This is a genomic window from Bradyrhizobium niftali (assembly GCF_004571025.1).
GTDB classification, from domain to species: domain Bacteria; phylum Pseudomonadota; class Alphaproteobacteria; order Rhizobiales; family Xanthobacteraceae; genus Bradyrhizobium; species Bradyrhizobium niftali.
The window spans coordinates 1-55,807 of record NZ_SPQT01000004.1; the positions used below are offsets into that span (position 1 = coordinate 1).

Sequence of the window (55,807 nt, forward strand, 5' to 3'; positions counted from 1 at the left end):
ACAGGACACCTACCGCAACGCAGCATTGGCGGCATGACCCGCTAAGGAGCGTGCCGCCAGCTTGCGAGAGTGAAAACACGTGATGGCAGAGTCGGTCACCCGACGCATCGAGAGAAACCTGACCGCCTCAGTGGCGTTCGAACCCGGCCAACTGATAAGGCCTCGATCCGCGGAATCCATCAAGGCCAGCGGTTAGGTACGACCGCGCACAAAGGCCGGACACATGACTGCAAGCGACCACTGCTCATCACGAAAATAATTCTTGCAAGACGGGGGCCATCCACACATGAGGCGGCCTTTGTTCTTGAATTTTAAACGGCCCCAAGAGGGGGCCGCCAACCCGTCTGGCGGGTTTTCCACCAGCAGTCGGGGGGGCACCTTTCGGCTGGAGGTGCGAGCAAACGCGCCGCCAAGCCGATTGTTCCCCAAGGTGTTCTCTTGGCGGAACGCCCCGGCCTTTATTCGCTACACCCACAACGAGTTAATCCTAAACACGCATGAACAGGTTGTGGCAGTTCGCGAACAAAAACAGGCCACTTCGAAATTCAACTTAGGCCACTAGGGGTTAAAGCAGGCCAGCGCCAAAATCCGCAAAAGAACATATTGCGAACTTGGAACAAATGGGGTACATTGCTTTTATCGCCGGCCCGCCTCGCCAATCGTTTGTCCCCCTAGCGAATCCTCGCCATAAGGAGCACGACCCAATGTCCGCAACTGCCCTGCGTATCGTCGAAGGATCTTCCATGGACAAGAGTAAAGCTCTGGCCGCCGCGCTCTCCCAGATCGAGCGCCAGTTCGGCAAGGGTTCGGTGATGAAGCTGGGCAAGAACGACCGGTCGATGGACGTCGAGGCGGTGTCCTCCGGTTCCCTCGGGCTCGACATTGCGCTCGGGATCGGCGGCCTGCCGAAGGGGCGCGTCGTGGAAATCTACGGGCCGGAATCCTCGGGTAAGACCACGCTGGCGCTGCACACGGTGGCGGAAGCGCAGAAGAAGGGCGGCATCTGCGCCTTCATCGACGCCGAGCACGCGCTCGACCCGGTCTATGCGAGGAAGCTCGGGGTCAACATCGACGAGCTGCTGATTTCGCAGCCGGACACCGGCGAGCAGGCGCTAGAGATCTGCGACACGCTGGTGCGCTCGGGTGCGGTGGACGTTCTGGTGGTCGATTCGGTCGCGGCCTTGGTGCCGAAGGCCGAGCTCGAGGGCGAGATGGGCGAATCGCTGCCGGGCCTCCAGGCGCGGTTGATGAGCCAGGCGCTGCGCAAGCTGACGGCGTCCATCAACAAGTCCCACACCATGGTGATCTTCATCAACCAGATCCGCATGAAGATCGGTGTGATGTATGGCTCACCGGAGACCACCACCGGCGGCAACGCGCTCAAGTTCTACGCCTCCGTCCGCCTCGATATCCGCCGCATCGGCGCGATCAAGGAGCGCGACGAAGTCGTCGGCAACACCACGCGCGTCAAGGTGGTGAAGAACAAGCTGGCGCCGCCCTTCAAGCAGGTCGAGTTCGACATCATGTACGGCGAGGGCGTTTCCAAGATGGGCGAGATCCTCGATCTCGGCGTCAAGGCCGGCATCGTCGAGAAATCCGGCGCCTGGTTCTCCTATGACAGCCAGCGCCTCGGCCAGGGCCGCGAGAACTCGAAGGCGTTTTTGAAGGCCAACCCAGACATCACCGCCAAGATCGAGACCGCGATCCGCCAGAACTCCGGCCTGATCGCCGAGCAGATCCTGGCCGGCACACCGGAGCGTGACGCCGACGGCGAGGAGCCGACGGAAGAGTAGGTTTAACGCGGAAAGTTTTTCGCGAGGAGCGGGCGCTGAGGACGTTGAGTTGCCGACGTCTTCGGCGCCCGTTTCGTTTTGCGTGGGGGTGGGCGTTCGCGATGAAGCGTATGATCCTGACCAGTTCGTCCGGCGTCGGTCTCACCTACGCCGATCGCGCCGACATGGTTGTCCCGCTCATCTTTCGGTTCGTGTCGGGGCCATTGCCCACGTCGCACCATCTTGATGAATTTCTCGACGGACGCCTCAATCCCGGTATTCCGGAAGTGATCTGGGCCGACCTCGTTAGCCGGTCGCCTCAAACCGGTCTCGCACACAAGAATGTTGCGTTGGTCCGGTTCTGCGAGATTTACGGTGTCGAGCTTATCGAGCTGTGGTTTGATCCCAGCCCGAACAATCAATTGCAGTTGATCTGGATCCTCGATTATCTCCGCGCCGAACCCTACATGGCCGAACGCCTGAAATTGCGACTCGTCGATTTCGATTTGCTCGGCGCAGACGTCGCCGGGCTTCGCGAGCGTACCGTGCGGGCGCTCGATGTGACGGAGCGCGACTTCGAGGTTGCCCGCATGGCCTGGGAGGCCTACCGCGCGCCAACGCCTGAGCTCTGTTTCGGGCTCCTGAGCAGGGATTTCCCCGGGCTACCCTTCCTGAAGCCGGCCCTGGAGCAATTGTTGGCCGAACTGCCGTCGCCGACAACTGGATTGGGTGCGACGGAAGCGCGGCTGCTCGAACTGATCGCGAAGGGGCACAACCGTACCAAGGAGCTGTTTCAGCCGGGCGGGCTGCTTGAAACACGTGTGTTCGACCAGTGGGAGCTGGGCCCTTTGCTTGAAGGGCTCGCGTCCGGTCCGATGCCGGCGGTCGGCGGCCTCGATTCCAAGCTCGCGACGCTCGCTCCGCACGATGCGCGCGGCCGCAACGCCGCTTTTCGCCGGAGCCGGCTGTTGCTGACCGACTTCGGCAAGGCGGTGCTTGCAGGCCGGGACAATTTCCGCAGCCACAATCCGATCCGGCGCTGGTGGGGCGGCACGCTTCTGACCAACGAACGGCTTTGGCGTTGGAATCCGCAAAGCCGTTCGCTGGCGGCGCCTTGAATCCGGATTGTAGGGTGGGTTAGCCCAGCGGACTGCGCTTCGCGCAGCCGCCCGCTAACCCACCCTACGAATCCATTACTCCGCGGCTTCCGCGTAATCGCTCACCGGCGGGCAGGAGCACACGAGGTTGCGGTCGCCATAAACGTTGTCGACGCGGCCGACCGGGCACCAGTATTTGTCGGTGCGCGAGACGCCGTCGGGGAAGCAGCCCTCGGCACGCGTGTAGGCGCGATTCCACGCATCGTCCGCGATGTCGTGCACGGTGTGCGGGGCGTGACGCAGCGGTGACGCCTCGATCTTGAAGCGGCCGGCCTCGACCTCGGCGATTTCCTTGCGGATCGCGATCATCGCGTCGCAGAAGCGATCCAGCTCCGCCTTGGATTCCGATTCGGTCGGCTCGATCATCAGCGTGCCCGGGACCGGGAAGCTCATGGTCGGCGCGTGGAAGCCGTAGTCGATCAGGCGCTTGGCGATGTCGTCGACGGTGACGCCGCTGGTCGTCTTGAGGGCGCGGGGGTCGACGATGCACTCATGCGCGACGCGGCCCTTCTCGTTCTTGTAGAGCACCGGGAAATGCGCATCGAGCCTTGCTGCAATGTAGTTGGCGTTGAGGATCGCGATCTCGGTGGCGCGCTTCAAACCTTCTCCGCCCATCATCAGGATGTAGATGTAGGAGATGGTCAGGATCGAGGCCGAGCCGAACGGCGCGGCCGAGACCGGGCCGACCGGTGCATCCGTCTGCGTTGCGGGATGGCCCGGCAGGAACGGCGCAAGATGCGCCTTGACGCCGATCGGGCCCATGCCCGGGCCGCCGCCGCCGTGCGGGATGCAGAAGGTCTTGTGCAGATTGAGATGGCTGACGTCGGCGCCGTAATCGCCGGGCCGTGACAGACCGACCTGCGCGTTCAGGTTGGCACCGTCCAGATACACCTGGCCGCCATGGCCGTGGACGATGTCGCAGATCTCGCGGATGTGCTCCTCGAACACGCCGTGGGTCGAGGGATAGGTGATCATCACTGCGGCGAGGTCATTCGCGTGCTTGTCGGCCTTGGCGCGGAGATCGTTGACGTCGACGTCGCCGTTCTTCTCGCAGGCGACCACCACCACGTCCATGCCGACCATCGCGGCCGAGGCCGGGTTGGTGCCGTGGGCGGAGGAGGGGATCAGGCAGATCTTGCGGTGGGTCTCGCCGCGCGCGGCGTGATAGGCGCGGATCGCCAGAAGCCCGGCATATTCGCCCTGCGCGCCGGAATTCGGCTGCAGCGAGATCGCGTCATAGCCGGTGATGTCGCACAGCCACTTCTCCAGCCGCGCGAACAGCGCGTGATAGCCCCTGGCCTGCTCGCGCGGGGCGAACGGGTGCAGGGAGCCGAATTCCGGCCAGGTCAGCGGCATCATCTCGGTGGTCGCGTTCAGCTTCATGGTGCAGGAGCCGAGCGGGATCATGGCGCGGTCGAGCGCGAGGTCGCGGTCGCTGAGCTTGCGCATGTAGCGCAGCATCTCGGTCTCCGAGCGATGCGCATGGAACACCGGATGGGTGAGGAACGCGGTCGTGCGCTTCAGCGCCTCCGGCAGCGCGTCGCGCGTGGTGGCGTCGATCTCGGCGTAAGCAAGCTGGCCGCCGAAGGCGCGCCAGACCGCCTCGACGGTCGCGGGCGTGGTGGTCTCGTCGAGCGCGATGCGCAAAGCCGCCTCACCAACGCCGAGATTGATCTTCTCGGCAGCCGAGCGCGCGACGATCTCGGCGCGTTTGGCGCCGGCATCGACGCTGAGCGTGTCGAAGAAGTTTTCGCAGTTCGGCGCAAAGCCGAGCTTGCGCAGGCCGCTCGCGAGCACGGCAGCGCGGCGATGCACCTGGCGCGCGATCTGCGCAAGGCCTTCGGGGCCGTGATAGACCGCATACATCGCGGCGATCACGGCGAGCAGCACCTGCGCGGTGCAGATGTTGGAGGTCGCCTTCTCGCGGCGGATGTGCTGCTCGCGGGTCTGCAGCGCGAGGCGGTAGGCCGGCATCCCGCGCGAATCCACGGAGAGGCCGACGATGCGGCCGGGCAGCGAGCGCTTCAGCGCATCGCGCACCGCCATGTAGGCCGCGTGCGGCCCGCCATAGCCCATCGGCACGCCGAAGCGCTGCGCCGAGCCGATCGCGATGTCGGCCCCGAGCTCGCCGGGCGAGGCGAGCAGCGTCAGCGCCAGCAGGTCGGCGGCAACGATCGCGAGTGCGCCCTTGGCCTTCAGCGTCGCGATTGCGGGCCTGAGGTCGCGCACTGCGCCCGAACTGCCGGGATATTGAAGCAGCGCGCCGAGCACGTCGGCGCTGTCGAGCTCGGTGAGAGGATCGCCGACGATCAGCTTCCAGCCGAGCGGCTCGGCGCGGGTGCGCATCACCGCAAGCGTCTGCGGATGCACGTCCTTGTCGACGAAGAAGGCCTTCGCTTCGACCCGCGAGTGCCGCTCCGCCAGCGCCATCGCTTCGGCTGCCGCGGTCGCCTCGTCGAGCAGCGAGGCGTTGGCGACGTCGAGGCCGGTGAGGTCGCAGATCATGGTCTGGAAGTTGAACAGCGCCTCCAGCCGGCCCTGGCTGATCTCGGGCTGGTACGGCGTGTAAGCGGTGTACCAGGCCGGGTTCTCCAGGATGTTGCGCTGGATCACCGCGGGCAGGATCGTGCCCGAATAGCCCTGGCCGATCAGCGAGGTGAAGACCTGGTTTTGGGCAGCGAGCTCGCCCATATGCGCGATCGCCTCGGTCTCGCTGAGCGGCTTGCCGAGATCGAGCGGGGCGGCCTGCCGGATCGAGGCCGGCAGCGTCTCCGCCATCAGCGCATCGACGCTCCTGGCGTTGACGGCCTCCAGCATCGCGGCGACGTCGCGCGCCGACGGGCCGATGTGGCGGCGGGCGAAATTGGTGGTGTCGCCGTTGGATTTGCGGTGCGCGGTCATCATGGGTCCTCGCTTTAGGTCATCTGTCGCTGTCATGCCCCGCCTTGTGCGCACTTGCGCACTGGGGCGGGGCATCCAGTAAACGCAGGCGTCACGGCTTGAACCGGGAAGCCGCGGCGTACTGGATCACCCGCCTGCGCGGGGGATGACACCGAATGTGAGGTCGGAGTTCGCTTCATCTCACGCCGTGTGGGCCTTGTAGGCGGCTTCATCCATGAGGCCGCCGAGTTCGCTCTTGTCGGCAATCTTGATCTTGAAGAACCAGGCGGCGCCTTGCGCATCCGTGTTCACCAGCGCCGGCTCGGCGGCCAGCGCGGCGTTGGTCTCGAGCACTTCGCCCGTCACAGGCGCGTAGACGTCGGAGGCGGCCTTCACCGATTCCACCACGGCGGCGGCTTCCGCCTTCTTCAGCACGCGGCCGAGCTTGGGCAGTTCGACGAACACGACGTCGCCGAGCTGCTGCTGCGCGTAGTCTGTGATGCCGACGGTGGCGACATCGCCCTCGATGGCGAGCCATTCATGGTCGGAGGTGTACAGCGTCGTGGTCATTCTGAAGTCCTCAGCGTTTGTAGGTGTTTTTCACGAAGGGCATGGCGGCGACCGTGAGCGGCAGTCGCTGGCCGCGCACCTCGGCGAAGAGGCTGGTGCCGAGCGCGCCCAGTGCGGTGGGCACGTAGCCCATCGCGACCGGCGCGTTCAGGCTCGGGCCGAAGCCGCCCGATGTGACCGTTCCGATCGGCGCGGCGGATGTCGCATCCGCAAACAGCAGCGCGCCCTCGCGCACCGGCGCGCGGCCTTCCGCGCGCAGGCCGACGCGGCGGCGGCCGGCACCCTGATCGAAATGGGCGAGGATCTTCTCGGCGCCGGGGAAACCACCGGCGCGGGCGCCGCCAATGCGACGGCTCTTCTGCACCGACCATTCCAGCGCGGCCTCGACCGGCGTGGTGGCGGTGTCGATGTCGTGGCCGTAGAGGCAGAGCCCGGCTTCCAGCCGCAGGCTGTCGCGGGCGCCGAGGCCGATCGGCAGCACGTCAGGGTTTTCCAGCAGCGTTTTTGCCAGACGCTCGGCGTCCGCGGCCGGAACCGAAATCTCGAACCCGTCCTCGCCGGTGTAGCCGGAGCGCGAGACGAAGCAGTCGAGACCGGCGACCTTGTGCGGGCCGGCGTCCATGAACTTCATGGCAGGCGCCTCTGCACAGAATTTCGCCAGCGCGGATTCGGCCTTCGGACCCTGCACCGCGACCAGGGCCCGGTCGGCCAGCGAATCGATGACGCAGTCGTCGGACAGATGCGCGCGCAGATGCGCCTCGTCCTCGGCCTTGCAGGCGGCGTTGACGACCAGGAACAGGTGATCGCCGAAATTGGCGACCATCAGGTCGTCGAGAATGCCGCCATCGGCATTGGTGAACTGGGCGTAGCGCTGCCGGCCCGGCGCAATCGCCACGATGTCCTGCGGCACCAGCCGTTCCAGCGCGCGGGCGGCGTCCTCGACCTTGCCGGATTTCGGCCGCAGCGCGATCTGGCCCATGTGGGAGACGTCGAACAGGCCGGCGGAGGTGCGGGTATGGAGATGTTCCTTCAGCACGCCCGCGGGGTACTGCACGGGCATGTCATAGCCCGCGAACGGCACCATCTTGCCGCCGAGGGATACATGTAGGTCGTGGAGGGGCGTACGTTTCAGGGAGTCTTGGTCGGGTGCAAGCATCACAGGGGCCCTCGGCGGTTCCCCGGGGACGATTCCCCGAGCCAACCAGTCGAAGCCCCATCTGTCGCTGTGCCTGAGAGTATTATCCCGTCGGCGGACGCAGTCCGGGCCTCAAGCCCGTCGGCGCCTCTTTCCAGATGCTGTCAAAGCCACGCGGTCCTTTTGCCTGAGAGTTTCCGGGGCGGTTGCTCCTTCGGCGCCGGCACCAAAGCCGGTCTCTCCCGACGTGGCCGTACGATACAGATGGGTAGAGACCACAGGGCAGCCAAGCCTGTCAACGCGGGGATTGCGCCTTTCAACGGGATTGCAACGGGATTGAGCGCCTGCGGCAACCCTCTGATCTCTCTGCACAGTTTCTGGACAGCGAAGCTGGCCTTGTCTAAAAGCGCTTTGGCCCGCAGATATCAGCCTTAATTTCCGGTTTGGACGGCGGTCGCGGGTCCGAACACACCCGATTGGATGAACATGAGCGGCGTCAACGAGATCAGGTCGACCTTTCTGAACTTCTTTGCCGAGAACGGCCACGAGATCGTGCCGTCCTCGCCATTGGTGCCGCGCAACGATCCGACGTTGATGTTCACCAATGCCGGCATGGTGCAGTTCAAGAACGTCTTCACCGGAGTCGAGAAGCGGCCCTATCAGCGCGCCACCACCTCGCAGAAATGCGTGCGCGCCGGCGGCAAGCACAACGACCTCGACAATGTCGGCTACACCGCGCGCCATCTCACCTTCTTCGAGATGCTCGGCAATTTCTCGTTCGGCGACTATTTCAAGGAGCGCGCGATCGAGCTGGCCTGGACGCTCATCACCAAGGACTTTGGGCTGAAGAAGGACAAGCTGCTCGTCACGGTCTACCACACCGACGACGAGGCGCATGGGCTCTGGAAGAAGATCGCCGGCTTCTCCGACGACCGCATCATCCGCATCCCGACCTCGGACAATTTCTGGGCGATGGGCGACACCGGCCCGTGCGGCCCGTGCTCGGAGATTTTTATCGATCGCGGTGACCATATCTGGGGTGGCCCTCCCGGTTCTCCTGAGGAGGACGGCGACCGCTTCCTCGAATTCTGGAATCTGGTGTTCATGCAGTACGAGCAGGTGACGAAGGAGGAGCGCGTGGATCTGCCGCGTCCCTCGATCGACACCGGCATGGGCCTGGAGCGCATGGCCTGCATCATGCAGGGCGTGGACAGCGTGTTCGAGACCGATCTGTTCCGTCACCTGATCGACGCGACCGCCTCCGCGCTCGGCAGCGGGCCGAACGAGCAGACCGTGGCCTCGTTCCGCGTCATCGCCGACCATTTGCGCTCCTCGGCCTTCCTCGTCTCCGACGGCGTGCTGCCCTCCAATGAAGGCCGCGGCTATGTGCTGCGCCGGATCATGCGCCGCGCGATGCGCCATGCGCAGCTTCTCGGCGCGAAAGAGCCGCTGATGCATCGCCTGGTCTGGGCGCTGGTCCGCGAGATGGGCCAGGCCTATCCCGAACTGATGCGCGCGGAAAATCTGATCGAGGAAACGCTGCGGCTGGAAGAGACCCGCTTCCGCAAGACGCTGGTGCGGGGCCTTGCCATCCTCGACGAGAAGAGCGCTTCGTTGAAGAAGGGCGACATGTTCGACGGCGACGTCGCCTTCACGCTCTACGACACCTACGGCTTCCCGCTGGACCTGACGCAGGACGCGCTGAAGTCGCGCGGCATCGGCGTGGACCAGTCCGCCTTCACCGATGCGATGGAGCGCCAGAAGGCCAAGGCGCGCGAGTCCTGGAAGGGCTCGGGCGAGGCGGCTTCCGAAGCGATCTGGTTCCCGCTGCGTGAAAAGCTCGGGGCCACCGAATTCCTTGGCTATGAGACCGAGAGCGCCGAAGGCGTGGTGTCCGCGCTGGTGAAGGACGGCCAGGAAGCCACGAGCCTCAAGGCCGGCGAGACCGGCGCGCTGGTGCTGAACCAGACGCCGTTTTACGCGGAGTCCGGCGGCCAGGTCGGCGACACCGGCGTGCTGCTCGGGGAGGGCGGCATCAAGTTCCGCGTCACCGACACGCAGAAGAAGCTCGGCGATCTCTTCGTTCACGTCGGCACCGTGGAGAGCGGCGAGCTGAAGCTCGGCACCGCGCTTCAGCTCGAGGTCGATCACGGCAGGCGCTCCTCGATCCGCGCGCACCATTCGGCGACGCACCTCATCCACGAGGCGTTGCGCCAGGTGCTGGGCGATCACATCGCCCAGCGCGGCTCGATGGTCGCGCCGGATCGTCTGCGTTTCGACTTCGTGCATCCGAAGCCGATCACGGCGGAGGAGCTGGCCCGCGTCGAGGACATCGCCAACGACGTGGTGCTGGAGAACGACGAGGTCACGACCCGCGTCATGGGCGTGGACGAGGCCCGCGAGGCCGGCGCGCGCGCGCTGTTCGGCGAGAAATACGGCGACGAGGTCCGCGTCGTCTCGATGGGCCGGACCGCGCGGGAGCGCGGCACCAACGCGCTCGGCTGGTCGGTCGAGCTTTGCGGCGGCACCCATGTGCGGCGCACCGGCGATATCGGCCTGATCACGCTGACCGGCGAGAGCGCGGTCGCCTCGGGCGTGCGCCGCATCGAGGCGCTGACCGGCAATTATGCGCGCAAGCACGCCAACGACACCATGGCGCTGGCGAAGACCGCGGCGAACGAGCTGCGCACCTCGATCGACGACGTGCCGGCGCGCATCACCGCGCTGATGGAGGAGCGCAAGAAGCTCGAGCGCGAGCTCTCCGACGCCCGCAAGAAGCTCGCGATGGGCGGCGGTACATCCGTCGGGAACGGCGCAGCCGTAGGCGTGCGTGAGGTCGGCGATGTCAAGCTGATGGCGCGTGCGGTCGAGGGCATCGAGATGAAGGATCTCAAGAGCCTTGCGGACGACGGCAAGAAGCAGATCGGCTCCGGCGTGGTCGCCATCGTCGGCGTCACCGAGGACGGCAAGGCCGGAATCGTGGTCGGCGTCACCGCGGACCTCACCGCGCGCTTCAATGCCGTGAACCTGGTGCGCGTCGCCTCCGAGGCGCTCGGCGGCAAGGGCGGCGGCGGCCGGCCCGACATGGCGCAGGCCGGCGGTCCCGATGGCGCCAAGGCGCCCGAGGCGCTTGCGGCGATCGAAAAAGCGATGGCGGGCGCGTAAACACCATGCCCCCCGTTCCGCGAGGACGTGGGCTTCGCGATCCCAATTTGAGGGATCGCCTCTACGAACTGCTGGAGCACGATCCGCTGGCCTATTCGGTCGGGTCGCGCTTCATCCAGCTGATCATCGGCGTCATCGTGCTCGACGTGGTCGCGATGATCCTCGCCTCGGTGCCGGATCTGGACGCGCAGTTCGGCGCGCTGTTCTCGGCGATCAAGATCTTCGCCGTGATCGTGTTCGCGCTGGAATATGCCGCGCGGCTGTGGACGGTCGCCGGACACACCCAGCGCGAGGCGTCCGCGCTGTCCGACCGGCTCGGCTACGCCTTCTCCGCGCTCGGCATCATCGACCTCATGGCGTTCCTGCCCGCCGCGATCGTGCTCGCCGCCGGCCGGCATGCGACGCTGGCTGCCCTCGGCGTGCTGCCGTTCTTCAAGCTGATCCGCTATTCGCCGGCGATGCGCTCGCTGCTCGCCGCCGTGCATGCGGAGCGGCGCGCGCTGATCGGCTGCATCGTCATCCTGATCGGCGCGGTCTTGACCTTCGCCTCGCTGCTCTACGCCATCGAGCGCGACGTGCAGCCGGACAAGCTCGGCACCATTCCGCAGGCGATGTGGTGGGCGATCGTGACGCTCGGCACCGTCGGCTATGGCGACGTCGTGCCGGTGACGGCGCTCGGCAAGTTCATCTCCGTCTTCACGATCATCGCGGGCTTTGCCATGATCGCGCTGCCGGTTGCGATCATCTCGACCGCCTTTGCCGAGGAGGTGAAGCGGCGCGATTTTGTCGTCACCTGGGGCATGCTGGCACGGGTGCCGCTGTTCTCGCATCTTTCGGCCTCGGAGATCGCCGACATCATGCGGCTGCTCCGTGCACGAACCATCGAGCAGGGCGAGATCCTGGTGCGGCGGGGCGATGCCGCCTCGTCGATGTATTTCATCACCGCTGGCGAGGTCGAGATCGCGCTGCCGAGCCAGCAGGTACGGCTCGCCGACGGCACCTTCTTCGGCGAGATCGCGCTGCTGCATAAGACAAAACGCAGCGGCACGGTGACCGCGACGCGCAAGACCCGGCTGCTCGTGCTCGACGCCCAGGATTTCCACGCCCTGATCGCGCGCATGCCGACGCTGGCCGCCCACGTCCACCAGACTGCGAAAGCGCGGCTGGAGGAGACCGGCGATCTCGCCGCGGCCGAACTGGCGCAGGCGGAGAAGGAGGGCCGCTGAGCGGTCAGCCTTTCTTCAGGAAAACGTAGTCGGCCGAGTAAGGCACGCTCTTGAACTCGCCGGCCTTCTCGCATGCACCGTCGAGCTTGCCGCCATGGGTGTTGATGCGCTGGACGGTGGTGACCGGTGTCAGGACGCCGCTGCCGCGGCGGGAGGCGACCTCCAGCTTCAGCCAGGGGATATCGGCGGCGGTGGCACCCGGCGCGTTGCCGATGGCCTTGCCGACGACGGCGCTGCCGTCGGCGTGCTCCCAGTTCGGGCCGGCATAGTGCCGCCCGATCGTCTTGCCCTCGGAGAGCAGCGTCGCGACCGGTTCGCGGAAGGCCCAGGCGAGCTTGCCCTCAGCGCCGGCCTTGCACTCGTAGACCTGCGCACCCTCGGCGTGGACGCTGAGCACGACCGTCTCGCCCGGCGCCGCGATGGCCTCGGGGAGCGGCTCCGCAGCCCCGGCCGGTCCGATCAGGGCCGCGAGCAACAGGGCGGGGGCGGCAAGCTTGATGAACATGGAGGTCTCCGCAAAGGGTTTCAAAAAAAGAAACGGGCCGCGCTCAAAGACGCGGCCCGTGATGATGTCCGGCCCAGTCGGGCGAAATTGCGGACGGCTCAGGCCGCCAACGCCTTCGTGAGGTTCTCCGCGACCTTGTCGAGGAAGCCGGTGGTCGAGAGCCAGCGCTGGTCGGCGCCGACCAGCAGCGCGAGGTCCTTGGTCATGTAGCCTTCCTCGACGGTGTCGACGCAGACCTTCTCCAGCGTGTTCGCGAACTTGGCGAGCTCGGCATTGTTGTCGAGCTTGGCGCGGTGGGCGAGGCCACGGGTCCAGGCGAAGATCGACGCGATCGAGTTGGTCGAGGTCTCCTTGCCCTTCTGGTGCTCGCGGTAGTGGCGGGTCACCGTGCCGTGGGCGGCTTCGGCTTCCACCGTCTTGCCGTCCGGGGTGAGGAGGACCGAGGTCATCAGGCCGAGCGAGCCGTAGCCCTGCGCGACCGTGTCGGACTGCACGTCGCCGTCGTAGTTCTTGCAGGCCCAGACATAGCCGCCGGACCACTTCAGCGCCGAGGCCACCATGTCGTCGATCAGGCGGTGCTCGTAGGTCAGCCCCTTGGCCTCGAATTCCTTCTTGAACTCGCGGTCGTAGATGTCCTGGAAGATGTCCTTGAAGCGGCCGTCATAGACCTTCAGGATCGTGTTCTTGGTCGAGAGATAGACCGGGTAGTTGCGCAGCAGGCCGTAGTTCAGCGAGGCGCGGGCGAAGTCGATGATGGAGTCGTCGAGATTGTACATCTCCATGGCGACGCCGGCGCCGGGCGCCTTGAACACTTCCTTCTCGATCACGGTGCCGTCCTCGCCGACGAACTTCATCGACAGGGTGCCCTTGCCCGGGAACTTGAAATCGGTGGCGCGGTACTGGTCGCCATAGGCGTGGCGGCCGATGATGATCGGCTTGGTCCAGCCGGGAACCAGGCGCGGCACGTTCTTGCAGATGATCGGCTCGCGGAAGATCACGCCGCCGAGGATGTTGCGGATGGTGCCGTTCGGCGACTTCCACATCTGCTTGAGGTTGAACTCCTTCACCCGGGCCTCGTCCGGGGTGATGGTGGCGCACTTGACGCCGACGCCGACCTTCTTGATGGCTTCGGCGGCGTCGATGGTGACCTGATCGTTGGTGTGGTCGCGGTACTCCATCCCCAGGTCGAAATACATCAGCTCGACATCCAGGAACGGGTTGATCAGCTTGTCCTTGATGTACTGCCAGATGATCCGGGTCATCTCGTCGCCATCGAGTTCGACGACGGGATTGGATACCTTGATTTTTGCCATGATCGGGGAAGCCTCTTGGGAACGGCGCTATTGGCGCGCCACGGGAATATCCGCCGCCTCTTAGCACCGCCGCGCGGCGGGCGAAAGCCAAGGGATTATGCACTTTTAGCCCATCCAGCTTCCGCAGATGGGGGCGGGGAGCGGCCCGCCGGCGGGGCCGGCCTGAGGCTTCAGAAGAGATTTAAAAGTTGAATCCAAGTCGTTATTTCCCTTGAGAATTTTGTCAGGACAGGCAAACGACAGGCACACAAGGCCGCGCCGGCTGGCGGCGGGCTTGAATCAATTCCTGAGAGCGCCTTGCCAAGGCCTTGAGACGAAGAGTGAAAGCGAAACGAGATGTCGGGGACTGACAAGAGCAAGGCGGGTCTTTCCCTCGACGGTCCCATCGTGATCCTGGTCGAGCCGCAGCTTGGTGAAAACATCGGCATGGCCGCGCGCGCCATGGGCAACTTCGCCCTGAGCCGGTTGCGCATCGTCAACCCCCGCGACGGCTGGCCCAACATCGCCGCCCAGCGCGCCGCGGCCGGTGCCGACTACATTCTGGAAAAGGTCGAATTGTTTGGCACGGTCGAAGAGGCCGTCGCCGATCTCGACCTGCTGTTCGCCACCACCGCACGCCCCCATGACCAGGCCAAGCCGGTGGTGGGGCCGGAAGCTGCCGCCGCCGAGATCTCGGGGCACGTCGCCATAGGGGGCAAGGCCGGTATCCTGTTCGGCCGCGAGCGCTGGGGGCTGACCAACGAGGAGGTCGGGCTCTCCAACCGCATCATCACCTTCCCGGTCAATCCGGGCTTTGCCTCGCTCAACCTTGCCCAGGCCGTGCTGCTGGTCGGCTATGAATGGTTCAAGCGGGCGACCTCCGGCGAGCTGCCGCACGCCATGCCCGAGCGCTCCGAGCGCGCCTCGCAGCACCAGATGCAGGCCTTCTTCGACAACCTCGTGCGCGAGCTCGACCGGGTCGAATTCCTCCGCCCGGCCGAGAAGCGCGACACCATGCTGGTCAACCTGCGCAACATCTTCAGCCGGATGGAGCCGACCAAGCAGGACATGCACACCCTCCATGGAGTCGTCATGGCGATCGCGGAGGGGCGCAAGGGTCCGGCCAAGGGCGGCGTGCTCGACGGTGAGCAGGCCACGCGCCTGCGCGCGCTCTTGGCCGAGCACGGGCAGGGCGGCGGTGTCCCCGACAGCAGCTCGACGGTGCGCGGGCTCGCCCGCCTGCTCCGCCGCAACCCGACCGATGCCGAGCGACTGCTCTGGCAGGCGCTGACCCGCGACCGCCGCTTCGCAGGTGGGTTCAAGCGCCAGACCCCGGTCGGCCGGCACATCCCGGACTTCGTCTCGTTCCCGCACCGGATCGCGATCGAGCTGGTCAACCCCGGCGAGGGCGAGACGATCGCGGCGGACCGCGCGGGCCGACGGACGTGGCTCGAGGCGCGGGACTATCGGGTGCTGGAGATCCGGGCCGCGGATGTGGAGCGCGATCTCGAGGCGGAGCTGGTGCGGCTGCAGGGGATGGTGGCGGAATCGACTTAAGCGTTGGGCCAGAGAGAGCCGCCGTCCCCAAACCCGCAACCAAGAGCTGTGCAGAAGCGTCGTTGGTTGCTAACATGGTCCCGGGAATTGAGTTGGGGACTGCATGTTTGGAATGACCGGCCGCGCACTCGTTTGTGCGGCAGCAGGTGTAGGTGCGCTGGCGCTGACGACCTTGCTCGAATTATCGCCTGCGCGTGCGGAAATGCCCTTGGCCGCGAAGTGCAACGCGCTCGGCAACATCACGCTCGATGACCGCATCGCCGGCTGCACCGCGATCATTCAGGCGGCGACGGCCATGCAGCAAAGCGTGACTGCTGCGTACTTTCGCCGTGCCATGCTTTACCGCCAGAAAGGTGAGGCCGGCCTTGCGATCGCGGACTACAACCTGATCATCGAACGCGATCCGGGCAATCTGAACGCCCGTCTTCAGAGAGCTTTTGTGCAAGCCGAGAGGCGACAAACCGACGCTGCGCTTGCCGACTACGACAAGGTCATCGAGCTTGATCCCAAGGCTGTCTACGCCCGTTTGGGACGTGCCCGAATCTACCAAGCCAAAGGAGATATGGTCCGCGCCATCGCCGACTATGATCAAGCCCTCCTGATCCATCCGGACAATGTCATAGCGCGTGTCGACCGAGGCCTCGCTTCCATCCGCAAGGGCGACCTGGATCGTGCCATGGCTGACTGTGACCGAGCGGTCGAGCTCAGCCCGCAAACCGGCGGTGGCCAGCTGTGTCGCGGTCGGGTCTACTTTGCCAGGGGCAACAAAGAACTCGCATTGGCCGAACTCGATCAAACCATGCAGATCAAGCCGAAGAGCCAGGAATTTTATTACTTTCGCGCAGAATCCTTCCTTCAATTGGACGAGTTCTCCCGCGCGTTCGCCGATTATGACCGGATCATCGAGCTCAACCCGCGGGGCCGAGCTGTCTACCTCTGCCGGGGTGTCGCCTATGCTCGAAAAGGCGACTACGACCGTGCCATTGCCGATTTCACCCAGGCCATTCAGCTGGCCCACCGAGATCGGGCAAGCCCAGGCGATGAGACTCGTCAGATTGAAGGTCAAGTCGCCGATCCCGTTTCAGCGTCTGCCGATGGTGGGGCGACTGCGCTCGGCTGGGGGGACGGTCCTGCATTCCGCGCTCGGGGAACTGCGTACTCTGCAAGAGGAGACATTGATTTTGCTATCGCGGACTATGACGAGGCAATCCGTCTCGATCCCAGGGACAAGGTTGCCATCGGACTCCGCGCCAACGCGTACAAGGCCAAGGGGGACTTCGGCCGCTCGCTGGCGGACTACGATCAACTCGTGCAGCTCGATCCCCGGGATGCCCGCGCCTACTTTCATCGTGCGAGGGTCTATTGGCAGAGCGCTTCGCTCGGCAACTCGTTGAGCGACCTGGACCAGGCGATACAGCTCGATCCAAAGAGCGCCTATCCGGTGTTATGGCGCGAAATTGTTGCAAGGCGCAGTGACCAGCCGAGCCAGCTGAGCGAGGCTGCAAAGCAGCTCGACGCGACGAAATGGCCGGCGCCGATCGTCAATCTCTTCCTTGGCACGATGACGCCGGAGCAAGTGCTCAGCGCGGCCGACGACGCCGACCCGGTGAAGAGAAAGGGGCAGGTCTGCGAGGCGAATTTCTATATTGCAGAGCGCGCACTTCAGAGCGGCTCCAGGGACGAGGCATTGAAGCTGTTCGAGCAGGCTGCAGCCGATTGCCCGAAGACCTTTATCGAGAAGCCGGCCGCAGACGTCGAGCTTGGCGCGCTGCGAGCGAGCCGCTGATTGCTGTCAGGAATAGCCTCGTCGTCTCGTAGGGTCGGCAAAGCAACTTGTCCGCCGTAGCTCGAAGAGCGACGGCGGAAGCGTGCTCACCATGCGATCAGTAAAGTCGAGATAGAAATGGTGGGCACGGCGCTACGCGCCTTTGCCCACCCTACGAGATCCGGCCCATCATCCACGCCCGAGTTGTACCTCGCGCTCCACCGCAATCCATGTCGCCCGCGCCACGGCGAGCAGCCTGCCGGCTTCATCATGCGCGGCGGCTTCGGCGGTGCGTTTGCGGCCGTCGCGGCCGGTGGGCCAGGCCGTGATGACGCAGCGGTCGCCGGGGCGCGGCCGCGCTTCGATCCGCGCTGACATTCGTCCGAGCAGGAGCGGGGCCTGGTCGAAGCTGTCGCTCTCCTGATTGTAGTTGCAGGCATAGCCGGTGGGACAATCGAGCGCCGACCAGAGAAATTCGCTGGCGATCAGGCCGTCCTCGGCGGCCAGATTCGCATCGGGCGTCCAGCTCGCCGCGAGAACGGCGTTCCGCGCGTGACGCCCGAGCGGTCCGGCGAAAATGCGCAGGCCGTCTCCCTTGGCCCTTGCAGGACCGCAGACGAAACATGTCGGCAGCGGATGCTCGTGCGGCTTGACCGGCGTCAGCAATTCGGCGGCGGTTGCCTCCTCGAAGCTGGCGGTCTCGATACGCGCAAGCTCGACGCTTGCCGCTCGCCCGATCGCGACGATTTTGGCACCGTCGCGAAGCTCCCATGTGCCGTCGTCGATCGCGACCGCGTCTAGCGGTGTGTCCAGCGGCGGCGGTGCGCGCAGCGTCACCTCCGCAGCCCCGGGAATGTGCCGGGCCAGCCGGCCGCAGACATAACCGCCGTTGCCGGAGTTCGGGGGACCGCAATAGCGCTGGTCGATGATGATCCGGGTCATCGGTTTTGTTCTCGCTTCCTCGTCGGCGCACTCTACCTGATCTTGAGGACAATTCGTCCCTGAACCGTGCGATTGGCCACGGCGCGCATGGCGTCGCCAGCCTCCTCCAAAGGGAGGATGCGATCGATGTGCGGGCGGATCTGTCCGTCGGCCAGCAATCGCATCAGCTTGTCGTTCATGCGCGCGGCCTCCGCGGAAAACCTCTCCGCCCAGGCGCCGGCGAAGACGCCGATGATGGAATAGTTCTTCAGCAGCGGCAGGTTCATGGGGAGCTGTGGAATCTCGCCGCTGGTGAAGCCGATCGGCATCAGCCGTCCGCCCCACTTCATCAGCCGCGCCAGCTGCTCGAAGACCGCGCCACCGACATTGTCGAAGCCGACATCGATGCCGTTTCCCGATGTGATCGACTTGATCCGGTCGCGCAGGTCTTCGCTGCGATAGTTGACGACGTCGCTGGCCCCATAACCACGCACCAGGGCGGCCCTGTCGTCGGAGCCGATCCCGGCGACGACGTGCAGGCCGAGATGGCGGCCGAGGTCGACGGCGGCGAGCCCAACGCCGCCGGCAGCGCCGGTGACGAACATGGTTTCGCCGCGTCGCGCCCGTGCGCGCTCGACCAGCGCGTAATAGGCCGTGCCGTAATTGTGCAGGACCGTCGCCGCTGCCGCGAACGCGACGCCATCGGGCAGACGCACGCTCTTCGATTCCTTGGCGGTCATCCGTTCGGCGTAGCCGCCGGTCCAGCTGCTGCACGCGACGCGATCGCCGGGGGCGAATGTCGTCACCTCGTCGCCGACCGCGACGACGATGCCGGATGCTTCCGTGCCGGGCACGAAGGGCGTCGGCGGCCGCATCTGGTAGAGGCCCGAGACCATCAACTGGTCCATGAAGCTCACAGACGCAGCGTGGACGTCGATGAGGATCTCGTCGGCGGCGGGCCTCGGCTCGTCGATCTCACCGAGGCGCAGATCCGCAGGGCCGGTGAACGAGCTGCACAGAACCGCTTTCATCTGGGCGCTCCAACGGGTCGAGGCGACGGCCGATCGTCCCCCCGGCGGCGGCCGAAAAGGCGCGGCACCAGCATGGGAACGCGGCGGCGATAGTCCTCGTAGGTCGCGCCGAACTCGGCGATCAGATCCCGCTCCTCGAACTGCAAGGCGAGCAGGATGTAGGCCGTGTTCGCGATCGCGAACAGCAAATGGCCGGCGGTCATCGCAGGCGTCGCCCAGAACGCAAGCAGGAATCCCAGCATGAGCGGATGCCGCACGATCTTGTAGAGCAGCGGCGTCCTGAAGGACTGACCCGATATCTCGGTCCCGCGGAATGCGACGAAAGCCTGACGCAGTCCGAACAGATCGAAATGATCGATCATGTGGGTCGAGGCAAACGCGATCAGCCAGCCGAGCCAATGCACCACGATCAGCAGCCAGGCCGCGATTCCGCTCGTTTGCCAGATCGGCGTCGGGATCGGACGCCACTGCCAGAACAGCAGCAGGAGGATCAGGCTGGAGAGCAACACATAGGTGCTGCGCTGGCAGGCGACGGGAAGGAATTTGCCCCACCATCGCTTGAAGGCCGGCCGCGCCATGACGCTGTGCTGGATGGCAAACAGGCTCATCAGCAGAAGGTTGACGAGGATGGCCTCGCTCACATTCGTGGGGCTGCCGACGTCGATCGACTTGTCGATCGACTTGGGCACGACATAATTGCCGACGAAACCGAGCGCGTAGAGAAATGAGACCGTGAACACGGCATAGCTCACGATGGCGTAGAGCAGGATCGGGAGACGCGCGAACATGTTTTTTCCTATTGTGCTGGTGGCGGCAGTGCCGCATGCAGGAGCCTCAATCGCTCGCTGGCGAGCCGGCTCGATCTGACCCGACTGTTATCGCTGGACCGTCCCCTGTGCGTCCCCCGGCCGGGGAGGGAGGATTTCCATGACGGCCTTCTCGCTGGGAACATTCGGGTTCCCCGAGGTCCATGCCGACGACCGCCCGATCAAGCTGGCCTTACGCAAAGGGCTTGCGCTGCTGGTCTATCTAGCGGAGGCCAAGGGCGCTGTGGCGCGGGACGTCGTGGCCACGCTGCTGTGGCCGGAGAGCCCCGGCGAGACCGGCCGTGCGCGCTTGCGGCGGCTGCTTCATCGCATCGAGCAGACGCTCGGCCAGGCGGTTTTCGAGACTGACCGCAGCAGCGTGCGATGGTCTCCGGCGCTCGAGTTGAAGGTCGACACGCATCTGTTCGAGGACGCCTGCGACCGCGGCGACTTTGAGCAGGCCTGCCAGATTTACCGGAGTGACTTCCTGGCCGGCTTCGCGCTGGACGACTGTTCCGAATTCGACGAATGGGCATTCTTCCGCTGTGAGGCGCTGCGGGGACGGCTCATGCACGCGCTGGAGCGTCTGGTGCAGGACAAGAATGCCGCCGGCGAGCATTTTGCCGCGACCGCGCATGCGGGACGTCTGGTCGAGCTCGATCCGCTGAGCGAGGTGTATGGCCGGCATCTGATCCGCAGCCTGCTGCTGGCCGGCGACCGAAGCGCGGCTGAGCGGCACCACGCCGCGCTGACAGAGCGGCTGCGCGACGAACTCGGGGTCGCGCCGGAAGCCGAGACCGAGGCGCTGATGAGCCCTGCGGCGGGGTCGCTTGACGTTCCGGCGACGCGCTACGTCAAGGGCGTGGGCGTACACCTCGCATATCAGACCTATGGCAGCGGCCCGCTCGATATCCTGGTCATGCCCGGCTTCGTGTCGCATGTGGAGCGCGCCTGGGAGCATCCCGCGAGCCGGACGTTTCTGGCGTCGTTGATGAAGCTCGGGCGGCTGATCGTGTTCGATCGCCGCGGCATCGGGCTGTCCGACCGGGTCGGATCTGCCCCCGGCATCGACGTCACCGCGGAAGATATCGGCACAGTCCTGCGCGCGGCGAATGCGCGCCGCGTCGTGCTGTTTGGCGCGTCCGAATGCGGGCCGGCCTGCATCAGATTCGCGGTCGATGAACAGCGCCTGGTGGCCGGCCTCATCCTGTTCGGCGCGCTGGCGAAGGGCTGCTGGTCACCGGACTATCCGCACGCGCTGCGCGCCAGCCAGTATGACGCCTGGCGCCAGCATCTCGTCGCGCAATGGGGCGGCCCGGTCGGAATCGAGACCTTCGCGCCGAGCCTTGCCGGTGATCCGCAGGCGCGCGCCTGGTGGGCCGGGCTATTGCGCGCGGCCTCCAGCCCCGGCGGCATCTCCGCCGTGCTCGAGGCGTTTCGCGATGCCGACGTACGACACCTTCTGGCGCAGATCGCCGTGCCGACGCTGGTGCTGCACCGGCGGGGTGACCAGGCGGTGCGGATCGCGGCCGGCCGCGACATGGCGAGCCGGATCAAGGGCGCGGAATTCGTCGAGTTGGACGGCAACGATCACTGGTTCTTTGCCGGCGATCGGGGGCCGGTGCTGGAGGCGATCAGGGGATTTATGGAGGGGTTGCGGAAGCGCACTTCGTAGGGTGGGCAAAGCGAAAGCGTGCCCACCATGTCGTTCGACGCGGCTGAGAGATTATGGTGGGCACGGCGCGACGCGCCTTTGCCCACCCTACGAAATCTTCGTAGCCCGGATGGAGCGAAGCGCAATCCGGGACAGTGTCCCCGCATTCCGCTCCGCTCCATGCGGGCTACAAGATCACAGCGTTCACACCGCCTCGAGCTGATCCGCCGCGCGCTTCTTCTTCGTCTTGGACTGGCTGAGCAGGGGGCCTGCCGTGAGCGCGGCCGTATCCGCCACGCCCGGGTCGCGCGAGATCATCGCGGCGACGATCGCGCCGTCGATGATGAGGCCAAGCTGGTGCGCGAGCACTGCCGGCTCGCTCGATCCGAGCTCGCCGGCGAGCTTCTCGATGTGGCCGAGCACGATCTTCTTGTGCTTCAGCGCGATGTTGCGGAACTGCTTGGCGTCCTTGTCGTGCTCGCCGACGGCGTTGATGAAGGGGCAGCCGTAGAAGCGCTCCTCCGCGAACCAGCTCTTCAGCGCCGGGAAGATGCGCGTCAGTTTCGCCTGCGCGTCGCCGCCGCCTTGCTCCATGGCGCCGATGAACCATTCGCGCCACTGCTTGCCTTCGCTCTCCAGCACCGCGTTGACGAGATTGGTCTTGGAGCCGAACAATTTGTAAAGGGTGGTCTTCGCCGTGCCGGCTTCCTCGATGATCGCGTCGATGCCGGTGGCGTTGATGCCGTTCTTGCAGAACAGATGCGTCGCGGCGCTCAAGAGGCGCCCGCGCGCGGACTCGTCCTCGCCAGCACCGGCGTGGGGCGAATTGGATGTCTTCTTCGATGACGTCTTTGCCATGAGTCCAAACTTACCCGCAGCCGCGCCGCATCAGCAAGCCGCATCTGTTCCGCGCTGAAAAGATTCGCAAAGCGCACCCCATCTGCATCGCCTTTGGGCAAGCGGCCGCTGATCAATCCGCAGGCAGCGATCGCTAAGCGGCTCCAATGCTTCGCAATTTGCTTTTGGCCGTCTGTGGCACGCTCCATGCAAGGAAACAGACCGTTCGGTATCCTGCCGATTTCCTCGGCTGCCAGGGAGAAAACTGATGACTGCCGTCGTTCAAAAGACAGTGCTGACGGGTTGCCTCGCGCCCATCGACAAGAATGGGCTCGAGCAATTGATCGCGAGCGGCAAGGCCAATCCGAAGGTCGTCAAGACCTTGAAGTGCAAGACGGTCGCGGAAGGCAAGTTTCGCCACGCCAACTACATCCGCAACCTGCCGCCCTACATCGTCGACGAGCCGCCGGGCCTTCTGGGTGACGATACCGCGCCCAATCCGTCGGAAGCCTCGCTCGCCGCGCTCGGCTCCTGCCTTGCGGTCGGCCTGCACGCCAACGCCGTGCATCGCGGCTGGATCGTCAACAAGCTCGAGCTCGAGCTCGAAGGCGACCTCAACATCACGGCCGTGTGGGGTACCGGCGATGTCTCCGACAAGCCGGTCGGCTTCACCGACGTGCGCGTCAAGGTCGACATGGAGTGCGAAGGCATCTCGCAGGACGAGATCAACGCGCTGGTCGCCCATGTGAAGAAATGGTCGCCGGTCGCCAACACCTTCACCCGCCCGGTCAATCTCGAGGTCGGCATCTAGGCTGACGGCAACAGGACAAGGTGCGGGAGACGATCATGGGTTCACTGGCTTTATCACGGGCCGACATTTTGGATCAGCCCGCACCGTCCATTGCAGGCGAGGTGGCGCGGATCGCGCGCGAGCAGCTTGCGCCGCTCGCCGCCGGCATCGACGACGGCTCGGTCTATCCGGCCGAGGTGCTGCGCAAGTTCGGCGAGGTCGGTGCCTGGGGCAGTCACATGCCGCATGAAGGTCCCGCCGATTTACGCTGCGCGATCCAGGCGATGGCAGCGATCGGCGAGGTCTGCGGCGCCACGGCGTTCATGGCCTGGTGCCAGAACACGCTGGTCTGGTACGCCGCCAACTCCACCAATATGAAGCTGGCAAAGCGCTTTGGCGATGCGTTCTCGACCGGCCGCGTGCTCGGCGGCACCGGGCTCTCCAACCCGATGAAGAGCTTTTTCGGCATCGAGAAGCTCAAGCTGAAAGGGCGGAAGGTCGAGGGCGGCTACATCGTGCGCGGCGCGCTGCCCTGGGTCTCCAATCTCGGGCCCGATCATTATTTCGGCACCATCTTCGAGCGCGAGGATGAGCCGGGGCTCGTGATGTTCCTGGCCGACTGCTCCGATCCCGCGATCACGCTCACGCCGTGCAAGCCGTTCCTCGCCATGGACGGCACCGGCACCTATGGCGTGCAGTTCCGCGACGTGTTCGTGCCGGATGATCTGATCCTCGCCGATCCCGCCGGTCCGTTCGTCAAGAAGATCCGCGCCGGCTTCATCCTGCTCCAGGCCGGCATGGCACTTGGCGTGATCAGGGACTGCATCAACATCATGGACGAGGTCGGGGGTCCCCTCGGCCACGTCAACCGCTATTTGCCGCAGCAGCCGGTGCATTTCCGCGACCTCGCCGCAGAGCTGGAGGCGGAGACCATGGCGCTGGCGCGCGACCCCTACAACGAGGAGGAAACCTACTGGCGCAAGGTGATCGCGCTCCGCTTGCGCGCCGGCGAGGCCAGCGTCGCGGCGGCGCATGCGGCGATGCTGCATTGTGGCGCGCGCGGCTACCTCAGGAGCCACCGCGCGCAGCGGCGGCTGCGCGAAGCCTATTTCGTCGCGATCGTCACGCCTGCCACCAAGCAGTTGCGCAAGATGCTCGCCGATTCCTGATTTTTGCGAGTCCACCCGAAGACCCCCAACCTCAACGGAGAGGCTGCCATGACTGACGTTCTGATCACTGCCGTCGAACTCGCCGATCTCTTGAAGCTAGAGCCGTGTGTCGTCATCGACACCCGCAACCCCGATGCCTACGCCGCCGGCCACCTGCCGGGCGCCGTCAACGTGCACGAGATTTTCACGTTCCTCGCGACCTCGACGCCGGAGGGGATGGCCGAACTGAAGACCAAGTTTGCCGACGCCTTCGGCGGCGCCGGCCTCTCCGGCAAGGAGACGGCTGTGATCTACGAACAGTCGATGAACTCAGGCTTCGGCCAGTCCTGCCGCGGCTATTACCTGCTCACCATGCTCGGCTATCCCAAGGTCAAGGTGCTGCATGGCGGCTTCGATGCCTGGTCGGCGGCGGGCTTCCCGGTGACGAAGGACGTGCCCACGCCCGCAAAGGCCTCGTTTGCGATCGTGCCTGAAGCGGGCGAGATCCTGATCGATGCGAAGACGATGCTTGGTGCCGTCGGCAAGCCCGGCATCGCCATCCTCGACGTGCGAGACGTCGACGAGTGGATCGGCGACAGCTCGTCTCCGTACGGCAAGGATTTCTGCCCGCGCAAGGGCCGCATTCCCGGCGCGGTCTGGCTGGAATGGTACCGCATGATGAAGCCGACCGCCGAGGGCCCGCGCTTCAAGTCCAAGGACGAGATTCTGGCCGAATGCGCCACCGTCGGCATCTCGCAGACGACGCCGGTCTATCTCTACTGCTTCAAGGGCGCGCGTGCCTCGAACACGTTCCTGGCGCTGAAGAACGCCGGCGTGAAGGACGTGCGGATGTATTTCGGCTCCTGGAACGAATGGTCGCGCGATCCGTCGCTGCCGATCGAGCAGGGACTGCCGATCGCATCTGATGTGACGACCAAGGCGGCGTGAGCGCGCGCCTCGTCCTTCGAGACGACGCGGAGCCTGTCATCGGGCCGCGCTGTGCGCGGACCCGGTGGCGGTCTCCTCAGGATGAGGCTAAGCGGCATCGGTGCCCGTTGATACTGCTGCCGCACACGCCGTTCTCATCCTGAGAGCCCGCCTAAAGCGGGCGTCTCGAAGGATGGGCCACTTGCGGACGGGGCGCGATCCCAACCGCCTTGATCCGCGAGGCCAGCGTGGTCGGCTTGATATCCAGCATCTCCGCCGCGCCGCCGGGGCCGAAGACTTTCCCTGCGCAGGCCTCAAGCGCGGCGAGGATGTTGGCGCGTTCGTGATCGCGCATCTCCGACGACGTCATGACCGCCGGACGCGCATCGGCCTTCTGGCGCGCGGCGCCGGTCGGAACCAGCGCGCCGGAGGTGTCAGGCAGGTCGATGCGCAGGCGGCCGTTCTGCGACAGGATTGCGGCGCGCTCGATCACGTTCTGCAATTCGCGGACATTGCCGGGCCAGTCGTAGCGCGCGAGCCGCCGCGCATCGCCTTCCGACAGGCGCAAATTCGATTTCAGCGCCTTGCCCTCGCGCGTCAAAAAATGCTGGGCGAGCAGTGGAATGTCCTCGCGCCGCTCGCGCAGGGGCACCGTCTCGATCGGGAAGACGTTGAGGCGGAAATAGAGATCCTCGCGAAAACGTCCGCGCTGCACCTCCTGCTTGAGGTCGCGGTTGGTCGCGGCGATGACGCGGACGTCGACGGCGCGGGTGCGCTCCTGTCCGACGCGCTCGAAATTGCCTTCCTGCAACACGCGCAGCAGCTTGCCTTGCAGTTCGAGCGGGATCTCGCCGACCTCGTCGAGGAACAGGGTGCCGCCGTCGGCGAGCTCGAACCGGCCGATGCGGTCGCGCGTCGCGCCGGTGAAGGCGCCGCGGACATGGCCAAAGAACTCGCTCTCGAACAATTCGCGCGGGATCGCGGCGCAGTTGACGCGGATCAGCGGCCGGTCGCTGCGGGTGGAGTCCTCGTGAATGGCGCGGGCGATCAGCTCCTTGCCGGTGCCGGACTCGCCGGTGATCATCACGGCCGCGGTGGTCGGCGCCACCAGCTTGACCTGGCGCAGCGTCTTCTGGACCGCCTCGCTCTGGCCGATGATGCCGCGCGGATTGGTCTCGATGCGGATTTCCTCCTGGAGATAGGCGTTCTCCAGCTCGAGCCGCTCGCGCAGGCGGTCGACTTCAGTGAGCGCGGCGTGCAGCTTCTCGTCGGCCTCGCGGCGCTGGCTGACGTCGCGAAACACCACGACCGCGCCGACCACGACGCCGCGATCGCGAATGGGCGTGGAGGTGTATTCGACCCAGGCCGGCGAGCCGTCCTTGCGCCAAAACACCTCGCCGTCGACCTGGTGCACGGCTCCGTCGCGGAACGCCGCATAGATCGGGCAGTCGTGGTTGTGATAGTGCCGGCCATCGTGATGGGTGTGGTGCACGATGGGGTGGATCTCCTTGCCAACCAGCTCCTCGGCGGTCCAGCCCAGCATTCGTTCGGCAGCAGGGTTGACGAAGGTGGTCTTTCCTTCCGCGTTCACGCCATAGATGCCTTCGCCGGCGGCGCGCAGGATCAGCTGGTTCTCGCGCTCGATGTCCTGGAACACCCGCTCGACCCGCTGCCAGGTCGAGATGCCGCTGCGCATGTGGTCTTCGGCGGCGGCATCGACATTGCGGCGGCGGCGCGCGTCGAGATCGGTCAGCGTGAGCAGCACCAGCGTGCGGCCGTCATGGGGCAGGACGCAGCCGGCATATTCCAGCCGGAGATTTTGCCCGGTGGCATGGCGGGGGGTAAGCGCCGTGGTCCAGTAGGCGCCCTTGTGCAGCACGGCCTGCGTGAACACGGTCAGCGCCGGAAGCTCGCCGGCGTGCAGGGTGCTGGCCCTGGTCTGCCGCAGCAGCGCGCGGTCGTAGCCGAGCAGGGCGCAGGCGGCCGGATTGGCATCGATGATCTGGTCGGCATAGGGATCGACCAGCAGCGTGGCCTCGACGGAGGATTCGAAGGCCGCGACGCGGGGATCGATCGCCTCGGCGGTGTCATCGGAAACGAGCATTGGTGTCGTTGCCATTACGAAATCTCGTGATTGAACTACGAATTATCGTGTATCACGAATTTTCGTAGCGGCCAAGCGTGACCAAAAGTGCTGCGTCATCAAGGCACTGGCCGGCCGAAAGGCGATGGCATGCTCCTTGCGTAATTGCTCCTGCAATGACGCGCAGGAGGTCCGATGTCCACGTTCGACAATCCGTTTGATCCCGATCGCAACCTTCGAGCCGGCTGTGTCTGCGGCCAGCACCAATCCGCGGCGGAGCACGAGCAGGCCACGGCGATGCGCTGCGCGCCCGTCGAGAGCGAGGAGAAGCGCTACGAGGGCGTCGTCGCCTCCGCGGTGATGCGCGCGATGTTTCCGCAGGACGTGGCGCGGCGCGCCTTCCTGAAATCGGTCGGCGCGTCCACGGCGCTGGCCGCGCTGTCGCAGTTCTTCCCGATTCAGGCGGCGACCGAAGTCTTTGCGCAGGCCGGAGCGCCCGAGAAGAAGGACCTCAAGGTCGGCTTCATCCCGATCACCTGCGCGACGCCGATCATCATGGCGGCGCCGATGGGCTTCTATTCCAAGCACGGCCTCAACGTCGAAGTGGTCAAGACCGCTGGCTGGGCCGTGATCCGCGACAAGACCATCAACAAGGAATACGACGCCGCGCACATGCTGGCGCCGATGCCGATCGCGATCTCGCTCGGCCTCGGTGCCAACGCGATTCCGTTTGCCGTCCCCGCGATCGAGAACATCAACGGGCAGGGCATCGTGCTGGCGACCAAGCACAAGGACAAGCGCGACCCGAAGGACTGGAAGGGCCTGAAATTCGCGATCCCCTTCGACTACTCCATGCACAATTATCTGCTGCGCTACTATCTCGCGGAGCACGGGCTCGACCCCGACACCGACGTGCAGCTGCGCTCGGTGCCGCCGCCGGAAATGGTCGCCAACCTGCGCGCCGACAACATCGACGGCTTCCTCGCGCCCGACAACATCTGCCAGCGCGCGATCTATGACGGCGTCGGCTTCATGCATCTCTTGTCCAAGGAGATCTGGGACGGCCATCCCTGCTGCAGCTTTGCCGCCAGCCGCGAATTCATCACCACGGCGCCGAACAGCTTTGCCGCGCTGACGCGCGCCATCGTCGATGCCACCGCCTATGCGTCGAAGGCCGAGAACCGCAAGCAGATCGCGGAGGCCATCGCGCCCGCCAACTACATCAATGCACCGGTCACGGTGCTGGAGCAGGTGCTGACCGGCACCTATGCCGACGGCCTCGGCGGGGTGAAGACCGACGCCAAGCGCGTCGATTTCGATCCGTTCCCCTGGCAGTCCTTTGCGGTGTGGATGCTGACGCAGATGAAGCGCTGGGGCCAGATCAAGGGCGACGTCGACTACAAGGCGGTGGCCGAGCAGGTGTATCTGGCGACGGATACCAAGAAGCTGATGACCGAGATGGGCCTGTCGCCGCCGGCGAGTGCTTACAAGTCGTTCGCGGTGATGGGCAAGACCTTCGATCCGGCAAAGCCCGAGGATTACGTTGCGAGCTTCAAGATCAGGAAGGCGTCGTGATGGAGTTTCTTTCGCCACTGTCGTCCCGGCCTAGTGCGCGTTGCGCACGGGGGAGAGGTGTTGCAAGATGACCGCATCCTCCCTCCGTCTGCGCGCCGGCCTCGTCTCGATCGTTCTGCTGGCCGCGTTCCTCGGCATCTGGCATCTCGCCACGCGTTCGGCGGCGCCGGTCGCGACGATGAGCCCGGAATACGCCAAGCTGATGGGCCTCACCGCGACGCAGGGCAAATCCGCCATGCCGGGGCCGCTCGATGTCGGCGCCAAGCTGTGGGAGCACCTGAAGCGGCCTTTCTACGACAACGGGCCGAATGACAAGGGGCTCGGCATCCAGCTCGCCTATTCGATCGCGCGGGTCGGCACCGGCTATCTGCTGGCGGTACTCGTCGCCATTCCGCTCGGCTTCCTGATCGGCATGTCGCCGCTGCTGAGCAAGGCGCTCGACCCTTTCATCCAGGTCTTGAAGCCGATCTCGCCGCTCGCCTGGATGCCGCTCGCGCTCTACACCATCAAGGATTCCTCAATCTCGGCGATCTTCGTCATCTTCATCTGCTCGATCTGGCCGATGCTGCTGAACACCGTCTTTGGCGTCGCCAGCGTGCGCAAGGAATGGATCAACGTCGCGCGCACGCTCGAGGTCGGCACCATCAGGCGTGCCTTCACCGTGATCCTGCCGGCGGCGGCGCCGACGATCCTGACCGGCATGCGTATCTCCATCGGCATCGCTTGGCTCGTGATCGTCGCCGCCGAGATGCTCGTCGGCGGCACCGGCATCGGCTACTTCGTCTGGAACGAGTGGAACAACCTCTCGATCACCAACGTCATCATCGCGATCCTGTTGATCGGGATCGTCGGCATGCTGCTCGACCAGATCCTCGCGCGCTTCACGCGCATGGTCACATTTCCGGAGTAGGGGCCGATGACCGACAAGTTCGTCTCCATCGAAGGCATCGCAAAGCGCTATCCGGGTGCGGGCGGTGCCACGACCACCGTGTTCGAGAATCTCTGGCTGTCGATGCCGCGCGGCGAGTTTTGCTGCGTGATCGGCCATTCCGGCTGCGGCAAGACCACGGTGCTCAACATCCTCGCCGGCCTCGACGCGCCGAGCGAAGGCGCCGTCATCGTCGACGGGCAGGCGATTTCGGGCACGAGCCTCGATCGCGCCGTGATCTTCCAGAGCCACGCGCTGCTGCCCTGGCGCACCGTGCTCGGCAACGTCGCCTATGCCGTGAGCTCGAAATGGCGCAGCTGGGATCGGGCGAAGGTCAAGGCGCACGCGCAGACCTTCATTGATCTCGTCGGCCTGACGGGCTCAGAGCACAAGCGACCCTCGGAACTCTCGGGTGGCATGAAGCAGCGCGTCGGCATCGCCCGCGCGCTCTCGATCACGCCGAAGATGATGCTGATGGACGAGCCGTTCTCGGCGCTGGACGCGCTGACGCGCGGAACGCTTCAGGACGAGGTGCGGCGCATCTGTCTGGAGACTGGCCAGACCGCGTTCATGATCACCCACGACGTGGACGAGGCGATCTACCTCGCCGACAAGATCTTCCTGATGACCAACGGCCCCGGCGCGGTGCTCGCGGAGGTGGTCGAAAATCCGCTGCCGAAGGATCGCGGCCGCACCGACCTGCACCGCCATCCGCTGTACTACGCGCTGCGCAACCACATCATCGATTTCCTGGTGACGCGCAGCAAGACATTCGCGGCCGAGAAGCCCGGTCACGATCCGCGCAACGTGCCTGTGGTGCATATCGGCAAGCCCGGGCTGACGGTCGCCTCCGACGCCAAGCCGGAGCCGCTCAAGGAGACGTCATGGCCGAGCTTGTCCCGGCCATCCACGTCTTCCTAAGCCAGCCAAGAACGTGCATGCCCGGGACATTTTGTATGAAGACGCGCTTCGCGCTTTTGGCCCGGGCGCACGGACACCTAACCAAGAGGAGACCCTGACATGAAACGCGAAGACCTCACCGAGAAGCTGCTCGACATCAAGCGCGAGAAGGGCTGGAGCTGGAAATACATCTGCGAGCAGATCGGCGGCTATGCGGAGGTGCTGATCGTCGGCGCGATCCTCGGCCAGATGAAACTGACGAAGCCCCAGGCCGCCAATGCCGGCGAGCTGTTCGGCCTGTCGAAGGCCGAGACCGCGATGCTCAACGAGGTGCCGATGCGCGGCACCGGCACACCGATGCCGCCGACCGATCCCCTGATCTACCGCTTCTACGAGATGGTGATGGTCAACGGCCCGGCCTGGAAGGCGCTGATCGAGGAAGAATTCGGCGACGGCATCATGTCGGCGATCGACTTCGACATGGGAATCGAGCGCGTCGCGAACCCGAAGGGCGACCGTGTCAAGATCACCATGAGCGGCAAGTTCCTGCCGTACAAATATTACGGCGCCAGCGGCAACGTGCCGGAGTATGGCTTCAAGGAGGGGTGATTTGGCCCTCCGTCATTCCGGACGGCGCGACAGCGCCGATCCGGAATCTCGAGATTCTCAGGTGCGCCATTGCGCACCAGAGTTCGGTCCTACGGACCGCCCCGGAATGACTGCGAGTGTGGGACGCGCGCGGCCTTATGTCCCCGCCTTCACCTCGGCCGCGGCCACAGCCAGCAACTCGCTCATCTTGGCGCGAATCGCCTGCTCGGTGACGACGACGCTCTTGGCGGCGAAATCGGCCATGAGCTTGCGCAGGACGTCGCCATCGCCGGCCTCCTCGAAATCGGCCGCGACCACCTCCTTGGCGTAGGCCGTGGCGGCTTCGCCGGATTTGCCGAGCTTTTCCGCGGCCCACAGCCCGAGCAGCCGGTTGCGGCGGGCCTCCGCCTTGAACTTCTGCTCCTCGTCGAGGGCGAACTTCTTCTCAAAGCCTTCCTCGCGCTTGTTGATCTCGCTCATGCCTTTTCCAATTCCCTGCTGACTGGACCCGGCGGCCCTCGTTGCGACAGCCCCGGCGCATGCCTAGATAGGGGGCACGAATCGGCAAAACAACGAGCCGTTAAGCCGCAGGCAAAACGGTATAAGTTGGTGCCGGACGGCCGGATCGATTGTGCTCGGACAGCCAATCGGATAGGTTGCCTAAAGGCTTGGTTCCCGTTCTGTTTCTACGGGTTCCCGGCCGTTCACGGCAGCTCCGCTGTGGGTCGTAATCCTAGTCAACCGGAGCACACCAAATTCATGGATTTCAACAAAACACGGTACATCCCCATGAGCCGTCGGCGTCGCATTTATGAAGGCAAGGCAAAGGTTCTTTACGAAGGCCCGGAGCCCGGTACCCTGATCCAGCACTTCAAGGATGACGCCACCGCGTTCAATGCGAAAAAGCATCAGGTGATCGAGGGCAAGGGTGTCCTCAACAACCGGATCTCGGAGTACCTGTTTCAGCACCTCAACGACATCGGGGTGCCGACCCACTTCATCCGCCGCCTCAACATGCGCGAGCAGTTGATTCGCGAGGTCGAGATCGTGCCGCTCGAAGTGGTGGTGCGGAACGTCGCCGCCGGCTCGCTGTCGCAGCGCCTCGGCATCGAGGAGGGCACGCAGCTGCCGCGCTCGATCATCGAATTCTACTACAAGAACGACCAGCTCAACGACCCCATGGTGTCGGAAGAGCACATCACCGCCTTCGGCTGGGCGACGCCCCAGGAGATCGACGACATCATGGCGCTCGCCATCCGTGTCAACGACTTCCTCACCGGCCTCTTCCTCGGCATCGGCATCCGCCTCGTCGACTTCAAGATGGAGTGCGGACGGCTGTTCGAGAACGAGATGATGCGGATCATCGTCGCCGACGAGATCTCGCCGGATTCCTGCCGGCTGTGGGACATCAAGTCGAACGAGAAGCTCGACAAGGATCGTTTCCGCCGCGATCTCGGCGGGCTGCTGGAGGCCTATACCGAAGTTGCAAAACGCCTCGGCATCCTCATGGAGAACGAGCGTCCGGCGGGCTCCGGCCCGGTGCTGGTGAAGAGCTAAAGGGGATTTCGACGTGAAGGCACGTGTTACCGTTACCTTGAAAACGGGCATCCTCGATCCGCAGGGCAAGGCCATCGAAGGCGCGCTGAAATCGCTCGGCGTCGACGGCGTCGCCAGTGTCCGCCAGGGCAAGGTGTTCGACATCGAGCTCGCCGGCGCCGACAAGGCCAAGGCGGAGGCGGCGCTGAAGGAGGCCGCCGACAAGCTGCTGGCGAACACCGTGATCGAGAACTACCGAGTCGAGATCGTTTAGTCCGGCCTGCAAACCCTCATGGTGAGGAGGCGCGCAAGCGCCGTCTCGAACCATGCAGGCCTGGCTCTCGCACCTCGGCCTTCATCCTTCGAGACGCGCGCAGGGGGCGCGCTCCTCAGGATGAGGAGCTACATGCCGTGTAGGTTCGCGGGTCACAGCCACCCGACGCGGCGGAAGCGCCAGTACAGTCCGAGGCAGGCGAGCGCCATCAATCCCAACACGATGAAGTAGCCGTATTCCAGCTGTAGCTCCGGGATGTACTTGAAGTTCATCCCGTAGATGCCGGCGACTGCGGTCGGGACGGCCAGGATCGCGAGCCATGAGGCGAGCTTCTTGGAGACCGCCGTCTCCTGCGCCTGTCCCACCAGCAGGCTCGCTTCGAAGGCGAAGGCAAGCACCTCGCGCATGGAATCGATGCGCTCTTGGATGTTCCTGACGTGGTCGGTGACGTCGCGGAACAGCGGCTGCATGGCCTGCCGCACCATCGCCAGCTCGTCATGCTCCAGACGGCGGCAGACCTCCACCAGCGGGCCGATCGCGTTCCTGAGCCGCAGCAGGTCGCGGCGCAGCATGTAGAGCCGCTCGATCTGCGCCTTGCTGATCGGCTTGGAGAGCACGTCGTCCTCAATGCCCTCGACCTCGTCGTGGATGCTCTCGAGCACGGGCGAGTAGTTGTCGACGATGAAATCGAGGATGGCGTAGAGGATGTAGTCCTCGCCGCGCGCGAGCGCCCGCGGGCAGCTTTCGCAGCGTTCGCGCACCGGCGTGTAGGACGTCGAGGCGCCGTGGCGCACCGAGACCAGATAGCCTTCGCCGACGAAGATGTGGGTCTCGCCGAAGGCGATCCGGCCCTCGACCAACTGCGCCGTCCGCGCCACGATGAACAGGGCCTCGCCATATTGCTCGATCTTGGGCCGCTGATGGGCGTGGGCGGCGTCCTCGATCGCGAGATCGTGCAGGTCGAACTGCTTCTGCACGGCGCCGAGCAGGGCCGCGTCCGGCTCGTGCAGCCCGATCCAGACCACGTGGCCGGGCTTGGCCCGCCAGCTCGAGGCCTCGCTGATGGCGATGTTGGCGACGCGCCGGCCGTCGACATAGGCACCCGCGGCGACGACGCCCTCAGCGGACACCGGATCGGCGGAGGATGCGGGCAGCGACGGGACGTTCATGGCTGCAATCCCGGGCAAAATCGTCGGTCAAAAGCGCCGTGGCTATGGCCTGTGTACAAGGCCGTCCGGCGAGGCTAGCACTGGTAAAATCCGCGTCAAATGGCTATGTCTCTTCACGAATTGGCCCTTCGGCCAGCCCGATTCCCGTCACCGTCGGAACCCCTGCCATGAAAGCCGCCATCCTCGTCTTTCCCGGAATCAACCGCGAGCGCGACATGGCGCGCGCGCTGAGGCTGATCTCGGGCAGCGAGCCCGCGATGGTCTGGCACGCCGAGACGTCGCTGCCCGCAGGCACTGATCTCGTGGTCGTGCCCGGCGGCTTCTCCTATGGCGATTACCTGCGCTGTGGCGCAATCGCCGCGCGTGCGCCGGTGATGGATGCGGTGCGCGACTATGCGGCCAAGGGCGGCCTCGTGCTCGGCGTCTGCAACGGTTTTCAGATCCTCTGCGAGTCCGGCCTCTTGCCGGGTGTGCTGATGCGCAATGCGCGGCTGAAATTCATCTGCCGCGACGTGCATCTGCGCGTCGAGCGCTCCGACACGCCGTTCACCCGCGGCTACAATGCCGGGCAGGTGATCCGCGTCCCCGTCGCGCATGGCGAGGGCAATTACGAGGCGGATGAGGAGACCATCAAGCGCATCGAGGGCGAGGGGCGGGTGCTCTATCGCTACTGCTCGGCCGACGGCGCGGTTGACGAGAGCCACAACATCAACGGCGCGGCGCATTCCATCGCCGGCCTCCTCAACGACAGGGGCAACGTGCTCGGCATGATGCCGCATCCGGAGAACCACGTCGAAGACATCATGGGCTGCACCGACGGCCGCGGCCTGTTCGCCGGTCTCACCGCGCATCTGGAAAAGGCCGCGTGATTTCGTTCGTGTTGAAACGGGTCCTCGCCGCGATCGCGGCGCTGTCGCTCACGACTGCCGCTTTCGCCCAGGATTTCCCCAAACGTCCGATCACCATGATCGTGCCGTTCGCGGCCGGCGGCACCTCGGACGTGATCGCGCGCACCGTCGCCGAGCAGATGGGCATCGCGCTCGGCCAGACCATCGTCATCGAGAACGTCGCCGGCGCCGGTGGCTCGACCGCGCTGGCACGCGCCTCGCGCGCCGAGCCTGACGGTTACACCATCGCGATCGGCAATGCCGGCACCAATGCCGCGACCTACACGATCTATCCAAAGCTGCCGTTCACGCCCGAATCCTTCGTGCCGATCGCCATGGTGGCGAAGACGTTCGGCATCATCGCGATCCGGAAGGATTTTCCGGCGAAGGACCTCAAGGAGTTCATCGCCTACGCCAAGGCCAATCCGGGCAAGATCAATCTCGGCCATGCCGGCGTCGGCTCCTCGAACTATTTGATCTGCAAGAGCTTCGTCACGGCTGCCGGGATCGACGCGACGCTGGTCGGCTATCGCGGCGCCGCGCCTGCGCTGACCGATGCGGTCGGCAGCCAGATCGACGGCGTCTGCGATGCGGCCGCCTCGGTGTCGCAGTCGATCAACGAGAAGCTGGTGCGGGGGCTCGTGGTCGGCTCGACCGTGCGGCTCGCGACGCTGCCCGATCTGCCGACATCAGCCGAAGCCGGCCTGCCCGAATTCGAGGCGCAGGGCTGGAACGGCCTGTTCGCGCCCAAGGGCACGCCGCCGGCCGTCATCGCCAAGCTGAATGCGGCGGCGCGCACGGCGGTCGAGACCGACGCGGTCAAGAAGCGTTTTGCCGATCTCTCGACCGTCGCGCCCGATGACAACGAGCATACGCCGGAGCTGCTTCAGCAGCTGGTGACGCGCGACGTCGAGAAGTACCGGAAGATGCTGGCGGACGACGCCAAGCCCTAGCGCCTCGCGCTAGCGCAGCTTCAGCCGCTCGGCCGGCACCGTCATCGCGGCGACGCCGGCCATGACCAGCAGCAGGCCCAGCGCCAGGTTCGACGGCACGCTCTCGCCGAGCAGCAGCACGGACAGGCCGACGCCGATCGGGATGCGCAAATAGCCTTGCGCATTCGTGGTCAGCGTGCCGAGCCGGCCGAGGCAGACGTAGAACAGCATCAGCCCCAACGCGCTGGAGACGATGCCCATGACGATGGTGGCGATGATCGCCTGAAATGTCGGATGCAGCGTCCAGGGCTGGTCGATGATCAGCGAGGGCGGGAGCAGGATGAGGCCGCCGAACAGCAGCGAGCCGGCCGCCACCACCATCGGGTCGTAGTCGGACAGCCTGAGGCCGAAGATCGTCGCGCAGGCAAAGGAGATGGTGGCGAGCAGGATCGCGATCTCCGCGATGATCTCACCCCTGAGACCGCTGAGCGCATCGAGGCCGACGATGGCGACCGTGCCGGCGAGACCGAGGATTGCGCCTGCGAGCTTCAACAGCGTGGCGGGCTCGTGGCGCGTGATCAGCGAGGTGATCAGGAAGGCGAAGATCGGCGTCGTCGAGGCCAGCACCACCGTGTTGGACGCCGGCACATATTGCTGCGACCAGGTGATGACCAGGAACGGGAAGGTCGAGTTGATCAGCTGCTGGGTCGCGAACAGCTTCCAGGCCTTCGCGTCGGTCGGGATCCTGACGCCGCGCATCCACAGGATCGCGAACAGGAAGGCGGCCGCGATCAGCGACCGCGCCGAGATGAAGGTGATGGGCGGGATCGTGTCCAGCGCGAGCTTGGCCAGCGGATAGGTGGAGCTCCAGCAGCAGGCGAGCGCGAACAGCAGCGCATAATCGCGCCAATTACGGGCGCCGGTCGCGGCCACGGACGGTAGCGGCGATGATAAGGAGGCCGCTGCGCGACCCCTCGGCGACGTGCTCTGCGGCACCTTGTTCCTGCTCCCCGGCGCGACCGGCTTTTCGCAAGTCTGGGCGAGGGGGCGGCAAAAGGGAAGGCGTCGAGCTATGCGTTTGGCTGAGGGAGCGACTTCCACTTCGCGCGCTTGATCGTCCCGGAAAAGGTGAACAGAAGGCGCTCGCCGGAGGTCATCTGCCCGCGCAGGAAGATCAATGAGCCGCCGGCGCGGGTGACCTCGCCGGTGCACTCGATCAGCTCGCCCTCATGCCCGGCATCCAGGAACTCGCAGGCGAAATTCACCGTCACGCCGCGGCCGTTCAGCGCGTTCCGGCCGATCGCGAACAGGCAGTAATCGGCGAAGGCCATGAAGCAGCCGCCATGGACGTTGCCGGAGCCGTTCAAATGCTTCTTTTCGACCCGGAAGGCGCAGCGGACGCTGCCGTCCGCCTCCAGGCGGTGCCAGAAGGGACCGATATGGTTCTCAAAGCTGTCCCTGATCCAGGTTTGCCAGCCCTTGAACTCACCCTCGGTCGCGACATGCAGCTCGGGGCGGGGCGGAGCTGCCGTTTTGGTCAATTCATGCAAGGAAATGGGCCTTCAATTGCGGGTCGTTAGCCCTTAAATCCGATCCGTCCGCGCCGTGCAATTCCCGTTCCCGCACCCCTCGGCCGCAAAACGTGGGACAGTGGGAAAATGAGCCATAAAGGGCTTTTCGCGAGGCCCCGATCTTCCTAAGAACGGCCAACCGCCGCCGAAAGCCCCGAATCCATGAAGAACGAACCCAAGATCACCCCCGAACTGGTTGCCGCCCACGGGCTCAAGCCCGACGAATACGAGCGCATCCTGAAGCTGATCGGGCGGGAGCCGACCTTCACCGAGCTCGGCATCTTCTCGGCGATGTGGAACGAGCATTGCTCGTACAAATCCTCGCGCATCCATCTGCGTGGCCTGCCGACGAAAGCGCCCTGGGTGATCCAGGGCCCCGGCGAGAATGCCGGCGTGATCGACATCGGCGACGGCCAGGCCGTGGTCTTCAAGATGGAGAGCCACAACCACCCGAGCTACATCGAGCCCTACCAGGGCGCGACCACCGGCGTCGGCGGCATCCTGCGCGACGTCTTCACAATGGGCGCGCGCCCGATCGCCTGCCTCAATGCGCTGAGCTTCGGTGCGCCCGAGCATGCCAAGACCCGGCATCTGGTCTCCGGCGTGGTCGCCGGCGTCGGCGGCTACGGCAATTCCTTCGGCGTGCCGACGGTGGGGGGCCAAGTGCGCTTCCACACCCGCTACGACGGCAACATCCTCGTCAACGCGATGGCCGTGGGCCTCGCCGACGCCGACAAGATCTTCTATGCGGCCGCCTCCGGCGTGAACATGCCGATCGTCTATCTGGGCTCCAAGACCGGCCGCGACGGCATCCACGGCGCCTCGATGGCCTCGGCCGAGTTCGACGACAAATCCGAGGAGAAGCGCCCCACCGTGCAGGTCGGCGATCCCTTCGCCGAGAAGCTTTTGCTCGAAGCCTGCCTCGAGATCATGGAGAAGGGCTGCGTCATCGCGATCCAGGACATGGGCGCGGCGGGCCTGACCTGTTCGGCCGTCGAGATGGGCGCCAAGGGCGACCTCGGCGTCGACCTCGATCTCGACGCGGTGCCGACCCGCGAGACCGGCATGAGCGCCTACGAGATGATGCTCTCGGAGAGCCAGGAGCGCATGCTGATGGTGCTCAAGCCCGAGAAGGAGAAGGAAGCCGAGGCCATCTTCAAGAAGTGGGGCCTCGACTTCGCCGTGGTCGGCTACACCACGCCGAGCAAGCGCTTCGTGGTCAAGCATGGCGGCGACGTCATGGCCGACCTGCCGATCAAGGAGCTCGGCGACGAGGCGCCGCTCTATGACCGGCCGCATGTCCCCTCCGCCGCGCTGCCGGTCGTGCATGCGCGCGAGGTGCCGGCACCGATGAGCGTCGGGGCCGCGCTGGAGAAGCTGATCGGCACGCCCGACATGTGCAGCAAGCGCTGGGTCTGGGAGCAGTACGACCACGTCATCCTCGGCAACACCATGCAGCGCCCCGGCGGCGATGCCGCCGTGGTGCGCGTGCAGGAGGGGCCGAAGGGCCTCGCGCTGACCGTGGACGTCACGCCGCGCTATTGCGAGGCCGATCCGTTCGAGGGCGGCAAGCAGGCGGTGGCGGAGGCCTGGCGCAACATCACCGCGGTCGGCGGCAAGCCGCTCGCGATCACCGACAATCTCAACTTCGGCAATCCTGAACGGCCCGAGATCATGGGCCAGTTCGTCGGCTGCCTGAAGGGCATTTCCGAAGCCTGCCGCACGCTCGACTTCCCGGTCGTCTCGGGCAACGTCTCGCTCTACAACGAGACCAATGGCCGCGCGATCCTGCCGACGCCCTCGATCGGCGGCGTCGGCCTGCTCGACGATTTCACCAAGTCCGCCTCGCTCGCCTTCAAGGCCGAGGGCGAGGCGATCCTCTTGGTCGGCGAGACCCATGGCTGGCTCGGCCAGTCGGTGTACCTGCGCGACATCTGCGGTCGCGAGGAGGGCGCGCCGCCGCCGGTCGATCTCGCCGCCGAGAAGCGCAACGGCGATTGCGTGCGCGGCATGATCCATGCGGGCACCGCGACCGCCGTGCACGACCTCTCCGACGGCGGCCTGCTGATCGCGCTCGCCGAGATGGCGATGGCGAGCGGCATCGGCGCGAAGCTGCTGGCAGCACCGACTTCGCTTGTCTCGCAGGCCTATTGGTTTGGCGAGGACCAGGCGCGCTATCTCGTCACCGTGCCGGAAACGGAGGCTGGCCGCGTGCTCGCCAAGATGCGCGGCTGCGAGGTGCCCTGCGTGCGGATCGGCACCACCGGTGGCGACACCATCGCGATCGCCGGCGAAGCGCCGGTTGCAATCGACGCTCTGCGCAAGTCGTTCGAGCGTTGGCTGCCGGAGTATATGGGCGGCAAGGCGGCTTAGGGCGTCGCCACAGTCTCGGACCCGAGCCCGGACGGAGCGAAGCGTAATCCGGGATGGTACCCGCGGCGACAGACCCCGGATTGCGCGGAGCCTGTCATCGGGCGGCGCTTCGCGCCGACCCGTTGGCTCCATCCGGGCTACGACCACTTCGTTGCGCTCGGAACGACGATAGGAGGTCGGTGCCGCTTCCTCAAAGCACCTTCGTCGCGCCCGGGATCTGCCGCAACGCTCGCGTCAGCGCCCAGCTCGCCGCGACTGTCAGCACAAACCCGAGCGTGGCCTTGACGATCGCCGGCAGGTCATAGTCGAACAGCCAGTATTGCAGCCACAGTGCGATCGGATAGTGCACCAGGAACATGCCGTACGCGTCGCTTTGCATTGGATCGAGCAGCTTGGCCGAGCCTGATTGCCTGAACCTCTGGAAAAAGGCCAGGATCAGAAACATGATGGCCACGCTGAAGACAGTGAAGCAGACGGCATAGAGCGCTTCATACCAGTCTGGCAGCGGCGACGGGTTGCCCAGGATTTCGCGCTTGATGAAGATCAGCACCCACAAGAGGCAATACGGAACGATCGCCAGCACCATCCAGTCCCAACTGACCTTCGCCATCCGGCCGTCTGCAGCGAGCAGCCCGCGATCCATTTGCGCAACGCCGATGCCGGCACCGAAAAAGAAGTAGGTCGCGTAGAGCATCACGCGCCCGTGCTGGACCGAGAACGGCCCGAACTCGAACCAACTGCCTGCTCCGAAGTGAACCCGCCCGGGAATGTAGAACGCCGCGGTGACGGCAAGCATGACCGCGAAGAACACGGCGGGCCGACGGCGACCGTGTAGCGAAAGGCGATTGATCGGATCGAGCAGATTGGGCGACAGCCGGTGCAGCAGGCAGGCAACCAGGTCGAAGGCGAACAAGACCCAAAGGAACCAGATCGGCCCGCTCGGCCAAGGGCCCTTTGTGATCATATTCCAATAGTATTCCGAAAAGCCGATCTCGGGATGCTGCCGCAGGGAGATCGCGTAATAGGCGAGCGGAATGACTGTAAGGGCGCAGATCGCGAAGGGTAAGCCCAGCCGAAGCAGGCGATCTGCCAAATAGCTCCGCGCTCCCTTCCGGGCGATACCAGACCAGGCGAACAGTCCCGACAGGAAGAAGAACATCGCCATGAAGAAACTGTCGGTGGCGAGCACGATCATGTCGAAGCCGAAGAAGTACTTCGGATCGGTATGACCGAAATAAGTATAGGGGATCACCGCGTGATGCAGCAGCACCACCAGCGTCAGGAAGGTGCGGGCGCGATCGAGCGACAGATTGCGCGTCTTGGCCTTGGGCGCGGCGTGCACCTCTGCACCGATCGTCGCTGAATGTGACATCGTCATCGTGGCCGCCCCGGTCTTGCTAATATCCCGGCCAGACTGTGCCGCCGGGAACCCGATTCAGCAAGCGCCGTTTGTGCAGCGCCATGTTTGTTCAGCGTCATGCTTTTGCAGCGTCTTGGCCGATGCGGCGCCGTCAGGAACCAGTTCCGCGCCGCGAAGTTAGCGTCCCCGAATGCGTTGAGGGCCGCGAGGAGCGGCACCCAAGTCGGAGCAGGCGATGACGATCCTGAAATGGGCGCTGATCTTTCTCTTGATCTCGATCGTGGCCGGCGTGCTCGGCTTCACCGGCATCTCGGCCGCCTCCGCCGACATCGCCCGCTTCCTGTTCTATGTCTTCGTCGTGATCTTCCTCGTGCTGCTGATATTGGGGCTCACGATCTTCAGGGCGTAGCTGCCGGAGTCATTCCGGGGCGGTCCGCAGGACCGAACCCGGAATCTCGAGATTCCGGGTTCGATGCTTCGCATCGCCCCGGAATGACAACATCAAAAACTACCCCACTTCCTCGATCTTCACCTTGTCCGGATAGAAGGCCAGATGGCCTGAAATCTCCGCCATCGCAGGGAAGGGCGCCTCATAGGTCCAGATCGCGTTGTCGAGCGTCTTGCCGTCAGCCTTGACGCTGTAATAGCTCGCGTCCCCCTTGTAGGGGCAATGGGTGACGCGGTCGGTGCGCTCCAGCAGCGCCATGTTGGCATCCTGTCGCGGCACATATTGCACCGCCGGATATCTGGCCTCCTTCAGCGTCAGCGCCTTGCTGGTCTCGGCGATCACGATGTCGCCCGCCGTGACGCGGACGCGCCGGGGGTTTGGGGTGATGGTGATGGGGTGGTCGGGCCCTGGAAGCTTCATGATTTCACGCCTTTTCGATCAATCTGCCGCGCGCGGCACTTTGTCGTGCCTTTATCCTGATGGGATCAGGGATATAGTGCAGGAAGGCGTGACGTAGAAGGCCGTTCACGCTAAGTTTGGCCCTGCCGACGAGGGGACCCCGGCAGCGATTCGAACGCTTGAGACCAGAAGGAGCGAGACCCGAATGCCCATGGACGCCCACGATATCGAGGCGATGATCAAGGCAGCGATCCCCGATGCCGAGGTGACGATCCGTGACCTCGCCGGCGACGGCGACCACTATGCCGCGACCGTGATCTCGGAATCCTTCCGCGGCAAGTCCCGCGTCCAGCAGCACCAGATCGTCTATCAGTCCCTGCGCGGCCAGATGGGCGGCGTGCTGCATGCGCTGGCGCTGCAAACCGGGGTACCCGGCACCTGATCTGATCGCAGCGGGGGACCGATGATGGTCGCGGACAATCCGCGCGGCGCGATGTTTCGCGTCATCCTGCCGAACCAGCCCAGCCGCGTCACCAATGCCGAGCTGTTCTTCGACCTCGTCTTCGTCTTTGCCGTCACGCAGGTGTCGCACACGCTGCTGCACCACTTCACGCCGCTCGGCGCGGTCGAGGTCACGCTGCTGTTCCTAGCGGTGTGGTGGGTGTGGGTCTACACCGCCTGGGTCACCAACTGGCTCAATCCCGATCTGACGCCGGTCCGCATCCTGATCTTCCTGATGATGCTGGGCGGCCTCGTGCTGTCGACGACGATCCCGACCGCCTTCGATGGCCGCGGTCTCTGGTTCGCGATCGCCTATGCAACCATGCAGGTCGGCCGCACCGCGTTCTGGCTGTTCGCAACCCCGCGGCACCGCACGGCGGTCCGGCACAACGCGATCCGCATCCTGGTCTGGCTCTGCGGCTCCGCGATCTTCTGGATCCTCGGCGGCTTCGCGCATGGGGAGGAGCGGCTCTGGTTCTGGATCGTGGCGCTCGCGATCGAATACGTCTCGCCCGCGGTCCGCTTCTGGGTCCCGAAGCTGGGGTTCTCGTCGGTCGAAGCCTGGGCCGTCGAGGGCGGCCACATGGCCGAGCGCTGCGCCGGGTTCATCATCATCGCGCTCGGCGAGGCCGTCGTCGTCAACGGCGCGACCTTTGCCGAGCTGGACTGGACCGCCGACAACATCCTGGCCTTCGTCTCCGCGCTCACCGGCGCCATCGCGATGTGGTGGATCTATTTCCACAAGGGCGCCGAGGCCGGCTCCGAGCGCATCTCGAAGTCCGCCGAATCCGGCCGGCTGGCGCGACTCGCCTACACCTATCTGCATATGCCGATCGTCGCCGGCATCATCCTGACCGCGGTCTCGGACGAACTGGTGCTGAAGCATCCGACCGGCCATTCCGATGTCAGGACCATCGTGAGCACCATCGGCGGGCCGCTGGTGTTCCTGGTCGGCACCATCCTGTTCAAGCACGCGATCCGCGGCTTCCTCCAGCTCTCGCACGGCATCGGCATCATCCTGCTTCTGGTGCTGTGGTGGTTCGCCGCCGATCTCTCGCCGCTATGGCTCTCGGTCGCGACGACGGTGATCATGATCGTCGTCGCGGTGTGGGAGTCGGTGTCGCTGGGGGCGAAGGTGGAAGAGGCCGAGGAGCACTGAAGCTCGGGAGCGGTCTGAGCGCACGCCTCGTCCTTCGAGACGACCGCTCCGCGGTCTCCTCAGGATGAGGCTAATTGGCCTCGGTGCCCGTTGAAGCTGCCGCCGCGCACTCCGTCCTCATCCTGAGGAGCCCGCCCAAAGGCGGGCGTCTCGAAGGATGCGCCGCAGGGAAACCGCTTGTATTGCAAAAGGCCCTCAGGCCGGCCGTCTCGGGGGAAGCGGTGAGAGCGTTTACTCCGCCGCTTCCAGCGCGTGCACCGAGAACATCCTGGCCGCGTCCGTCCAGCTCTCGCGCACGCGCCAGCCCGCGCCTTGCGCCAGCGCGGCGAAGCGTTCTAGGCTGTATTTGTAGCTGTTCTCGGTGTGGATGCTCTCACCGGGGCGGAACGAGAAGCTGGTGCCGAGCAGGCGCACGGTCTGGCTCTTCTTGCTGATCAGGTGCATCTCGATGCGATGCCGCTCGCGATTGTAGATGGCGCGATGGGTGAAGGCGGACAGGTCGAAATTGCCACCGAGCTCGCGGTTGATCCGCACCAGCACATTGAGGTTGAAGCGCGCGGTGACGCCGGCCGCATCGTTGTAGGCATCAAAGAGCACGCGCTCGTCCTTCTCGAGGTCGGCGCCGATGATCATCTGCGCGCCCCGGCCCAGAATCGCGCGCGCGCTTTTCAGGAAGGCCTGGGCTTCATGCGGCTCGAAATTGCCGATGGTCGAGCCCGGAAAGAAACCGACCTTGGGCATTGACGCGACCGACCTGGGCAGCTCGAACGGCGTGGTGAAGTCGGCCGCCACCGGATAGATGCCGAGCGTCGGGAAGTCCCGCTTCAGGCCGTTCGCCTGCGCCGTCAGGAAGTCGCCGGATATGTCGACGGGCACATAGGCCGCGAACTTGCAGTGGTTCAGCAGCAGGCGGACCTTCGTGGTCGCGCCCGCGCCGAACTCGACCAGCGCCGCATGCTCGGGAATGATCTTCGCGATCTCGCTGCCGCGTTCCCTCAGGATCGCAAGCTCGGTGCGCGTCGGATAATATTCGGGCAGGCGCGTGATCGCCTCGAACAGCTCCGATCCGGTCGCGTCGTAGAAATATTTCGGCGACAGCTTTTTCGGCTGCTGCGACAAATCCTCGATCGCCTCGCGGGCGAAAGCGGTGGTCTGCTCGTCGGGGAGATGGGCTTCGGCCAAAGCGCTGGCGTGCACATTCATGATACTCTCCTGAACGCGCTGTCCGGCGCGCATTTGTCGTCGGATGAGAACTAGCTGTAATCGGCGAGCCGCAGTCCCGTGAATTGCCAGCGGTGGTGCGGATAGAAGAAGTTACGATAGGTGATACGGCTGTGCCCCTCCGGGGTTGCAAGCGAGGAGCCTCGCAGCACCAGCTGGTTGACCATGAACTTGCCGTTGTATTCGCCGAGGGCACCTTCGATGGCGCGGTAACCCGGGTAGGGCGAGTAGGAAGATCGCGTCCACTGCCAGACGATCCCGAAGGCATCGTTGAGCGCGCCCGCGCGTGCCGCGACCTCCCATTCCATCTCGGTCGGCAGATGCTTTCCGGCCCAGCGCGCGAACGCATCGGCCTCGTAATAGCTGACATGGCAGACGGGGGCGTCGGGATCGACCGGCTTGAGGCCGGCGAGCGTCATCACCTGCCAGGCGCCATCGACCTCGCGCCAATGTCCCGGCGCCTGCCAGTCTTCCTTGCTGACGGTGGCAAAGCCGTCCATCAGCCACAGCGTTGCGTTCGCGTAGCCACCGTCGCGCATGAAGGCAAGCCATTCGCCATTGGTGACGAGATTGCGCGCAACCTTGACCGGGCCGACGAGGGCGCGGTGGGGCGGCTTCTCGTTGTCGAAATGGAAGCTGTCGTCGACGTGGCCGACGGTGTGGATGCCTTCGTTGAGGATCAGCCAGTCATCGCCGGTGCGCGTCGGGGATGGAAAGCGCCAGTCCGCATCGTAGGCCGGATAGACCGGATTCTGCGCAAAGGCGTGCAGGATGTCGGTGAACATCAATTCCTGATGCTGCTGCTCGTGATTGAGCCCGACCTCGACGAGTGGCGCGATGGCACGGAGCTTGTCCTCGCCGGCCTCGCGGAAGAATTTTACGACCGCCGCATCGACATATCTGCGATAGGCGCCGACCTCGTTCGCACTGGGACGGGTGATGTCGCCGCGGTGATTCCGGGCATGACGCGGGCCGGCGCTGACATAGTAGGAGTTGAACAGGAACGCGAAATCGGGGTGGAAGGGCCGGTAGCCCGGGCAATGCTCGCCGAGCAAAAACTGCTCCCAGAACCAGGTGGTGTGGGCCCGGTGCCATTTCGCGGGGCTCGCATCCGGCATGGACTGGATCTGCTGGTCCTCCGGCGACAGCGGCGCGGCCCGGCGCTCGGTCTCGTTGCGGACGGCGAGAAACCCATCCTCCAGCCGCTGGGCGAGATTGCCCGGGTGGGAGGACGGTGACGAAATTGGCGGGGCGGCCGTGGCGGAGGCTGGTTTCGTCACGTTTTTCTCCAGACAGGACAAGAGAACGTTGTTGGCGTTGCCCGGTTCCAAAACCAAGGTTCGTCCTAGATAGGGGCTCCGTTACGGTATGAAAGTCCTCCCCGGTGATGATATTCGTGTCATCATGCAATGGGGCCGGTGCCGGCAGGACCGGCCGCCGAGGGGGTGTTCGCCGCCATTTTACTTTGGATGCACAACGGTTTGGGCTACATATATAGGTAGGTATCGGGTTAAATCGGCTGAGCCGGCCCGGAGTGATTGTTGAGGGCTCCGCCCCAGAAGGACATGGATATGAGCATCGAGGAATTCATCGCCAACGAAGTGAAGTCGAACGACGTGGTTCTGTTCATGAAGGGCACGCCGCAATTTCCGCAGTGCGGTTTCTCCGGCCAGGTCGTGCAGATCCTCGACCATCTCGGCGTTGGCTATAAGGGCCTCAACGTCCTCGAATCCGCAGAACTGCGCAACGGCATCAAGACCTTCTCCAACTGGCCGACCATTCCCCAGCTCTATGTGAAGGGCGAATTCGTCGGCGGCTGCGACATCGTCCGCGAGATGTTCCAGGCTGGCGAATTGCAGCAGCTCCTCTCCGAGAAGGGCGTCGCAGTCGCGGCCTGACGCGTGACCGCGCTGTCGCGCCGGATTGGCGGCGCGGAGCTCGAGGTCATCGTTGCTGACATCACGACACTGAGCGTTGACGCCATCGTCAACGCCGCTAACACGTCGCTCCTGGGCGGGGGCGGCGTCGATGGCGCGATCCATCGGGCAGCCGGGCCCGATCTGGTCGCCGAATGCCGGATGCTCCACGGCTGCAAAACGGGCGACGCCAAGATCACGAAGGGCTATCGGCTCAAGGCCGCGTACGTGATCCATACCGTCGGTCCGGTCTGGAATGGCGGCACGCTGGACGAAGACGATCTGCTCGCCTCCTGCTATCGCCGTTCGATGGAGCTGTGCGGGAAGCACAAGCTGACCTCGGTGGCATTTCCCGCGATTTCGACCGGCATTTTCCGCTTTCCCGCGGGCCGGGCGGCGGATATCGCCGTGCGCACGACAATCGAAGGGCTCGCCGTCGCGCCATCCGTTGCGCGAGTGGTGTTCTGCTGCTTTGCCGAGCCGAGCGCCAAGCTCCATGCCGAGGCGCTTGCGCGACACAGCAGCCCTTGTGCCTGATGACGCGGTCAGTACACTCCCGCCCGGCCATGTTACGGGGAGGGGACATGATTTCACAATCTGGACTGCGTGCGCTCGCCTGCGGCGCGCTGGTGTCGCTTGGGGCGATGTCGTTCGCACGGGCAGAGGGCACCTACGAGATCCCCGCAGGCGCGCATTTCAATCAGGACAAGCTCGCCAAGGTCACCGAGTTCTTCAAGAACGAGGTCGCCACCGGCAAGATCGCCGGCGCAACCGTGCTGATCCGGCAGCACGGCAAGTCGGTCTACCACGAAGCCTTCGGCGTGCAGGACGTCGCCAGCAAGGCGCCGATCACGGACAAGACGATTTTCCGCCTGTTCTCGATGAGCAAGGCGATCACCTCCGTCGTCGCGGTGCAGCTGATCGAGGACGGCAAGATCAAGCTCGACGATCCCGTCTCGAAATACATTCCGTCCTTCGCCAACGTGAAGGTCGGCGTCGAGAAGAAGGCCGATGACGGCACCAAGTCGCTCGAGCTGGTGCCGCCGACGCGGCCGATGACGGTGCTCGACCTGATGCGTCACACCTCCGGCATCACCTATGGCTTCTATGGCGACAGCCTGGTGCGTAAGGCTTATCGCGAGGCCAACATCTATGCCGGCGATTTCGACCTCGCCGAATTCGCCGAGCGCATCGCCAAACTGCCGCTGCACAACCAGCCGGGCGCGCTGTGGCAGTACGGCCACTCCACCGACATCCTCGCGCGCGTGATGGAGATCGCGGCGGGCAAGCCGCTGATAGACATCATGCGGGAGAAGCTGCTCGATCCGCTCGGCATGGTCGATACCGGCTTCTTCGTCACGGCCCCCGAGAAGCAAAAACTGCTGGCGCAGCCGGTGCCGAACGACAGCGATTTCAGGGTTGGTCGGATCAACGATCCGACGGTCGTCAAGAAGATCCAGTTCGCCAGCGGCGGCATGGTCACGACCATGGCCGACTATGAGCGCTTCGCGCAGATGCTGCTCAATGGCGGCAGCCTCGACGGCAAGACCATTCTCAAGCCCGAGACCTTCAAGCTGATGGTGACCGATCAGGTCGGCCCGACCTCGGGGGTCAGTCGCGACTATTTCTATTTCCCCGGCGACGGTTTTGGCTTCGGCCTCGGCCTTGCGGTCCGCACCGACCCCGGCAATGCCAAGCCGCCGCCGCCCGGCGATCTCGGGGAATTGAAGTGGGACGGCGCCTCCGGCTGCTATTTCGTGATCGACCCCAAGCAGGACATGTTCTTCGTGCTGCTGGAGCAGACCCCGACCGAGCGCCAGCGCGTGCAGCGGACACTGAAGCAGTTGGTTTATGAAGCCATGGAGAAGTGACATGAGCGGGCGCCGCGCGCTGATCGCGGCGCTCGTCGTTCTGGTCGGTGTCGTCGGCGCGAGAGCAGGCTCCGAGGGGCGCCCCGCGCACAGTCTCTCGCCTGAAGGCCTGGCGAAAGTCTCCGACTACATCAGGAACGAGGTCGCGACCGGCAAGATACCCGGCGCGATCCTGCTGCTCCAGCAGCACGGCAAACCGGTCTATTACGAGAATTTCGGTGTCCGCGACGTCGCGACCGGGATTTCGATGAGCGCGGACACGATCTTCCGCCTCTATTCGATGTCGAAGCCGGTCACCTCCGTGATGGCGATGATGCTGGTCGAGGAGGGCAAGCTCGCGCTCGACGATCCCGTTTCAAAATACATTCCGGCCTTTGCCGGTATGAAGGTCGGCGTCGAAAAGAAGGCCGAGGACGGCAAGGTCGCGCTGGTGCTGGAGCCGCTCGATCGTCCGGTCACGATCAAGGACCTGCTGCGCCACACTTCGGGGTTGCCCTACGGCTATTACGGCGGCGGCGCGGTGCGCGAGCTCTACGCCGAGGCCAATCTCTTCCACAGTAATCTCGGCAATGCCGACTTCGCCGCGAAGATCGCCACGCTGCCGCTGGTCGAGCAGCCCGGCACGGTGTGGGATTACGGCTTTTCCACCGACGTGCTCGGCCGCGTGATCGAGGTGATTTCGGGAAAGACTCTGCTCCAATTCGAGAGGGAGCGGCTGCTCGATCCGCTCGGCATGACCGAGACGGCATTCTTCGTCGCCGATCCCGCCAAGTTTCCCCGCATTGCCGAGCCGATGCCGGAGGACCGCAACATCAATCCGACGACGCAGGTCCGCGATGTCAGGCTGCCCATAACATGGGAATCCGGCGGCGCCGGCATGGTCGGCACCATCGGCGACTACGCCCGGTTCGCGCAGATGCTGCTCAACGGCGGCACCTATGAGGGCCGGCGTTATCTCAAGCCCGAGACCATTGCGCTGATGGCGTCGGATCATGTCGGACCGGAGACGAAGATCGCGCGCGATCACAATTATTATCCGGGCGGGAACTCCGGCTTTGGCCTCGGTTTTGCCGTGCGCACCTCGGTGCCATCAGGCACGTCCTGGCCTACAGGCGAATATCGCTGGGACGGCGTCGGCGGCACATTCTTCTTCATCGACCCCGAAGACGATCTGTTCGGGATCTTCATGGTGCAGACCCCGTCGCAGCGCGGCCGGATCCAACTGGCGCTGAAGACGCTGATCTATCAGGCGATGGGGCGCTGATCGCGGGCGTTGCGCCGCTTTCGTGGATTCCTGGGTATCGCTGCGCTCACCCGGGCTACGGGACCTACGCCCCGCGCACGATCTCGCGCACGTACCCGATCGTCTCCTCGATCTGGCTCGCATTGACGTCGAGATGGGTGCAGGCGCGGATGCGGCCGTCCATCATCGCAAGCGTCACGCCGCGCTGACGGAGCGCGGCGACCATCTTGTCGCCGGCGATTCCGGCGCCATCGGGCTTGAAGAACACGAGATTGGTCTCGGGCTCCTGCACCTCGACGCCTGCGATCTGCGACAATCCGCGGGCGAGCGCGCGCGCATTGGCGTGGTCGTCGGCGAGGCGGTCGACGTGGTGGTCGAGCGCGTAGATGCAGGCGGCGGCGCAGATTCCGGCCTGCCGCATCGAGCCGCCGAGGCGCTGCTTCCACTGCCAGACCGCGTCGATGAAGGCGCGCGAGCCCGCGAGCACGCCGCCGATTGGCGCACCCAGACCCTTCGAGAAATCGATCCAGGCCGAATCCCACCCCGCCGTCATGTCGCGTGGAGAGATGCCGCTCGCCACCGTGGCATTGAGCAGGCGCGCGCCGTCCATGTGGGTGACAAGACCATGTTGCCTGGCGATCGCGACGATCTCGTCGAGCGCGGCCTTCTTCCAGATCGTGCCGCCGCCGATATTGGCGGTCTGCTCGACGCTGACGACGGTCTGCGGCGGCTGGTAGCGCGTGCGCGGGTGCAGCGCCTTGCGGAACGTCTCCGGCGTGAACTGGCCGTCGGCACCCTTCAGCTGCATGACCTGGAAGCCGCCGATCGCGGCATGCGCGCCGCCTTCGCGGGCGATGATGTGCGCGGTCTCATGGGCGAGGATCTCGTCGCCGGGGCGGCAATGCACCAGCGTCGCGGTGACGTTGCACATCGTGCCCGAGGGCATGTAGACGGCGGCTTCCTTGCCGAGCAGATCCGCAACGCGCTCGCACAGCGCGTTCACGGTCGGGTCGTCGCCGACCTGCTCGTCGCCGACCTCGGCGCGCGCCATCGCCTCGCGCATCGCAGCCGTCGGCTTGGTCTGCGTGTCCGACAGCAGATTGATGCGCACCGGCGGCGCCTTGGGATCGATCGGGGGAGGGGTGTAGAGCATCAACTTGCTCCCTGAGGGGAATGGCACTCGCTCGCGGTCAGCGAGCTCTGGGTGGACGCCGGGCGGCGTGACGAAACCGCATAATAACGATTTCTGTCTCGGTCACACGATAATCGATCAGATAGGGATGAGGGTTGACCAGCAAGCGACGGACGTATGCACGCGTAGTCGTTCGCCCTGCGTGGGGGTAGGTCTCCAGCAATTCTATGAGAGCGACAATGCGGTCGCGCATGTGGCCTGCGCCTTGGGGCGAGCGCGCCTCGATGTAGGTCAGAACTTGGTCGATTTGGGCGAGCGCCCGCTTCGTATAACGGACCTTCACAGCCCGTGCTTGGCCCACATCGCGCGGACTTCGTCGGCGCTGGCCAGCTCGCCGCGGGCGATTTCGGCTTCGGCCTCGGCGAGATCTGCTTCTTCAGCCGCCGTCAGCTGGATTGGTGGCTGATCGACCCCGGCAAGCGCAAGCAGGGTCCGCGCCAGTTCGTCCTGCTCTGAATCGGGCAGACCGGAAACCTTGCTGAAGGCCTCTTCCAGAAGACGAGTCATGCTCAACTCCGCGATGTGCAGTCATAGCACAGATGGCCTGAGACATGGGAATGGCCGGCTCAAACAAAAAGGCCCCGGCGAACCGGGGCCTTTGAACGTTGGTGTGCCGAAACTATCAGCGCGAATAGAATTCGACGACCAGATGCGGCTCCATCTGCACCGGGAACGGCACGTCGGAGAGGCCGGGGATGCGGATGTACTTGGCGGTCATCTTGCCGTGGTCGACCTCGAGATAGTCGGGCGTGTCGCGCTCGGGGAGCTGGCTGGCTTCGAGGACGTGGGCGAGCTGCTTGGAGGCTTCCTTGACCTCGATCACGTCGCCGACCTTGAGCTGGTAGCTCGAGATGTTGACCTTGCGGCCGTTCACCTTGATGTGGCCGTGGTTGATGAACTGGCGCGCGGCGAAGATCGTCGAGACGAACTTGGCGCGGTACACGACCGCGTCGAGACGACGCTCCAAGAGGCCGATCAGGTTCTCGCCGGTGTCACCCTTGAGGCGGCTCGCCTCGACATAGATGCCGTGGAACTGGCGCTCGGAAATGTTGGCGTAGTAGCCCTTCAGCTTCTGCTTGGCGCGCAGCTGCACGCCGAAGTCGGAGAGCTTGCCCTTGCGGCGCTGGCCGTGCTGGCCGGGGCCGTATTCGCGGCGGTTCACGGGGCTCTTCGGGCGGCCCCAGATGTTCTGGCCCATACGGCGATCGATCTTGTACTTCGCCTCACTGCGCTTAGTCATCGCGTCCTCTTCGGTTGCATGGTTTGAGGAAACGCGCCCTCCTGTGTGACAGGCCAAAGCCCGGCACCGACAGGTCCGATCCCCAAAGCTTTAAGGAACAGGACCACGGGTCGCGAAACGCTTCGCGGGCCGAAATCGGCCCGCGAGCAGGCGGCTTTTAGGGGAGTTTGGGGTTCGCTGTCAATGTGGGGGACGGTCGTTCCGGGGCGCTCGCAGAGCGAACCCGGAACCTCGAGATCCCGGGTTCGGTGCTGCGCACCGCCCCGGGATGACCGCTACGCGGTCACGTGCCCACCGCCCGGATCGGCTTGGGGCCAGCTGCCCGCAATTCGGCAGCGATTTCAGTGTTCAGGACCTGTTCCAGCCGGGTCAGGACCCGGGCGATGGGGGCGGCGTCGGTGACCCGGTGGTCCCAGCGGATCACGACATGGATGGTCTGGTCGGGCTCGACCACCCCATAGCTGACGATGAACGGGCCGGGCGTGACGGGGTGCAGCTCGCCGCCGCCATAGGCGGCCACCGAGCTCACCGCGAAGCTGCCGAACCAATTGCCCCGCTGCCGGCCAAAATTCAGCCCGATGGCCCAGGACAGCCGCCGCAGCGGCAGCGGCAGGCGGGTTGCCCGCATGATCTTGCGGAACATCGGGACGTCGTCGATCGGCGCCGTCTTGCCGCGCCGGATCTCGGCATCGACTGTGGCCAGTGGAAGGGCCTCCGGGGCTGCGATTCGCTGCGGCAGCACGCATTCCTCGCCGTCCTCGACCCGCGCGATGGCCACCAGCGCAACGCTCTTCGGCAGCTCGTAGAGCATCGGCCAGGGCCATTTGGCATAGACGGTGCGCAGAACCGGCTCGTCCCTGGCCACCAGGGCGAAGGCCTTGACGAAGATCGCCGCCCAGCCGGCGGGCGCCATCGCGCCTGAGCGGGCCTCCAGCAGGGGCCGGATATTGAGCGAACGGGACAGCGAGACGAAGGGCACGCCCATCGAGGCGCGCATGAGGTCACAAATCAGGCGGCGCGGCAGCGAAATGGTCTTGGGCGTCCCGCGCATCGGTCTTTCGGTTCCCACAGATTAAAATATGAGCAGCGAGCGGATTCCCGATCGCCGCCTGCTCTAGCACGAACTAACCCGGTTGGGCCCGGTCGGTTCGCCGCATCAGGGCGCCGGCGAGGCCAGCGGCTTGGTCTTGTCGACGACGTAAACTCCAAGCACTTTCATGGCCTTATCGCCATGGGCTTTGGCGTCATGCACGACGCCTGCCGGGATCTGGTAGGAATCACCGGCTTTCAGGGTTTTTTCCGGCTGCCCGTCGATCAGGAGATTGAGTTCGCCTTCGAGCACATAGCCGGTTTCGATCCCGGGATGGGTATGGCGTCCGGCCGCGCCGCCCGCCGGCACTTCCGCGATGGCGGTGATGGTGTTGTAGCCGTCCGGAAATTCGACCTTCTGGAGCGGAGTGCGCTTGATGCCGGTCTGCTGGGCGAAAGCAGCGACGGCGAGGCCGGTGAAGGCCAGAGCAAGCAAAGTCTTTTTGAGCATGGTTTTTCCTCCCTGGAACGGCCGACCCTAGCAGCGCCGCCGTTCCCGGCAAGGTGGTCATCGGCCTGTTCAGCGCCTGATGCCCTCGAACGCCGCCATGATGCCGCGCTGGAACAGCGACCAGTCGAAGCCGAGCGCGATGGCGCGGTAGCCACGATCGACCAGGGCGTTGGCTTGGTCGGCGGTGCGAGCGACGCCGCCGATCGGCACGCCGCTTTTGAGGATGCCGGCCTCGGCGCGCGCGACCAGCTCGAGCAGCTCCGGATCGTCCATCTGGCCGCGCTTGTTGATGGAGGTGGCGAGATCGCCGGGGCCGATCACCGCGACGTCGATGCCTGGCGTGGCCATGATCTCGTCGATGCGGTTGACGGCGTCGACATGCTCGATGGTGATCATGCAGATCATCTCGTCGTCGGCGCCGGCCATGTAGTCCGGCATCGACTGGCCCCAGCGGAATGGCGCGTGGAAGGGCCCCCAGAGCCGATCGCCGCGCGGCGGATAGCGGACGCTGCGCACCGCTTTCTCCGCCTCCGCGCGGTTCGTGATCATCGGAAAATTGATGCCGAAGGCGCCGATGTCCATCGGCGCTTTCGCAAGCCACGGTTCGTTCGCCGCGATCCGCACCAGCGGCGTGCACGGCGTGCCGGTCGTGGCGGCGATCATCGCATGCGCTTCGGTGAGGCCGATCGGCCCGTGCTCGAGGTCGACGACGATCCAGTCGAGCGAGCGCGCCATGATCTGCACGGTCTGCACGCTCGGAATCGTCGCAATCGCACCGAAGGCGGGGCGGCCCTCGCGCCACAATTGGCGGAGACGGTTGAGCGGCGTGGTCGGGACCGACATGCGATGACCTTGGGATGACCTTGGGAAACCTGCGCGGAGATGACGACGGCGAGCCTAGCAGCGCTCCGTGGCCCCGAAAAGTCAGGCCAGCACGCGGCCGCCGAAGAACGGCGTCAGCGTGGCCGAAAGGCCATGCACGCGGTTCGAGGTGAAGATCATCTCGGCGCCGGACTGCGCGATGCCGCCGATAGCCGGGGCGAGCAGATCCGAGACGCGGCGGGCGATGGCCGGTGCCGGGTCGATCCAGTCGACCGGCCAGGGCGCGAGCCTGGTCAGCCGGTCGAGCAGGAGCGGATAATGCGTGCAGGCCAGCACCACCGTGTCGGTGCGCGCGCCTGCGTCCGCGGCATCGCCGACAAAGCAGGGTGTGAGCTCGGCGAGGATGTCGCCGTCGCTGATCGGATGGCCGCCGAGCGCGCGTTCGGCGAGCGAGGCGAGCTCGGGCGAGCCGACCAGCGTCACCTCGCACCCCTGCGCGAAGTCGCGGATCAGCGCCTTGGTGTATTCGCGCTTCACGGTGCCCTTGGTGCCGAGCACCGAGACGCGGCGGCTCTTCGACTGGGCACAGGCCGGCTTGATCGCCGGCACCGTGCCGACGAAGGGTACGGAATAAGCGGTGCGCAAGTGAGATAGGACCAGGGTGGACGCCGTGTTGCAGGCGATGACGACGAGGTCAGGATCATGCGTGCCGATCAGTTCGCCCATCAGCGGCACGACGCGGGCGATGATCTCGTCCTCGCTGTGGTGGCCGTAGGGGAAGAAGGCATCGTCGGCGACATAGACGTAATGCGCGTCCGCCCGCGCGGCCACGACCTCACGGAGCACCGTGAGCCCACCAAGGCCGGAATCGAACACCAGGATCGTCGGGGAGTCTGTCACGTCGTTACCTTAAGGCGTCATGGTTACCATTCGGTTTTTGG

At 65.1% G+C, this 55,807-nt stretch carries 52 protein-coding genes and 1 riboswitch; of the genes, 26 read left to right on the plus strand and 26 right to left on the minus strand.

Annotated elements, in window-relative coordinates:
• Positions 1 to 704: 704 nt before the first annotated feature.
• Both recA and E4K65_RS10690 read left to right on the plus strand, forming a co-directional pair.
• The gene (gene recA, locus E4K65_RS10685) at positions 705 to 1,793 is read left to right on the plus strand and encodes a recombinase RecA (RefSeq protein WP_027548614.1); all 1,089 of its coding nucleotides are present in this window, start codon (positions 705 to 707) and stop codon (positions 1,791 to 1,793) included.
• A gap of 101 nt (positions 1,794 to 1,894) precedes the next feature.
• On the plus strand, positions 1,895 to 2,890 hold the full coding sequence (locus E4K65_RS10690; RefSeq protein ID WP_135174132.1) for a hypothetical protein: 996 nt from the start codon (positions 1,895 to 1,897) through the stop codon (positions 2,888 to 2,890).
• A gap of 75 nt (positions 2,891 to 2,965) precedes the next feature.
• On the opposite strand, the gene gcvP is transcribed toward E4K65_RS10690, so the two are convergent.
• The 3 genes from gcvP to gcvT form a co-directional block, all read right to left on the minus strand.
• Complete coding sequence (gene gcvP / locus E4K65_RS10695; protein ID WP_167770743.1) at positions 2,966 to 5,830, minus strand: aminomethyl-transferring glycine dehydrogenase; 2,865 nt, start codon at positions 5,828 to 5,830, stop codon at positions 2,966 to 2,968.
• 180 nt (positions 5,831 to 6,010) lie between these two features.
• A complete protein-coding gene (gene gcvH, locus E4K65_RS10700; RefSeq protein WP_027548617.1) occupies positions 6,011 to 6,379 on the minus strand; it encodes a glycine cleavage system protein GcvH in 369 nt (122 codons plus the stop codon).
• Positions 6,380 to 6,389: 10 nt separating this feature from the next.
• A complete protein-coding gene (gene gcvT / locus E4K65_RS10705) occupies positions 6,390 to 7,535 on the minus strand; it encodes a glycine cleavage system aminomethyltransferase GcvT (RefSeq protein WP_167770712.1) in 1,146 nt (381 codons plus the stop codon).
• 145 nt (positions 7,536 to 7,680) lie between these two features.
• Positions 7,681 to 7,769, minus strand: a riboswitch (glycine riboswitch).
• Positions 7,770 to 8,000: 231 nt separating this feature from the next.
• Between gcvT and alaS the strand changes: the two genes are divergently transcribed.
• Complete coding sequence (gene alaS, locus E4K65_RS10710; protein ID WP_167770713.1) at positions 8,001 to 10,679, plus strand: alanine--tRNA ligase; 2,679 nt, start codon at positions 8,001 to 8,003, stop codon at positions 10,677 to 10,679.
• A 5-nt stretch (positions 10,680 to 10,684) separates the two neighbouring features.
• Positions 10,685 to 11,905, plus strand: coding sequence for a cyclic nucleotide-gated ion channel (locus E4K65_RS10715; protein WP_135174136.1), 1,221 nt, complete (start codon positions 10,685 to 10,687; stop codon positions 11,903 to 11,905).
• Positions 11,906 to 11,909: 4 nt separating this feature from the next.
• Here the strand turns inward: E4K65_RS10715 and E4K65_RS10720 are convergent, their stop codons facing one another.
• On the minus strand, positions 11,910 to 12,410 hold the full coding sequence (locus tag E4K65_RS10720; protein ID WP_135174137.1) for a DUF3455 domain-containing protein: 501 nt from the start codon (positions 12,408 to 12,410) through the stop codon (positions 11,910 to 11,912).
• A 98-nt stretch (positions 12,411 to 12,508) separates the two neighbouring features.
• The gene (locus tag E4K65_RS10725; protein ID WP_135174138.1) at positions 12,509 to 13,723 is read right to left on the minus strand and encodes an NADP-dependent isocitrate dehydrogenase; all 1,215 of its coding nucleotides are present in this window, start codon (positions 13,721 to 13,723) and stop codon (positions 12,509 to 12,511) included.
• A 336-nt stretch (positions 13,724 to 14,059) separates the two neighbouring features.
• Between E4K65_RS10725 and E4K65_RS10730 the strand changes: the two genes are divergently transcribed.
• A complete protein-coding gene (locus tag E4K65_RS10730; protein WP_135174139.1) occupies positions 14,060 to 15,259 on the plus strand; it encodes a TrmJ/YjtD family RNA methyltransferase in 1,200 nt (399 codons plus the stop codon).
• Positions 15,260 to 15,362: 103 nt separating this feature from the next.
• Positions 15,363 to 17,045: a tetratricopeptide repeat protein gene (locus tag E4K65_RS10735; RefSeq protein ID WP_235885577.1), complete on the plus strand. Its 1,683-nt coding sequence runs from the start codon at positions 15,363 to 15,365 to the stop codon at positions 17,043 to 17,045.
• Between the two features lie 168 nt (positions 17,046 to 17,213).
• On the opposite strand, the gene E4K65_RS10740 is transcribed toward E4K65_RS10735, so the two are convergent.
• From E4K65_RS10740 to mddA, 3 genes are read right to left on the minus strand one after another with little or no spacing between them, the layout of a single operon-like run.
• Complete coding sequence (locus tag E4K65_RS10740) at positions 17,214 to 17,966, minus strand: PaaI family thioesterase (protein WP_135174140.1); 753 nt, start codon at positions 17,964 to 17,966, stop codon at positions 17,214 to 17,216.
• Between the two features lie 32 nt (positions 17,967 to 17,998).
• The gene (locus tag E4K65_RS10745) at positions 17,999 to 18,976 is read right to left on the minus strand and encodes an NADPH:quinone oxidoreductase family protein (RefSeq protein WP_135174141.1); all 978 of its coding nucleotides are present in this window, start codon (positions 18,974 to 18,976) and stop codon (positions 17,999 to 18,001) included.
• Positions 18,973 to 19,764: a methanethiol S-methyltransferase gene (gene mddA / locus E4K65_RS10750; protein WP_135174142.1), complete on the minus strand. Its 792-nt coding sequence runs from the start codon at positions 19,762 to 19,764 to the stop codon at positions 18,973 to 18,975. Before mddA ends, E4K65_RS10745 begins: the two co-directional genes overlap by 4 nt.
• A gap of 139 nt (positions 19,765 to 19,903) precedes the next feature.
• Between mddA and E4K65_RS10755 the strand changes: the two genes are divergently transcribed.
• Positions 19,904 to 21,457 carry a bifunctional AfsR/SARP family transcriptional regulator/alpha/beta hydrolase gene (locus tag E4K65_RS10755; RefSeq protein WP_135174143.1) on the plus strand — a complete coding sequence of 518 codons (1,554 nt, stop codon included), beginning with the start codon at positions 19,904 to 19,906 and terminating at the stop codon, positions 21,455 to 21,457.
• Positions 21,458 to 21,640: 183 nt separating this feature from the next.
• On the opposite strand, the gene E4K65_RS10760 is transcribed toward E4K65_RS10755, so the two are convergent.
• A complete protein-coding gene (locus E4K65_RS10760) occupies positions 21,641 to 22,294 on the minus strand; it encodes a TetR/AcrR family transcriptional regulator (RefSeq protein ID WP_135174144.1) in 654 nt (217 codons plus the stop codon).
• 247 nt (positions 22,295 to 22,541) lie between these two features.
• Here E4K65_RS10760 and E4K65_RS10765 point away from each other — a divergent pair, with 247 nt between their 5' ends.
• From E4K65_RS10765 to E4K65_RS10775, 3 genes are read left to right on the plus strand one after another with little or no spacing between them, the layout of a single operon-like run.
• On the plus strand, positions 22,542 to 23,084 hold the full coding sequence (locus E4K65_RS10765) for an OsmC family protein (protein WP_092191689.1): 543 nt from the start codon (positions 22,542 to 22,544) through the stop codon (positions 23,082 to 23,084).
• A 35-nt stretch (positions 23,085 to 23,119) separates the two neighbouring features.
• Positions 23,120 to 24,232, plus strand: a complete 1,113-nt coding sequence (locus tag E4K65_RS10770; RefSeq protein ID WP_167770714.1) for an acyl-CoA dehydrogenase family protein — start codon at positions 23,120 to 23,122, stop codon at positions 24,230 to 24,232.
• A 48-nt stretch (positions 24,233 to 24,280) separates the two neighbouring features.
• Entirely contained in the window at positions 24,281 to 25,159 is an 879-nt protein-coding gene (locus E4K65_RS10775) for a sulfurtransferase (protein WP_135174146.1), read from the plus strand.
• 151 nt (positions 25,160 to 25,310) lie between these two features.
• On the opposite strand, the gene E4K65_RS10780 is transcribed toward E4K65_RS10775, so the two are convergent.
• Complete coding sequence (locus E4K65_RS10780; protein WP_135174147.1) at positions 25,311 to 27,257, minus strand: sigma 54-interacting transcriptional regulator; 1,947 nt, start codon at positions 27,255 to 27,257, stop codon at positions 25,311 to 25,313.
• Between the two features lie 159 nt (positions 27,258 to 27,416).
• On the opposite strand from E4K65_RS10780, the gene E4K65_RS10785 reads away from it, so the two are divergent.
• The 4 genes from E4K65_RS10785 (at position 27,417) to cynS (ending at position 31,233) form a co-directional block, all read left to right on the plus strand.
• On the plus strand, positions 27,417 to 28,796 hold the full coding sequence (locus tag E4K65_RS10785) for a CmpA/NrtA family ABC transporter substrate-binding protein (protein ID WP_135174148.1): 1,380 nt from the start codon (positions 27,417 to 27,419) through the stop codon (positions 28,794 to 28,796).
• Positions 28,797 to 28,863: 67 nt separating this feature from the next.
• Positions 28,864 to 29,706 (plus strand): nitrate ABC transporter permease, encoded by an 843-nt coding sequence (gene ntrB, locus E4K65_RS10790; RefSeq protein ID WP_135174149.1) that lies wholly within the window; start codon positions 28,864 to 28,866, stop codon positions 29,704 to 29,706.
• A 6-nt stretch (positions 29,707 to 29,712) separates the two neighbouring features.
• Positions 29,713 to 30,645, plus strand: a complete 933-nt coding sequence (locus E4K65_RS10795; protein ID WP_135174150.1) for an ABC transporter ATP-binding protein — start codon at positions 29,713 to 29,715, stop codon at positions 30,643 to 30,645.
• A gap of 99 nt (positions 30,646 to 30,744) precedes the next feature.
• On the plus strand, positions 30,745 to 31,233 hold the full coding sequence (cynS, locus tag E4K65_RS10800; protein WP_011088475.1) for a cyanase: 489 nt from the start codon (positions 30,745 to 30,747) through the stop codon (positions 31,231 to 31,233).
• A gap of 135 nt (positions 31,234 to 31,368) precedes the next feature.
• Here the strand turns inward: cynS and E4K65_RS10805 are convergent, their stop codons facing one another.
• Positions 31,369 to 31,692: a DUF1476 domain-containing protein gene (locus E4K65_RS10805; RefSeq protein WP_135174151.1), complete on the minus strand. Its 324-nt coding sequence runs from the start codon at positions 31,690 to 31,692 to the stop codon at positions 31,369 to 31,371.
• 309 nt (positions 31,693 to 32,001) lie between these two features.
• Between E4K65_RS10805 and purC the strand changes: the two genes are divergently transcribed.
• Together purC and purS are read left to right on the plus strand one after the other, a co-directional pair.
• Complete coding sequence (gene purC, locus E4K65_RS10810) at positions 32,002 to 32,769, plus strand: phosphoribosylaminoimidazolesuccinocarboxamide synthase (protein ID WP_008974302.1); 768 nt, start codon at positions 32,002 to 32,004, stop codon at positions 32,767 to 32,769.
• A 13-nt stretch (positions 32,770 to 32,782) separates the two neighbouring features.
• Positions 32,783 to 33,022, plus strand: coding sequence for a phosphoribosylformylglycinamidine synthase subunit PurS (gene purS, locus E4K65_RS10815; protein WP_014494125.1), 240 nt, complete (start codon positions 32,783 to 32,785; stop codon positions 33,020 to 33,022).
• A gap of 152 nt (positions 33,023 to 33,174) precedes the next feature.
• On the opposite strand, the gene E4K65_RS10820 is transcribed toward purS, so the two are convergent.
• Positions 33,175 to 34,191 carry a magnesium and cobalt transport protein CorA gene (locus tag E4K65_RS10820; protein ID WP_135174152.1) on the minus strand — a complete coding sequence of 339 codons (1,017 nt, stop codon included), beginning with the start codon at positions 34,189 to 34,191 and terminating at the stop codon, positions 33,175 to 33,177.
• 167 nt (positions 34,192 to 34,358) lie between these two features.
• Between E4K65_RS10820 and purQ the strand changes: the two genes are divergently transcribed.
• Both purQ and E4K65_RS10830 read left to right on the plus strand, forming a co-directional pair.
• Positions 34,359 to 35,060, plus strand: a complete 702-nt coding sequence (gene purQ / locus E4K65_RS10825) for a phosphoribosylformylglycinamidine synthase subunit PurQ (RefSeq protein ID WP_135174153.1) — start codon at positions 34,359 to 34,361, stop codon at positions 35,058 to 35,060.
• Positions 35,057 to 36,031 carry a tripartite tricarboxylate transporter substrate binding protein BugD gene (locus E4K65_RS10830; RefSeq protein WP_135174154.1) on the plus strand — a complete coding sequence of 325 codons (975 nt, stop codon included), beginning with the start codon at positions 35,057 to 35,059 and terminating at the stop codon, positions 36,029 to 36,031. Before purQ ends, E4K65_RS10830 begins: the two co-directional genes overlap by 4 nt.
• Before the next feature lie 9 nt (positions 36,032 to 36,040).
• Here the strand turns inward: E4K65_RS10830 and E4K65_RS10835 are convergent, their stop codons facing one another.
• Positions 36,041 to 37,006 (minus strand): DMT family transporter, encoded by a 966-nt coding sequence (locus E4K65_RS10835; protein WP_135174155.1) that lies wholly within the window; start codon positions 37,004 to 37,006, stop codon positions 36,041 to 36,043.
• 74 nt (positions 37,007 to 37,080) lie between these two features.
• Positions 37,081 to 37,560 carry a PaaI family thioesterase gene (locus tag E4K65_RS10840; RefSeq protein WP_167770715.1) on the minus strand — a complete coding sequence of 160 codons (480 nt, stop codon included), beginning with the start codon at positions 37,558 to 37,560 and terminating at the stop codon, positions 37,081 to 37,083.
• A 183-nt stretch (positions 37,561 to 37,743) separates the two neighbouring features.
• Between E4K65_RS10840 and purL the strand changes: the two genes are divergently transcribed.
• A complete protein-coding gene (gene purL, locus E4K65_RS10845; protein ID WP_135174156.1) occupies positions 37,744 to 39,954 on the plus strand; it encodes a phosphoribosylformylglycinamidine synthase subunit PurL in 2,211 nt (736 codons plus the stop codon).
• A 190-nt stretch (positions 39,955 to 40,144) separates the two neighbouring features.
• Here purL and E4K65_RS10850 read toward each other — a convergent pair whose 3' ends face one another.
• On the minus strand, positions 40,145 to 41,332 hold the full coding sequence (locus E4K65_RS10850; RefSeq protein ID WP_135174157.1) for an acyltransferase family protein: 1,188 nt from the start codon (positions 41,330 to 41,332) through the stop codon (positions 40,145 to 40,147).
• 217 nt (positions 41,333 to 41,549) lie between these two features.
• On the opposite strand from E4K65_RS10850, the gene E4K65_RS10855 reads away from it, so the two are divergent.
• A complete protein-coding gene (locus tag E4K65_RS10855) occupies positions 41,550 to 41,723 on the plus strand; it encodes a DUF1328 domain-containing protein (RefSeq protein ID WP_027548646.1) in 174 nt (57 codons plus the stop codon).
• Positions 41,724 to 41,822: 99 nt separating this feature from the next.
• Here E4K65_RS10855 and E4K65_RS10860 read toward each other — a convergent pair whose 3' ends face one another.
• Positions 41,823 to 42,182, minus strand: a complete 360-nt coding sequence (locus tag E4K65_RS10860; RefSeq protein WP_135174158.1) for a DUF427 domain-containing protein — start codon at positions 42,180 to 42,182, stop codon at positions 41,823 to 41,825.
• Positions 42,183 to 42,366: 184 nt separating this feature from the next.
• Here E4K65_RS10860 and E4K65_RS10865 point away from each other — a divergent pair, with 184 nt between their 5' ends.
• Positions 42,367 to 42,603: a BolA family protein gene (locus E4K65_RS10865; protein WP_011088461.1), complete on the plus strand. Its 237-nt coding sequence runs from the start codon at positions 42,367 to 42,369 to the stop codon at positions 42,601 to 42,603.
• A 24-nt stretch (positions 42,604 to 42,627) separates the two neighbouring features.
• Positions 42,628 to 43,821 (plus strand): low temperature requirement protein A, encoded by a 1,194-nt coding sequence (locus tag E4K65_RS10870; protein WP_167770745.1) that lies wholly within the window; start codon positions 42,628 to 42,630, stop codon positions 43,819 to 43,821.
• A 231-nt stretch (positions 43,822 to 44,052) separates the two neighbouring features.
• Here the strand turns inward: E4K65_RS10870 and egtD are convergent, their stop codons facing one another.
• Complete coding sequence (egtD, locus tag E4K65_RS10875; RefSeq protein ID WP_167770716.1) at positions 44,053 to 45,024, minus strand: L-histidine N(alpha)-methyltransferase; 972 nt, start codon at positions 45,022 to 45,024, stop codon at positions 44,053 to 44,055.
• 50 nt (positions 45,025 to 45,074) lie between these two features.
• Entirely contained in the window at positions 45,075 to 46,373 is a 1,299-nt protein-coding gene (egtB, locus tag E4K65_RS10880) for an ergothioneine biosynthesis protein EgtB (protein WP_167770746.1), read from the minus strand.
• 240 nt (positions 46,374 to 46,613) lie between these two features.
• Between egtB and grxD the strand changes: the two genes are divergently transcribed.
• From grxD to E4K65_RS10900, 4 genes are read left to right on the plus strand one after another with little or no spacing between them, the layout of a single operon-like run.
• Complete coding sequence (gene grxD, locus E4K65_RS10885; RefSeq protein ID WP_027548651.1) at positions 46,614 to 46,940, plus strand: Grx4 family monothiol glutaredoxin; 327 nt, start codon at positions 46,614 to 46,616, stop codon at positions 46,938 to 46,940.
• A gap of 3 nt (positions 46,941 to 46,943) precedes the next feature.
• Entirely contained in the window at positions 46,944 to 47,495 is a 552-nt protein-coding gene (locus tag E4K65_RS10890; protein ID WP_135174162.1) for an O-acetyl-ADP-ribose deacetylase, read from the plus strand.
• A 47-nt stretch (positions 47,496 to 47,542) separates the two neighbouring features.
• Positions 47,543 to 48,829, plus strand: coding sequence for a serine hydrolase domain-containing protein (locus E4K65_RS10895; protein ID WP_135174163.1), 1,287 nt, complete (start codon positions 47,543 to 47,545; stop codon positions 48,827 to 48,829).
• A 1-nt stretch (position 48,830) separates the two neighbouring features.
• On the plus strand, positions 48,831 to 50,093 hold the full coding sequence (locus E4K65_RS10900) for a serine hydrolase domain-containing protein (RefSeq protein WP_167770717.1): 1,263 nt from the start codon (positions 48,831 to 48,833) through the stop codon (positions 50,091 to 50,093).
• A gap of 64 nt (positions 50,094 to 50,157) precedes the next feature.
• Here E4K65_RS10900 and E4K65_RS10905 read toward each other — a convergent pair whose 3' ends face one another.
• The 8 genes from E4K65_RS10905 to murI all read right to left on the minus strand — a co-directional run bounded on the left by E4K65_RS10905 (position 50,158) and on the right by murI (position 55,766).
• Complete coding sequence (locus tag E4K65_RS10905) at positions 50,158 to 51,225, minus strand: threonine aldolase family protein (RefSeq protein ID WP_135174165.1); 1,068 nt, start codon at positions 51,223 to 51,225, stop codon at positions 50,158 to 50,160.
• A 37-nt stretch (positions 51,226 to 51,262) separates the two neighbouring features.
• Positions 51,263 to 51,565, minus strand: coding sequence for a type II toxin-antitoxin system RelE/ParE family toxin (locus E4K65_RS10910; RefSeq protein ID WP_135174166.1), 303 nt, complete (start codon positions 51,563 to 51,565; stop codon positions 51,263 to 51,265).
• A complete protein-coding gene (locus tag E4K65_RS10915) occupies positions 51,544 to 51,771 on the minus strand; it encodes a hypothetical protein (RefSeq protein ID WP_135174167.1) in 228 nt (75 codons plus the stop codon). Before E4K65_RS10915 ends, E4K65_RS10910 begins: the two co-directional genes overlap by 22 nt.
• A gap of 115 nt (positions 51,772 to 51,886) precedes the next feature.
• Complete coding sequence (rpsD, locus tag E4K65_RS10920; protein ID WP_027548656.1) at positions 51,887 to 52,504, minus strand: 30S ribosomal protein S4; 618 nt, start codon at positions 52,502 to 52,504, stop codon at positions 51,887 to 51,889.
• 283 nt (positions 52,505 to 52,787) lie between these two features.
• Entirely contained in the window at positions 52,788 to 53,555 is a 768-nt protein-coding gene (locus E4K65_RS10925) for an acyltransferase (protein WP_135174168.1), read from the minus strand.
• 105 nt (positions 53,556 to 53,660) lie between these two features.
• Positions 53,661 to 54,044: a cupin domain-containing protein gene (locus E4K65_RS10930; protein WP_135174169.1), complete on the minus strand. Its 384-nt coding sequence runs from the start codon at positions 54,042 to 54,044 to the stop codon at positions 53,661 to 53,663.
• 69 nt (positions 54,045 to 54,113) lie between these two features.
• On the minus strand, positions 54,114 to 54,887 hold the full coding sequence (locus E4K65_RS10935) for an HpcH/HpaI aldolase family protein (RefSeq protein WP_135174170.1): 774 nt from the start codon (positions 54,885 to 54,887) through the stop codon (positions 54,114 to 54,116).
• 81 nt (positions 54,888 to 54,968) lie between these two features.
• The gene (gene murI / locus E4K65_RS10940) at positions 54,969 to 55,766 is read right to left on the minus strand and encodes a glutamate racemase (RefSeq protein WP_135174171.1); all 798 of its coding nucleotides are present in this window, start codon (positions 55,764 to 55,766) and stop codon (positions 54,969 to 54,971) included.
• Positions 55,767 to 55,807 lie beyond the last annotated feature (41 nt).

Coding starts and splice junctions, on each gene's coding strand:
- ntrB (WP_135174149.1), top strand. CDS start 28,864: ATGACCGCATCCTCCCTCCGTCTGCGCGCCGGCCTCGTCTCGATCGTT.
- E4K65_RS10900 (WP_167770717.1), top strand. CDS start 48,831: ATGAGCGGGCGCCGCGCGCTGATCGCGGCGCTCGTCGTTCTGGTCGGT.
- E4K65_RS10730 (WP_135174139.1), top strand. CDS start 14,060: ATGTCGGGGACTGACAAGAGCAAGGCGGGTCTTTCCCTCGACGGTCCC.
- E4K65_RS10850 (WP_135174157.1), bottom strand. CDS start 41,332: ATGACGATGTCACATTCAGCGACGATCGGTGCAGAGGTGCACGCCGCG.
- E4K65_RS10795 (WP_135174150.1), top strand. CDS start 29,713: ATGACCGACAAGTTCGTCTCCATCGAAGGCATCGCAAAGCGCTATCCG.
- E4K65_RS10770 (WP_167770714.1), top strand. CDS start 23,120: ATGGGTTCACTGGCTTTATCACGGGCCGACATTTTGGATCAGCCCGCA.
- E4K65_RS10930 (WP_135174169.1), bottom strand. CDS start 54,044: ATGCTCAAAAAGACTTTGCTTGCTCTGGCCTTCACCGGCCTCGCCGTC.
- E4K65_RS10905 (WP_135174165.1), bottom strand. CDS start 51,225: ATGCTCTACACCCCTCCCCCGATCGATCCCAAGGCGCCGCCGGTGCGC.
- mddA (WP_135174142.1), bottom strand. CDS start 19,764: ATGTTCGCGCGTCTCCCGATCCTGCTCTACGCCATCGTGAGCTATGCC.
- grxD (WP_027548651.1), top strand. CDS start 46,614: ATGAGCATCGAGGAATTCATCGCCAACGAAGTGAAGTCGAACGACGTG.
- E4K65_RS10785 (WP_135174148.1), top strand. CDS start 27,417: ATGTCCACGTTCGACAATCCGTTTGATCCCGATCGCAACCTTCGAGCC.
- E4K65_RS10895 (WP_135174163.1), top strand. CDS start 47,543: ATGATTTCACAATCTGGACTGCGTGCGCTCGCCTGCGGCGCGCTGGTG.
- E4K65_RS10755 (WP_135174143.1), top strand. CDS start 19,904: ATGACGGCCTTCTCGCTGGGAACATTCGGGTTCCCCGAGGTCCATGCC.
- cynS (WP_011088475.1), top strand. CDS start 30,745: ATGAAACGCGAAGACCTCACCGAGAAGCTGCTCGACATCAAGCGCGAG.
- purQ (WP_135174153.1), top strand. CDS start 34,359: ATGAAAGCCGCCATCCTCGTCTTTCCCGGAATCAACCGCGAGCGCGAC.
- E4K65_RS10805 (WP_135174151.1), bottom strand. CDS start 31,692: ATGAGCGAGATCAACAAGCGCGAGGAAGGCTTTGAGAAGAAGTTCGCC.
- E4K65_RS10725 (WP_135174138.1), bottom strand. CDS start 13,723: ATGGCAAAAATCAAGGTATCCAATCCCGTCGTCGAACTCGATGGCGAC.
- E4K65_RS10865 (WP_011088461.1), top strand. CDS start 42,367: ATGCCCATGGACGCCCACGATATCGAGGCGATGATCAAGGCAGCGATC.
- E4K65_RS10855 (WP_027548646.1), top strand. CDS start 41,550: ATGACGATCCTGAAATGGGCGCTGATCTTTCTCTTGATCTCGATCGTG.
- E4K65_RS10915 (WP_135174167.1), bottom strand. CDS start 51,771: ATGACTCGTCTTCTGGAAGAGGCCTTCAGCAAGGTTTCCGGTCTGCCC.
- E4K65_RS10745 (WP_135174141.1), bottom strand. CDS start 18,976: ATGAAAGCGGTTCTGTGCAGCTCGTTCACCGGCCCTGCGGATCTGCGC.
- E4K65_RS10935 (WP_135174170.1), bottom strand. CDS start 54,887: ATGTCGGTCCCGACCACGCCGCTCAACCGTCTCCGCCAATTGTGGCGC.
- purL (WP_135174156.1), top strand. CDS start 37,744: ATGAAGAACGAACCCAAGATCACCCCCGAACTGGTTGCCGCCCACGGG.
- E4K65_RS10735 (WP_235885577.1), top strand. CDS start 15,363: ATGTTTGGAATGACCGGCCGCGCACTCGTTTGTGCGGCAGCAGGTGTA.
- alaS (WP_167770713.1), top strand. CDS start 8,001: ATGAGCGGCGTCAACGAGATCAGGTCGACCTTTCTGAACTTCTTTGCC.
- gcvH (WP_027548617.1), bottom strand. CDS start 6,379: ATGACCACGACGCTGTACACCTCCGACCATGAATGGCTCGCCATCGAG.
- E4K65_RS10780 (WP_135174147.1), bottom strand. CDS start 27,257: ATGGCAACGACACCAATGCTCGTTTCCGATGACACCGCCGAGGCGATC.
- E4K65_RS10690 (WP_135174132.1), top strand. CDS start 1,895: ATGAAGCGTATGATCCTGACCAGTTCGTCCGGCGTCGGTCTCACCTAC.
- E4K65_RS10740 (WP_135174140.1), bottom strand. CDS start 17,966: ATGACCCGGATCATCATCGACCAGCGCTATTGCGGTCCCCCGAACTCC.
- recA (WP_027548614.1), top strand. CDS start 705: ATGTCCGCAACTGCCCTGCGTATCGTCGAAGGATCTTCCATGGACAAG.
- E4K65_RS10775 (WP_135174146.1), top strand. CDS start 24,281: ATGACTGACGTTCTGATCACTGCCGTCGAACTCGCCGATCTCTTGAAG.
- egtD (WP_167770716.1), bottom strand. CDS start 45,024: ATGAATGTGCACGCCAGCGCTTTGGCCGAAGCCCATCTCCCCGACGAG.
- rpsD (WP_027548656.1), bottom strand. CDS start 52,504: ATGACTAAGCGCAGTGAGGCGAAGTACAAGATCGATCGCCGTATGGGC.
- E4K65_RS10820 (WP_135174152.1), bottom strand. CDS start 34,191: ATGAACGTCCCGTCGCTGCCCGCATCCTCCGCCGATCCGGTGTCCGCT.
- E4K65_RS10925 (WP_135174168.1), bottom strand. CDS start 53,555: ATGCGCGGGACGCCCAAGACCATTTCGCTGCCGCGCCGCCTGATTTGT.
- E4K65_RS10720 (WP_135174137.1), bottom strand. CDS start 12,410: ATGTTCATCAAGCTTGCCGCCCCCGCCCTGTTGCTCGCGGCCCTGATC.
- gcvP (WP_167770743.1), bottom strand. CDS start 5,830: ATGACCGCGCACCGCAAATCCAACGGCGACACCACCAATTTCGCCCGC.
- purC (WP_008974302.1), top strand. CDS start 32,002: ATGAGCCGTCGGCGTCGCATTTATGAAGGCAAGGCAAAGGTTCTTTAC.
- E4K65_RS10870 (WP_167770745.1), top strand. CDS start 42,628: ATGGTCGCGGACAATCCGCGCGGCGCGATGTTTCGCGTCATCCTGCCG.
- E4K65_RS10860 (WP_135174158.1), bottom strand. CDS start 42,182: ATGAAGCTTCCAGGGCCCGACCACCCCATCACCATCACCCCAAACCCC.
- E4K65_RS10715 (WP_135174136.1), top strand. CDS start 10,685: ATGCCCCCCGTTCCGCGAGGACGTGGGCTTCGCGATCCCAATTTGAGG.
- E4K65_RS10765 (WP_092191689.1), top strand. CDS start 22,542: ATGACTGCCGTCGTTCAAAAGACAGTGCTGACGGGTTGCCTCGCGCCC.
- E4K65_RS10760 (WP_135174144.1), bottom strand. CDS start 22,294: ATGGCAAAGACGTCATCGAAGAAGACATCCAATTCGCCCCACGCCGGT.
- gcvT (WP_167770712.1), bottom strand. CDS start 7,535: ATGCTTGCACCCGACCAAGACTCCCTGAAACGTACGCCCCTCCACGAC.